We start from the raw sequence: 50404 nt of genomic DNA, 5'->3' as shown, positions 1-50404 counted from the left end.
TGTTTTTTGGTTGCGGGAGTAGGATTTGAACCTACGACCTTCAGGTTATGAGCCTGACGAGCTACCGGGCTGCTCCATCCCGCGCCATTGTGGCGCACCTAATTATGGTTAGGTGCATCGTAAGAGAGATACGCTTGCTGTGAGGCAAGCTTTGCGATGTTTATTAGGTTTGGCAGTGACTTACTCTCCCACGTCTTAAGACGCAGTACCATCAGCGCTGCGGCACTTAACGGCCGAGTTCGGGATGGGATCGGGTGTTTTGCTCGCGCTATGACCACCAAACCAAAAAAACAACGCCAGATCAAAGCGACCCGGTTTCGATCTGGGTGAGCAAGGCACGTTTGCGTAGCAAATGTGCAGCTCACTCAGTTGCTGTGAGGCACCTCTTTCCAATGGTGTTGGTTAAGGTGCCCCGAGCTACCGGGCGTTCTGTTTGTTCCAAGTCTTATACGACTGTTGGTGTTTGTGTATGTATCCTGATTTTTCGCCAGTCTTACTATTACTGGATCAAATCAAGCCTATCGGGCAATTAGTACCAGTCAACTGAACGCGTTGCCGCGCTTACATCTCTGGCCTATCGACGAGGTGGTCTACCTCGGCCCTCAGGGATACCTTGTTTTGAAGGGGGCTTCCCGCTTAGATGCCTTCAGCGGTTATCCTGTCCGATCATAGCTACCCTGCACTGCCGTTGGCACGACAACAGGTCCACCAGTGGATCGTTCACCCCGGTCCTCTCGTACTAGGGGCAACTCTTCTCAAGTATCCTACACCCACGGAAGATAGGGACCGAACTGTCTCACGACGTTCTAAACCCAGCTCACGTACCTCTTTAAACGGCGAACAGCCGTACCCTTGGGACCTGCTCCAGCCCCAGGATGAGATGAGCCGACATCGAGGTGCCAAACGGTGCCGTCGATATGGACTCTTGGGCACCATCAGCCTGTTATCCCCAGCGTACCTTTTATCCGTTGAGCGATGGCCCTTCCACTCGGGACCACCGGATCACTATGGCCGTCTTTCGACTCTGCTCGACTTGTCAGTCTCGCAGTCAGGCTGGCTTCTGCCATTGCACTCAACGAGCGATTTCCGACCGCTCTGAGCCAACCTTCGCGCGCCTCCGTTACAATTTGGGAGGCGACCGCCCCAGTCAAACTACCCACCACGCAGGGTCCCGGACCCGGATAACGGGCCGCGGTTAGACATCAAGCAAGATAAGGGTGGTATCTCAAGGGAGGCTCCACAGGAACTGGCGTCCCTGCTTCAAAGCCTACCACCTATCCTGCACATATCGTGCCTGATGCCAATGCGAAGCTATAGTAAAGGTGCATGGGGTCTTTCCGTCTAACCGCGGGTATCCTGCATCTTGACAGGAAATTCAATTTCGCTGAGTCCACATTTGAGACAGCGGGGAAGTCGTTACGCCATTCGTGCAGGTCGGAACTTACCCGACAAGGAATTTCGCTACCTTAGGACCGTTATAGTTACGGCCGCCGTTTACCTGGGCTTCAATTCGGAGCTTGCACTCCTCCTTTTAACCTTCAGGCACCGGGCAGGCGTCAGACCCTATACGTCGTCTTACGACTTCGCAGAGCCCTGTGTTTTTAGTAAACAGTCGCCACCCCCTGGTTTGTGCCCCCGCCCAAAACTTGCGTTCTGAACGGGCCTCCTTCTCGCGAACTTACGGAGGTATTTTGCCGAGTTCCTTAAATGTGGTTCTCTCAAGCGCCTTGGTATTCTCTACCAGTCCACCTGTGTCGGTTTAGGGTACGATCTAGCGGAGGGCTATTTCCAGGAACCTCTAAACGGCCTCCCCAATCCGATAAGGGGAAACAATCTTCGAGATCCGTCACATCCTCCTGGCCCAGGAATATTAACCTGGTTCCCATCGACTACGCCTTTCGGCCTCGCCTTAGGGGTCGGCTTACCCTGCTCAGATTAGCTTTAAGCAGGAACCCTTGGACTTTCGGCGAGGGAGTCTCTCACTCCCTTTGTCGCTACTCATGTCATCATTCTCACTAGTGATCTCTCCACCGGATCCCTCACAGGCCGGCTTCACAGAAAGCTCCCTGCGTCCAATATACCCCGAAGGGCATTAAAGACGCTTGGAACTATGTCACACTACGCTCTGCTACCATGCAATAAATTGCATCCCAGACTTCGGCTCATGGCTTGAGCCCCGTTACATCTTCGCCGCAGGACAACTTATTTAGACCAGTGAGCTGTTACGCTATCTTTAAAGGATGGCTGCTTCTAAGCCAACCTCCTGGTTGTTTTGGTCGTCCCACTTGCTTTCCCACTTAGCCATGAATTAGGGGCCTTAGTCGTAGGTTAGGGTTGTTTCCCTCTTCACAACGGACGTTAGCACCCGCTGTGTGTCTGCCGGATATTACTCCTCGGTATTCGGAGTTTGGTTAGGATCAGTAAGACGGTGAGTCCCCATTACCCATCCAGTGCTCTACCCCCGAGGGTATTCGTCCGACGCTCTACCTAAATAGATTTCGCAGAGAACCAGCTATCTCCGAGTTTGATTGGCCTTTCACCCCTAGGCACACCTCATCCCGACCTTTTTCAACAGGTGTGGGTTCGGACCTCCAGTTAGTGTTACCTAACCTTCATCCTGGACATGCCTAGATCACTCGGTTTCGGGTCTAATGCATCTAACTCAATCGCCCTATTCAGACTCGCTTTCGCTGCGCCTACACCTAACGGCTTAAGCTTGCTAGATACACTAAGTCGATGACCCATTATACAAAAGGTACGCTGTCAGGTCTCAAGGACCCTCCAACTGATTGTAGGCGTTCGGTTTCAGGTACTGTTTCACTCCCCTCGTCGGGGTGCTTTTCACCTTTCCCTCACGGTACTGGTTCGCTATCGGTCAGTAAGGAGTACTTAGCCTTCGAAGGTGGTCCTCCGATGTTCAGACAGAATTTCACGTGTTCCGCCCTACTTAATACGTCCAATCATGCTTCTTATACGGGACTGTCACCCACTCTGGTTGTGCTTTCCAACACATTCTAATCACATTCATGGCTCGGCTGGTCCCCGTTCGCTCGCCGCTACTAGGGGAGTATCTGTTGATTTCCTTTCCTCCGGGTACTTAGATGTTTCAGTTCCCCGGGTTTGCTTTTGTAAACCTATGTATTCAGTCTACAAATACCTGGTTTTGCTCATTATTAGCTGCTCCGAAGAGCAATAATAACAAACAATCAGGTGGGTTGCCCCATTCGGAAATCCATGGATCAAAGCTTATTCTCAGCTCCCCATGGCTTATCGCAGAGTATCACGTCCTTCATCGCCTCTTACTGCCAAGGCATCCACCAAACGCCCTTTTCGCGCTTGATTTGATCCAGAAAAAGCAAGGCTTCTTCTGTGGGCCCTCCCTTTTGTATCAAAAGGGCCCTTAATCAAAATGCATACATTGCAACGCCAGCCGCTGGTTCAGCAACTGGCATCGTTCGAGCAACATTACTGTTGCTCCGGTTAGTGTACTTGACTTGGAACAAAATAGATTTTCGAGGCGTCAAAGGTTCCATGCGGAACCTCAGCCTGTCTGGCCACCCCTCACGCGGGGCGCCTCTATTCTGATGTTGTATCTCTCTATACGATGTCAAATGACCCGAAGGCCAAGTCGTCCAGTTGGACGGCAAAACAGCCAAGGCTGCTTTACGGTCAAACTGTCATGCAAGTTGTTGGTGGGTCGAGGAGGACTTGAACCTCCGACCTCACGCTTATCAGGCGTGCGCTCTAACCACCTGAGCTACCGACCCAACGAGGTTGAAGTCAGAGACTTCAGTGGTGGAGCGTGTCGCGCCGAAGGCGCGCTGCCTAAGGTGACGATATGCTCCAGAAATGGTGGAGCGTATCGGGATCGAACCGATGACCCCCTGCTTGCAAAGCAGGTGCTCTCCCAGCTGAGCTAACGCCCCAAACGGTGCGTTTCGCCGACTGAGCGAAACTGCAAACTGAAGAGATATGAGGACGGCCTGGCTCCAGGTCACTGCAAGGAAAAGCAGTGCCTGTTATGCCGGCTTTGTTTGCCGACTGCTAAGTGTTTCACGATTTTCCATGCGCTGACGCTTCGCTACTTGAGCGCGTTGGTCTCGCATAAATCATACTAGAAACATCCTTAGAAAGGAGGTGATCCAGCCGCAGGTTCCCCTACGGCTACCTTGTTACGACTTCACCCCAGTCGCTGAGCTCACCGTGGTCCGCTGCCCCCATTGCTGGTTGGCGCACGGCCTTCGGGTAAACCCAACTCCCATGGTGTGACGGGCGGTGTGTACAAGGCCCGGGAACGTATTCACCGCGTCATGCTGTTACGCGATTACTAGCGATTCCGACTTCATGGGGTCGAGTTGCAGACCCCAATCCGAACTGAGACATCTTTTGGAGATTAACCCATTGTAGATGCCATTGTAGCACGTGTGTAGCCCAACCCGTAAGGGCCATGAGGACTTGACGTCATCCACACCTTCCTCCCGCTTATCACGGGCAGTTTCTCTAGAGTGCCCAACTGAATGATGGCAACTAAAGATGTGGGTTGCGCTCGTTGCCGGACTTAACCGAACATCTCACGACACGAGCTGACGACAGCCATGCAGCACCTGTCACTCTGTCTCTTACGAGAAAACCTGGTCTCCCAGGCGGTCAGAGGATGTCAAGGGTTGGTAAGGTTCTGCGCGTTGCTTCGAATTAAACCACATGCTCCACCGCTTGTGCGGGCCCCCGTCAATTCCTTTGAGTTTTAATCTTGCGACCGTACTCCCCAGGCGGAATGCTTAATCCGTTAGGTGTGACACCGAAGGGCAAGCCCCCCGACGTCTGGCATTCATCGTTTACGGTGTGGACTACCAGGGTATCTAATCCTGTTTGCTCCCCACACTTTCGCACCTCAGCGTCAGTATCGAGCCAGTGAGCCGCCTTCGCCACTGGTGTTCCTCCAAATATCTACGAATTTCACCTCTACACTTGGAATTCCACTCACCTCTCTCGAACTCTAGACTGGGAGTTTACAAGGCAGTTCCAGGGTTGAGCCCTGGGATTTCACCCCATACTTTCCAATCCGCCTACGTGCGCTTTACGCCCAGTAATTCCGAACAACGCTAACCCCCTCCGTATTACCGCGGCTGCTGGCACGGAGTTAGCCGGGGTTTCTTTACCAGATACTGTCATTATCATCTCTGGCGAAAGAGCTTTACGACCCTAAGGCCTTCGTCACTCACGCGGCATGGCTAGATCAGGCTTGCGCCCATTGTCTAAGATTCCCCACTGCTGCCTCCCGTAGGAGTCTGGGCCGTGTCTCAGTCCCAGTGTTGCTGATCATCCTCTCAAACCAGCTACTGATCGTAGACTTGGTAGGCCATTACCCCACCAACTATCTAATCAGACGCGGGCTAATCCTTCACCGATAAATCTTTCCCCCAAAGGGCGTATACGGTATTACTCCCAGTTTCCCGAGGCTATTCCGTAGTGAAGGGCATATTCCCACGCGTTACTAACCCGTCCGCCGCTAGACCCGAAGGTCTCGCTCGACTTGCATGTGTTAGGCCTGCCGCCAGCGTTCGTTCTGAGCCAGGATCAAACTCTCAAGTTGAAAGCACATCGCTGCGCTATCCTTGACGTTCGAACCTCTGCACATCACCATATGGCCTTACTGAAACCATATGGCGTTTCTCTGTTCTCGTGCTTCAGTAACCAAAGTTACCAGAAGCCGCCAAACAGTGAAGCTGACACCACATCATCGGACCGAAATCCTAGTGGCGTTGATATACAGACGTCTGATCCATCGAACTGAACCAAACCGCCCACATATCTCTTCAGATATATCAATTTCAAACAGCGTAGAGACAAAAAGAAACAAGTGCGCCCTAAACTTCCGGCGCGCCCGCCCTTCAACCTCAGATTTTCTTCTTAACGCCTCCGAACCTTCCAGATCGTTTCCGACCCGTCCAACCCGTCTAGCGCCCCGCCAGTGCATCGCTGCGCCGCCGGTGAGGGGGGTTCTACGGTTACTCACCACAAGCCGCAAGTGGTTTTTTCAGGAAAGATGCATTTTTTATGACAACCCCGAATTTTTCCGCTTTTTGAAGGGTTTAGGGTAACTTCCGTTCGCGGACCCTAGGGCCGTTTGCAATTTTGTTAGGCGGAATGAAAACGGAACATACCAGATTTTGGGTTATCCTCAGACTTACCCACAAGTGTCCCGCCTGAACGGTCCTGCCGCCGCCACTTTTGTCCGCGACTCGCGCGGATTCGGATACCCGATACGGGTGAATCGGCTTCAGGCGGTCTGTTTGCGCCAGACGACATGCTTGTAGCGCAGCGCCACCAGCCCGATGCTGAGCGCCAGATAGATCAGAGGTTCGATCTGGAATCCGCGCGACAGCCACAGGTAATGCAATGCACCAAGGATGACGGCGACATAGGACAGCTTGTGCAACTGCCGCCAAGCGGCTGCCCCCATCTTGCGGATCGACAGGTTGTTCGAAGTCACCGCCAAGGGGATCAGCAAAAGGAAGGCCAGCATCCCGACCGTCACATAGGGCCGCTTGACCGTTTCGGTCCAGACGCGGCCAAGGCTTTGGACATCCAGCACCGCAAAGACCAAAAAATGCGCCACCACGAAGAAGAAGGCACAGAGCCCGATCGCGCGACGGAACTTGATCAGGTTCACGCCAGTCCATTGCCGCAGCGGCGTAACCAGCAGACCCGCCACCAGCAGGATCAGCGCGATTTCACCATAGGTGCGTTCCAGCACGTTGATCGGCTCGACCAGATAGGGGCCCTGCTGATTCAGCGCGCGCCAGAACTCCCACGCGGTATAGGCAGCCGCTATTATATAAAGAGGCCATGCCGGAACCTTGCGCAAAGCGCCGTTGATCGTTGCCGAGACTGTCATGGCTTGTCCTATCAGGTCCGCAGGCGTCAGATGAACACCGACAGGTCCATACCTTCGTACAAGGGTGCGACCTCGGGGTAGCCGTTGAACATCAGCGTGTCCTGCCGCGCAGCAAAGAGGCCACCGCCGATGCGCCGTTCGCTTGCCTGGCTCCAGCGGGGGTGATCCACGTTCGGGTTCACATTGCTATAGAACCCATATTCGCGCGGGTTGGCGATGTTCCAGCTGATCGGCGGCTCCTGATCGGTCAGGGTGATCCGCACGATCGACTTGATCGACTTGAACCCGTATTTCCACGGCACCACCAGCCGGATCGGCGCGCCGTTCTGGTTGGCGATGGGTTCGCCATAGATGCCTGTGGCCATGATGGTCAGCGGATGCATCGCTTCGTCGATGCGCAGACCTTCGACATAGGGGAAGTCCAGCACGCGACGCTGCACACCGATCATGTTTTCGGGCTGCACGACGGTTTCGAACGCGACATAACGTGCGCCCGATTGAACGCCGACCTTGTTCAGGATGTCAGCCAGTTCGATCCCGTTCCACGGAATGACCATCGACCACGCCTCGACACAACGGAACCGGTAGATGCGGTCTTCGACGGTCAGCCCGGCCAGCAGGTCGCCCAGCGCGTAATTGCCGGGGCGGTCAACCATGCCGTCGACGGTGATCGACCATGGCGCTGTCACCAGCTGATGCGCGTTTGCGGCAGGATCACCCTTGCCGGTGCCGAATTCATAAAAGTTGTTATAGCTGCGGATTTCCTCGAGAGTGTTGGGTTCCAGACCAGCCTGCGCATCAGCCGCGCGCGGGGCCAGACCGATGGCGCCCAGCCCTGCGGTGCCCGCAAGGATCTGGCGGCGGTTGAGGTAAGCCGATTTTGGGGTGACATCTGCAGGTGTCAGATTGTTCTTCCAGCGATAGGCCATTGTCAGTCTCCGTTTCGGGTCGGTTACCTATATATACGACATAATCATGAAATGGTTTCTCACGATGCTGCCAGAGGCTGAAATGTTCCAGTTTTGCACGGTATTTTCACGAGTTTTCACAGCACAGTGATTTGAAATCGCAAATTGCGACGGCTTAGCCCGCAACGAAATTCCGTCAAGTCGCATGGGCGGGATTCCCCTCTGATCCAGACGCAAGGCACTGCGTAAAAAGCCCGATGCCAGCGACAAGGCATTCTCAAAATATAGAGGAATTTACCATGCTACGCAGAACTTTCATCGCACTTGCAACAACCTCCGCACTGTCGACCGCAGCTTTCGCGCAAGAGGCGGACATCGTTGATACCGCTATTGCCGCAGGCAACTTCACCACGCTGGTCGCCGCAGTCGAGGCTGCTGGTCTGGTCGAGACGCTGAAGGGCGAAGGCCCGTTCACCGTGTTTGCGCCAACTGACGAAGCCTTTGCAGCCCTGCCGGAAGGCACTGTCGAAGGTCTTTTGGCCGATCCCGAAGCACTGGCCGCAATCCTGACCTACCACGTCGTGTCGGGTGCCGTGATGTCGACCGACCTGTCGGATGGCATGACCGCGACCACTGTGAACGGCGCTGACATCACGATCGGCACCGAAGGCGGCGTGACCGTCAACGACGCAAATGTCGTGACGGCTGACATCGTCGCATCGAACGGCGTGATCCACGTCATCGACGCAGTGATCCTGCCACCAATGTAAGACCTGTCCTCTCCCTGGAACGGAAAAGCCCCGGTCAGTGACCGGGGCTTTTTTGTGCGGGGCTCAGTGCAGCGGCAGGTTGGGTGGCGCGACCCTGCTGCTTGTCGCGACCCTGTCACCGACGATCAGCCCGTCCGCCCCGGCCGTGACCTTGATCACATCGCCGTCCATCACGTCGCCGCCAAGGATCATCTCGGCCAGCTGGTCCTGCAAGGCGCGCTGGATCACCCGTTTCAGCGGACGCGCCCCGAACACCGGATCATAGCCTTCGTCGGCCAGCCAGCGCAGCGCGGCCTCATCCAGATCGAGGCTGATGTTCCGCCCGGCAAGCCGTTTGGCCAGCAATCCCAGCTGGATCGTGACGATCCCCGCCATATCGTCCCGCGCCAGACGGTCAAAGATGATGGTTTCATCCAGCCGGTTCAGGAATTCCGGCCGGAAATGGGCGCGTACGGCGTCCATCACATCGCGCTTGGCGGCGCTGGCGTCCACCCCGTCGGGCAATTGGCTGAGCGCTTGTGCGCCAAGGTTCGACGTCAGGATGATCAGCGTTTGCTTGAAATCCACATGCCGCCCCTGGCCGTCGGTCAGCACCCCGTCATCCAGCACCTGCAACAGCACGTTGAACACATCGGGATGCGCCTTTTCGACCTCGTCGAACAGGATCACCTGATAGGGGCGCCGGCGCACGGCTTCGGTCAGCACGCCACCTTCGTCGTAACCGACATAGCCCGGCGGCGCGCCGATCAGACGCGACACGGCGTGCTTTTCCATGAATTCGGACATGTCGATCCGCACCATCGCGCTGTCATCGTCGAACAGATATTCGGCGACGGCCTTGGTCAGCTCGGTTTTACCCACGCCCGTTGGCCCCAGAAACAGGAACGACCCGAGCGGGCGGTTTTCGTCATTCAACCCCGCACGCGCGCGGCGCACGGCATTGGCCACGGCGCGCACGGCGGATTTCTGGCCGATGACGCGCTTGCCCAGCTCTTCTTCCATGCGCAAGAGCTTGTCCCGTTCGCCTTCCAGCATCTTGGACATCGGGATGCCGGTCCAGCGTTCCACGACTTCGGCGATCTGTTCGGGGCGCACGGCCTCTTCGACCATCAGGTCGTCGTTGGCTTCGACCTCGGCCAGTTGCCGTTCCAGCTGCGGGATCACGCCATAAGACAGCTCGCCCGCTTTCGCGAGATTGCCTTCGCGCTTGGCGATATCAAGGTCGGCGCGCGCACGGTCCAGACGTTCCTTGACCCCGCGCGTATCTTCCAGCTTGTCGCGCTCAGACTGCCATTTGACGGTCATTTCGGACGCGCGATCCTGCACATCGGCAAGTTCCCGTTCCAGCTTTTCCAGCCGGTCCTTGGACGCCTTGTCGTCTTCTTTCTTCAGCGCCTCGGCCTCGATCTGCAATTGCAGGATCTGCCGGTCAAGCGCGTCGAGTTCTTCGGGCTTGCTGTCCACTTCCATGCGCAAACGGCTGGCGGCTTCGTCCATCAGGTCGATGGCCTTGTCCGGCAGGAAACGGTCGGTGATATAGCGGTGCGACAGCGTGGCGGCGGCGACCAAGGCGCTATCCGAAATCCGCACACCGTGGTGCAGTTCGTATTTTTCCTTGATCCCGCGCAGGATGCTGATCGTGTCCACGACGGTCGGTTCTTCCACCATCAAAGGCTGGAAACGGCGGGCAAGGGCTGCGTCTTTTTCCACATATTTACGGTATTCATCCAGCGTGGTCGCGCCGATACAATGCAATTCGCCCCGTGCCAGAGCCGGTTTGATGAGGTTAGCGGCATCCATCGCGCCGTCAGCCTTGCCCGCGCCGACCAGCGTGTGCATCTCGTCGATGAACAGGATGATCTCACCGGCGGCGGATTCGATTTCCTTCAGGACAGCTTTCAGCCGTTCCTCGAATTCGCCACGATATTTCGCGCCGGCGATCAACGCCCCCATGTCCAGCGCCATCAGGCGTTTGTTGCGCAAGGATTCCGGAACATCGCCGTTCACGATGCGCAGGGCCAGACCTTCGGCAATGGCGGTTTTCCCGACACCGGGTTCACCGATCAGCACGGGGTTGTTCTTGGTCCGGCGTGACAGCACCTGCATGGCGCGGCGGATTTCCTCGTCGCGGCCGATGATGGGGTCGATCTTGCCTTGCTCGGCGGCTTCGGTCAGGTCGCGGGCGTATTTTTTCAGCGCGTCGAAACTGTCCTCGGCGCTGGCGCTGTCGGCGGTGCGGCCCTTGCGAATATCATTGATGGCGGCATTCAAGGCCTGCGCGGTGACGCCACCGGCATCAAGCGCATCTTTGGCGTTGGATTTCACCAAGGCAAGCGCGGTCAGCAGGCGTTCAACGGGGACGAAACTGTCGCCCGCTTTCTTGGCGATCTTCTCGGCCTCGTCGACGACCTTGGCGGTCAGGTTATCAAGGTAAACCTGTGCCGCATCGCCCGACACCTTGGGCATCTTGGCAAGGCTCGCGTTGACCCCTGCCAGCACATCAGCAGGGCGGCCACCGGCACGGGTGATCAGGTTGGCGACAAGGCCTTCCTCATCGTCCAGCAAGGCTTTCAGCAAATGCTCAGGCGTAAGCCGCTGATGGCTTTCGCGCATTGCGATCGTCTGTGCGGACTGGATAAAGCCGCGCGACCGCTCGGTGAACTTGTCCAAGTTCATGGGTCTCTCCTTTATAAAGCGCCCGGTGGCAGGCATGCCCGACATTGCGGCACATGCCCAATTGGGCCTCGTGATATAGGTGGGTGGGCGGGACTGATTGCGCAAGACCTGCCCAGAGGCTAGACCGCATGAAACCGCGAAAGGACCCGCCATGCCCGATGACCGCCTGATCGTTGCCCTTGATGTACCCAACGTCGTGGCGGGGCTGGAGCTTGCCGCACGGCTGGGCGATACCGTGTCTTTCTACAAGATCGGGCTAGGGATGCTGACGGGCGGCGGTCTGGCACTGGCCAACGAGCTCAAGCAGGAACAGGGCAAGCGCATCTTTCTGGACATGAAACTTTTTGACATCGGCGCCACGGTCGAGGCGGCAGTGCGCGGCATTGCGCAATTCGATCTGGATTTCCTGACCGTGCACGGCGATCCCCATGTGGTGCGCGCAGCGCGGCAGGGGGCGGCAGGCTCGGAGATGAAGATCCTTGCCGTAACGATCCTGACCTCGCTCGACCGCGACGATCTGGATGCGTCCTGCATCAAGGCGGGCGATGTGGCGGGTCTCGTGCAGGAACGCGCAGGGCTGGCGTTTCTCGCAGGGGCCGATGGCGTCATCGCGTCACCGCAAGAGGCGGCAATGATCCGCGCCCTGCCCGAAGCCGCAGGCAAGCTGATCGTCACGCCCGGCGTGCGCCCCGAAGGGGCCGCCTTGGGCGACCAGAAACGGGTGATGACCCCGGCGCGCGCCATTGCAAACGGGGCCGATCATGTCGTCGTCGGTCGCCCGATCTGGCAGGCGGATGACCCGCGCGCGGCAGCCATTGCGATTCTTGCCGACATGCAGCCTGCGCGGCATTAGTCGTTGATGTCGGTTTCCCAGACCTTGACCTGTCCTTTGCGGATACCGAAAAACCGACGCATTCCGATGTAGGACAACAGCGAGAGAACCGCGAAGATCACGAGCGTCAGCGCAAGGCCCGTCGCCGATACGCCCAACAGGATCAGCAGCCCCATCAGCCCCGCGCCAATGGCGAAGCCCAGAAAGATATAGCCGGGGACAAGGACCTCCAGCGTGGCAAGGATCAATGCCCCCGACATCCAGACCCACCATTCCGTCCAAAGCAGCATCTCAGCGCCCTTTCAGCATCTTGAACGCATCGGCGAAGGCATCCAGCGCGTTGGCCGGCAGCACGACTGTCTGGTTGCCCTGGCCCGCGCCCATTTTCGAGATTGCCTCGACCTGTTTCAGCGCGACCTGATATTGCGCCGCCTCAAGCCCGTTTTCTGCGATCGCACCGGCCACGACCTGCGTGGCATAGGCTTCCGCATCAGCCAGCACGCGGCGCGCCTTGGCTTCCTGTTCGGCGGCGTAAAGATCGGCGTCGGCCTGCAATTCGACGGCGCGTTTCTTGCCCTCGGCCTCGGTCACCTGCGCGCGGCGAGCGCGTTCGGCGTTCAACTGCTGCAGCATGGCCGCGCGCGTCGCCTGATCGAGATTCACGTCAAGGATTTCGGCGCGCGTCACCTCGATCCCCCAGTCGTCGACCTGCTGGGACACCTGTTCGCGCACAGCCTCGATCAACCGGCTGCGGTTGGCCTGCACCTGATCCAGTTCCATGCGCCCGATTTCGGACCGCACGATCCCCGCCACGGTCGTGGCGATCGCGGCATCGACGTCGCGGATGCGATAGACGGTCTTTTCCGGTTCGATGATCCGGTAGAACACCGATGTTTCGACCTGCACCAGCACGTTGTCCGACGTGATCGCATCCTGCGTCATGGGGGGCAATTGCCGCTCGAGGATCGAGACCTGATGGCGCACGCGGTCCAGAAACGGCACGATGAAATTGATCCCGGGGCCAAGCACCGATTGCAGACGGCCAAGGCGCTCCACCACGTATTTTTCAGATTGCGGCACGATCCGGACGCCCGCCATGATGCAGACGACGATAAAGACCGCCAGTACAAGGTAAAGTACGTTCTGGCCGAAAAACTCGGCCAGAAATTGATCTATCGGCATTTACCTATCCCTCACATTTTCTTGAGCGACAGTTAGGCACATATCAGGCCGATTTCAATTCAAACTGCGCCATGCTGTTGCTTTTGAAACGGGCTGCGACAGTTGCGCCGATAGCGTCGGCGGTAGCCGGGCTCAGCGTCCAGCCCAGATGACCGTGGCCGGTGTTGTAGAACACGCGGTCGTTGCGGCCCGGCCCCACGCGCGGCATCATATTTGGCATCATCGGACGCAGGCCCGCCCAAGGCACGCAATTCTCGGTGGACACCTCGGGGAAATGCGTTTCGCACCACTGGATCAGCGGGCGCACGCGGCGTTCCAGAATATCGCGGTTCTCGCCGTTGAATTCCGCTGTGCCCGCAATGCGCAGGCGCGTCTTGCCCAACCGCGAGGTGACGATCTTGGCCTTGTCGTCCAGCAGCGACGTCGTCGGTGCCGCTGCCTGACTGGCCGCATCGTTCAGATTGACGGTGATCGAATAGCCCTTCACGGGGTATACATTGACACGATCCCCCAACATCGCCGCAAATTTGCGGCTGGCGACACCGGCGGAAATGACGATCCCGTCAAAGCGGGTCTCATCCCCGCTTTCGACATAAACGCCGTCGGGGCGCACATGCAGGTCCGTCACTGGCGCGCCCAGGCGGAAGGTGACACCCTGTTTTTGCAGCCAGTCGGCCAGACCGACGGTGAATTTGTGGATATCGCCGGTGCTGTCGCTTTCGGTCCAGAAACCGCCGATGATATTGCCGCGCAGGGTAGGCTCGCGCGCCAGTACCTCCGCCACCGTCAGCTCGCGGCGGTCGAGGCCACCTTCGCGCAGCAATCCGTTGACCATGCGGGCATGGCGCAGGTCGTGTTCGGTCTTGTAGAAATGCAGAATGCCCGCTGGGCTGAAATCGAAATCCACACCGGATTTGTCAGCCATCTCTGCCAACCCCGCCCGCGCGGCGACGGCCAGCCGCGCCGTCTTGACGGTATTGGACTTGTAGTTCGGGATATTGCCCAGAAATTCCATCATCCAGCTGACCTTGTGCCAGCCCGGACGCGGGTTCACGAACAGGGGCGCATCGCCCTGCAACATCCATTTGATCCCTTTCAGCACAGTAGACCATTGATTCCAGACCTCGGCGTTGGAGGCGCTGAGCTGACCGCCATTGGCGAAACTGGTTTCCATCCCAGCGTAACGCTGGCGGTCATAGACCGTCACGTCGAACCCGCGGATCATCAGGGAATAGGCAGTGGTGACGCCGGTAATTCCGGCACCGATAACAGCAATCGAAGGCATGGCATTTCTCCGCCATTGGCGCTTGCGCGCGTTCGCCCCCGCCGTTGCTGTGCCTGAGAGATTCACCCAGTTCGCGGGGCTTGCTCCTTCGGCGGACCATCAAAGGCCACTCTTCGGCGTGTTGCACCCCAACCGGTCCTTTTGCCTGAGAGTGACCGGGGCGGTTGCTCCTTCGGCGACGGACATCCGTTCTCTCCCGGATGGCGTGTGATGCGGCACCGATAGGTGAATCACCGCCCCCACGCAAACAAAATTCCGCATCTTCCGAGCACAAATATCCCCGCCAGAGGCCAGAAGTCTCTTTTTTATGCAATCGCGGGGTCTATGATGGGCCATGCCTGCCTTGTGCCGCGATTGCCTCACCACTTTCGACAGCGAAACCCGCTGTCCCGCCTGCCGGTCACCCCGCGTGACACGGCACCCCGAACTGTTCGACCTTGGCATCGCGCATATGGATTGCGACGCCTTCTATGCTTCGGTCGAAAAGCGCGACAATCCGGGTCTCGCCGACAAACCTGTCATCATAGGCGGTGGCAGGCGCGGGGTCGTGTCCACCGCCTGCTATCTGGCGCGGATCAAAGGTGTGCGCTCCGCCATGCCGATGTTTCAGGCGCTGAAGCTCTGCCCCGACGCGGTCGTGATCAAACCGCGCTTTGATGCCTACGTGAAAGCATCCCGCGCGATCCGCGCGATGATGGACGAACTGACCCCGCTGGTCGAACCCCTGTCACTGGACGAGGCCTTCATGGACCTGCGCGGCACGGCGAAACTGCACCACGCGCCACCTGCGGTGATGCTCGCGCGGCTGATCAAGCGGATGAAGGATGAATTGGGCCTGACCGGATCGATCGGGCTGTCGCACAACAAGTTTCTGGCCAAGGTCGCGTCCGATCTGGAAAAGCCGCGCGGTTTTTCGATCATCGGCAAGGATGAAACCACCGCCTTTCTGCGCCCCAGATCGGTGCGGCTGATCTGGGGGATCGGTCCTGCGGCGCAGGCCAGCCTCGAATCCGCGGGCATCCGCACCTTCGACGATCTGCTGCGCTGGGACCGGCGCGACCTGCACGCGCGATTCGGCAGCACGGGAGAGCGGCTTTATGCGCTCGCACGCGGCGAGGACGGGCGCCGGATCAGCCCCAATGCCCCCGTCAAGACGCTGTCGAATGAAACCACCTTTCACGAAAACACGGCCGACCCGGATATTCTGGACGGGCATTTGTGGCGGATGGCCGAAAAAGTCAGCGCGCGGGCCAAGGCGACCGACAAGGCGGGACGGGTCGTGCAACTCAAGCTCAAGACGGCGGATTTCCGGCTGATCTCGAAACGGCAAAGCCTGCATCACCCCACGCAACTGGCCGATACGATCTATCGCACCGCACGCGGTCTCTTCGATCAGGTGCCGGGGAAAGGGCCTTACCGCCTGCTGGGGGTCGGTCTGTCCGAGATCACACATGCGGCGGATGCGGACCGCACCGGCGACCTGCTCGACCCTGCCGCAGGCCAACGGGCCAAGGCCGAACAGGCCACCGACCTGATCCGGCAAAAATTCGGGTCCGACGCGATCATCAAGGGGCGCGCATTGCGGTAAGGGGGATCATGATCCACCTTACTCGGCGGCGACGCGCAGATTCTGGATGCGTCCGATATCGGCCAGATCGGAGATCACGCCTGCCAGCAGGTCGCGGAATGCTGCGAAACCGGGACTTGGCGTCAAAGACTTTTCATCCATGTACAATGCGCGGTCGATCTCGACCTGAATGGCATGCTGGTTGCGCGAAGGGCGACCGTAATGCTGCGTGATGTAGGCCCCCGCAAAAGGCATGTTCCGAGCGACCTTCAGCCCCGCCGCGACAAAGGCCGCCTCGACCTGATCGACGACCGCGCCCGAGGCCGTCGCGCCGAACCGATCCCCGAGCACGACATCCGGCCGGACCGCACCGGCCGGCCCCATGTTTTCCAACGCCTCATGCGGCATTGAATGGCAGTCGATCAGGATCGCCTCGCCGAAGTCATTGATGCTTTGATCCAGCAACATCTGCAGACGGTCATGATAGGGCCGCCAATACTGCGTGACCCGCTGATGCGCCTCGACCAGCGTCAGCTTGCCGCGATAGATCTGTCGACCATTCGCGACGACGCGCGGAATGACGCCCAGCCCGCTGGCGATGCGGGGGTTATGGGCGCTGCGGCGCGCGCCTTCGATCAAGGCAGGGTCGAATTCATCCGGCCCGCGATTGAGATCCAGAAACGCGCGCGGCGCTGTCGCTGTCAGGAACGGCGCACCGTGCAAAGGCGCCGTGTCAAAGAGCAGATCGACAAAAGCATCTTCTGACGACCGGATTTCCTTTGCATCCAGCACTGCACGGCGCACAAACGACGCCGGATAATCGCGCCCGCTATGCGGCGACGCGAAAACCACGCTGGTCGTGCGCCCCTCTGGGACGGCAAGATGATACGGCGATGTCAGCAACGAAACACTCCTTCACGGGTACAAGCTAGCGCATTTATGGAAATGAGCAAAAGCCCTTGATCCCCGTTCCGACTCCTTTTATAGACCGCACGACTGACGCGGTTCATGCCGCGTCCTATTTCGTTATAGGACGCATCAGACCGCTGACGGCATGGATGATTAGCTCAGCGGTAGAGCACTTCGTTGACATCGAAGGGGTCACTGGTTCGATCCCAGTATCGTCCACCATGATTTCACGGGCCACCTTGGCCTTAATGCAACCCAAGGCGCAATCCGCGCGCCGCGACATGAAGGACACGCACCATGAAGGTCCGTAACTCCCTCCGCTCGCTCAAGCAGCGCCATCGCGATTGCCGCGTCGTGCGCCGCAAGGGCCGCGTCTATGTGATCAACAAGACGCAACGCCGGTTCAAGGCCCGTCAGGGCTGAGACCTGCAACAGCAGCAGATCGAAAAAGGTCGCACCCCTCCGGGCGCGACCTTTTTCTTTTTGGCCGCCAGTCCGCTGCAGGCGGGAATTTCCGATCCTGCGTTCAAGAAGGCTGGTCAGGGGTGCGACAATTGGACTAACGTCGCGGCAAGTCTGATCTGATTGTCGCATAGGAAAGTGTCATGGCGCGTAAATCTCTTTTGAAAACAACGGCGATGTCGATCGCCCTTCTTGGTCTGGCATCGCCGGTATTGGCGCAGTCGCTGTGCGGCGGGGCGGGCACCGGCGGGCAGTGGATCGGCGGGGACGAAGCCTCCTCGGACATTTCGACCACAGACACCTATCGCGAGCAGATGGCGCTTGTCCTCGGCGGCAATGACTATGTCGCGCTGTTCAGCCTGTCCCAAGCCACCGATGTCCGGCTTGAAGCGGCTGGGCGCGGGTCAGGTGATCCTTTGATCGATCTTCTGGCCGCTGATGGCAGCCTGATCCTGTCGGACGACGATTCAGGTGGCAATGCCGCATCGCGCGCCGAAACCTCGCTTGAGGCGGGCACCTATTGCATGGCGATGCGCAGCTATGATGGCGGACCGATGACGGCATTCGTCCGCATCGGACGTCAGGAACACGAACCCCTGACCGACGGCATCAACACGCAAGGTGATCCCGGCATCAGCGGGAGCTGCGCCGAGGCGGTGCCGATCGGCCCCCTTGGGTCGACTGTGAACGGTTCGGCCACGGACACCCCTTACTGGAGCTTCACGCTGGACGAACCGACAGCGATCAGCATCACCGCCGTCAATGAATCCGCCGACCCGGTGATCACGCTTTACGATGCCGCCGAGAATTACATCACCGAAAACGACGACTTCGACGGGCTGAATTCCCGGATCGACCGGACCGAACCGCTGGCCGCGGGCACCTATTGCATCAATGTGACGGCCTTGTCCGACGAAACCCTGCCGATCACCCTTTCTGTCAGCGCCTATGACCCGGCGGCGGCACTGATCGCGATCTATGACCGCGGAGAGGCGGCACCGCCTCTCGACGGGACTGTTCCGGTGACCGATCTGGGCCTTCTCGGCACCCGCGTCCGGCAGGATGTCAACGCCAGTTCACGTACATCGTGGTTTACCGTCGATGTCGACAGCAGCAGCCTTTTGATGATCGAAGCGATCGGCAACAGCAATTCCGATCCTGTCCTCGTCGTCTATGATGATCTGGGCCGCGAGATTGGCCAGAACGACGATTACGGCGGATCGCTCGACAGCTTGATCGCGGCACGGGTCCAGCCTGGCACCTATATCATCGGCGTGCGCAAATACGACGACGGAGTCGGCCTGATCCGTCTGCTGGTCGAACGCTACGTGCCAGCCCAGTAAAAGGTTCGGGCGTCAGCGCCCGAACGTATCCGCCAACAGGCGTGCCAGCGTCGGCTGATCCAGATAGCCGGTCGCTGGCAGGCTGCTGCGGGCCTGATAGCGACCGATCGCGCTGCGCGTGTCACGGTCAAAGCGGCCATCGACAGCGCCGGGATCATAGCCCATCTGGTCCAGCCTGCTTTCGATCAGCCGCCCCATGACGGGGTTGATGTTCAACGCATCCTCGCGCGCGCGGGCCTGATCTACGCTGTCATCTTCTTGCACCAGCGCATCCGTGGCTTGATCCGCAAACAACCCGTCGGGATAGCGGTTCAGATAGGCGCGGTATCCGGCCTGCGTGCCGCGCGCGCCGGTTTCTTCCCAATAGGCGCGGTCAAGGCGGTCCGCCTCGGCCTGTGCAAGGGCATCGGCAGCGTCAAGTTCGGCCTGACGGCGGCTGGCCTGCGCGTCGATCCGGCTGATCTGTTCGGCCGTCAGATAGGACGTCTGCGCAAAACCGTTGATCTGTTGCCAGTTGCGGATCGCGCGGCGGGTGCCTTGGCCGAAAATGCCGTCCACCCCGCGCGTGTCATAGTCGAGCAGGGTCAGGCTGCCTTGGATCGCGCGGCGTTCGGCGCGGGTCAGGGCCAGCGCTGTCTCGATCTGCTCCGCCAGCCGCACCGGGTCGTTCTCGATCTGGTCCAGACGCAAACGGGCCTCGGCGGCATAGGGGCTGTCAGGAAAGCCCAGCAGGAACACGCGGTACGCATCGGCGGTATTTGCCGCCTGTGCATCCTGCCAGAACGGCAACGACGGGTCGTTGGGCCGCGTCGGTTGGGCGACAACAGCCACATCCGCCTGCATCACAAGGCTGCGGGGCTGATAGCCCAGCACCTGCACTGCGCGGGTGTTGCGGGCGAATTCCATCACATCGGCCCCCTGCACGGCCACCGCATCCGTCAGGATGTTATCGGCCACGTTGGGCGGCCCGTAAAGAACGGTCACCCCCTGCGGCACGTCAAGACTCCCCAAACCTTGCCGCAGATAGGGGTCGATCTGGCTGGCGTCACTGACATCCAGCCCCAGCACCAGCACGGCGCGCCCCGGTGTCTGCGCCAGCACGGCCAGCACCGACTCGATCGACACGGCATTATCAAGCGCAAAGAGGCTGGGTTGCGCCGGTGCATCCGACGCCAGTAGCCATGTCCGCTGTCCATCCGTCACGAACCGCCCTGACAGTCCGACAACCAACCTGTCCGCATCAGCCGCGTCAGCAGCCAGCCGCTCAAGCAGGCGGCGCATGTCGGCCACCGCCCCGTTTTCCAGCGAACTGACCGCATAGCCCGCGTTGCGCAGCGCACTGATCCCCACGACGATATCGGTACCGCCCGCGACACGGCGGAATTCCTCGTAGCGGTCCACACCCATCAACAGGGCGGCATCATCGGCCAAAAGCGGTGCCGCACAAAGGGCAAACGCAGTGGAAAGCATCAATCGGCGCATGGGGGGTCTTCCTTGTCGTCAGGTTTCATAGGTGCGGCGGTCCTCGATCACCAGCCCGTCGCGCGGCAGGGTGCCGGGGGCGCAACAGATCACGTCGCCTTTCAGTTTCAGAATATCGACAACAGCCGTGGCGATGGTGGCAGCATCCAGCCCCGTGCCTTCGACATGGACCTGCATCGTGTCGGCATCGCCCGTCCGGTCCGCAATCACGCGGGCGCGCGCAGCGCCCACCTTGGCCACAAGGGCGGCCACCTGTTCGGGGCGCACGAACATGCCCTTGATCTTGGTCGTCTGGTCGGCGCGGCCCATCCAGCCCTTGATCCGCATGTTGGTGCGCCCGCAGGGGCTGGTGCCGGGCATCGCGGCACTCATGTCGCCGGTGGCGAAACGGATCAGCGGGTAATCGGGGTTCAGCGATGTGACGACGACCTCGCCCACATCGCCGGGGGCGACAGGATCGCCGGTGCCGGGGGTGACGATTTCGACGATCACGCCTTCATCGACGATCATGCCTTCACCCGGGGCGGTTTCATAGGCGATATGGCCCAGATCGGCGGTGGCATAGCATTGCAGGCAGGCGATCCCGCGGTCGGCGTAATACTGGCGCAGTTGCGGAAACAGCGCGCCACCAGACACGGCGGCCTTGGTGATTTTCAGGGCGACACCCATCTCGTCCGCCTTTTCGAGGATCACCTTGAGGTAATCAGGCGTGCCGGCATAGGCGGTGGTGCCGATATCGGCAGCAGCTCGGACCTGCAATTCGGTCTGGCCAGTGCCTGCGGGCAGCACAGCAGCACCGACAGCGCGCGCGCCATTCTCGAACATCGTGCCCGCAGGCGTCAGGTGATAGCCGAAACAATTCTGCACGAGATCGCCCGCGCCGATCCCACAGGCATGCAGGAACCGCCCGAACCGCCACCAATCATGCGACGACCCGCCCGGTTCATAGATCGGGCCGGGCGACTGGAACACATGGGTCATGTTGGACACATGCAGTCCGCCGAACGGCGGCTGCGCCTTTTGCCAATTACCAAGGTCGGATTTGCGCAGGACCGGAAACTTTGCCAGATCCGCCATCGACGTGACCACGACATCGGGCAGGCAGGCCCCCGGCATCGCGCGGACAAGCGCGATCTGCGCGCGCAAGGCGTCAAGCTGGGCTGCGGCACGGGCCTCTGGCGTGCGCGTTTCCAGATCGTCGAAATAGGTCGTCATCAGTGTCTCCTGTCCACATCCATGCAGCGACGTGGATAGGGGCAGGTCTGGCCCTGCACGCACTGCTATTCAATAGCGCCCTGTCAGAATGGCGCAGGCATCACGCCAACCAGCGCTTGCGCCGCCGGTAGCTGCGCACGTCGCGGAAGGATTTGCGGCCCTCGTCCGACATGCCCAGATAGAATTCCTTTACATCGGGGTTTTCGCGCAATTCGGCGGCGGGGCCTTCCATCACGACGCGCCCGCTTTCAAGGATATAGCCCTGATGCGCGAACCGCAGGGCGACGTTGGTATTCTGTTCGGCAAGCAGAAAGGACACGCCTTCGCGCTCGTTAAGGTTCTTCACGATGGTGAAAATCTCTTCCACAAGCTGCGGCGCAAGACCCATCGACGGCTCGTCCAGCAGGATCGTCTCGGGCCGCGACATCAGCGCACGCCCGATGGCGCACATCTGCTGTTCACCGCCGGATGTATAGCCCGCCTGACTTTTGCGCCGCTCTTTCAGGCGCGGGAAATAGGTATAGACCATATCAAGATCGGCCGCGACCGCCGCACCGCCGTCGCGGCGGGTATAGGCGCCGGTCAGCAGGTTTTCCTCGACCGTCAGATGTTCGAAACAATGCCGGCCTTCCATGACCTGCACGACGCCTTTCTTGACCAAGGCTTCGGGTGACAGGTGATGCACGGGTTCGCCGCGATAGATGACCGATCCTTTCGTCACCTCGCCGCGTTCGGAATGCAAAAGGTTGGATATCGCCTTGAGCGTGGTGGTCTTGCCCGCGCCATTGCCCCCCAAAAGCGCCGTGATCCCGCCCTTGGGCACGTTCAGCGACACGCCTTTGAGCACCAGAATGACGTGATTATAGATCACTTCGATGTTGTTGACCTCGAGCAGGGTCTCTTTGGTGTCGGGCATCGCTGTCTCCGTGAAAGACGGACGGCCCGAAGGCCGCCCGTGGTGATGTGTTTACAGACAGCCGGGGGTGATGCCGCTTTCAGCCGCGAAGGCTGCCGAATCCTCGGCCACCAGCGGTGCGATCACCGATGCGTCGGGTGAAATGAACCCTGTAAGCGGTTCCCAGACACCCGATGATGCGTTCCATTGCTGCACAAGGCCCTGGCCTGCGCCACCGTGGTTCTGACAGGTCACTGCGAATTCAGGCCCGATGCCTTCCATCCCCAGTTCGGTCATGCGGGCGTTGGTGATCTCCAGCGCCTCCATCCCGTCACGGACCATCGCAGGCGTGACATTGGCGACCCCGTGGATTTCCTGCGCCTTGGCGATCGCCTCGGCAGCCAGCATTGCCGCATACATGCCGCGGACATACAGCACTGATCCCAGATGCGACCCGTCGCCTGCAGCATTGCCTGCGTCATGCACAAGGCTCTGGATTTCCGCCAGCACCGGATAGTCGATCACAGGGTTCATGTTCAGCGACTTATAACCGTTTGCGGCCATGCCCGCCGGGGTCACGTCATGTTCGGCACCCGCCCACCAGTTGCCGATGAAATTCTCCATCGGGAAACCGATATTCGCGGCTTCCTGCACGGCGACCTGGTTCATGACACCCCAGCCCCACATCAGGACATAATCAGGGCGTTCGCGCCGGATCTGGAGCCATTGCGATTTCTGTTCCTGACCGGGGTGATCGACGGCCAGTTGCGTCAGGGTGAAACCATGCATCGCGGACAGTTCTTCCAGTGTGCGGATCGGTTCCTTGCCATAGGCGGAATTGTGATACACCAGCGCGATGGTCTTGCCGTCCAGCGACCCGCCGTTTTCATCCAGCAGATAGTTCACGGCGACCGACGCGGCATCCCAATAATTCGCAGGATAGTTGAACACCCAGTTGAACACCTCGCCATTGGCGGCTGATGTGCGGCCATAGCCCATCGTGTGCAGCGGGATATTGTCGGCCGTGGCGCGCGGGATCAACTGATAGGTGATCCCCGTGGACAGCGGTTGATAGATCAGCGCACCTTCGCCCTTGGTCGCCTCGTAGCATTCGACGCCGCGCTCGGTGTTATAGGCGGTCTCGCATTCGATCACGCGGACAGCCTCGCCACCGATGCCGCCGTCGCGGGCGTTCAGCAGCGCGAAGTAATCCTGATAGCCGTCCGAGAACGGCGTGCCGCCCGCGGCATATGGCCCGGTACGATAGCTCAGGTCCGGGATGACCAGATCGGCCATCGCGGTGCCTGCGGCCATGGACCCGGCCAGGGCCATTGCGGCCAGTGTCTTCATCTTCATCGGTTTCTCCTCCCAATGGTTAAGATTGCTTGTGCCGGGGTGTGCCCCGATCCGTATTTTTTAATAAGGGAACGGCCAAAGCCGCAGCTTTTCCTTCGCCAGCCGCCAAAGCTGCGCAAGGCCATGCGGTTCCTTGATCAGAAAGAACATGATCAGCCCACCCACGATCACCAGTTGCAGATGCGCGACCAGATCGGTCGGCCAGCCCAGCACATCGACACCGATCACCTTCAGCGCGACAGGCAGTAGCACCAGAAAGGCCGCCCCCGCGAAGCTGCCGAAAAGAGACCCGAGCCCGCCGATGATGATCATGAACAGCACGAGGAACGATTTCTGGATGCCGAACGCCTCGCCCACTTCGACCGCGCCAAGATACACCGCAAAGAACAGCGCACCGGAAATCCCGATAAAGAAGGACGACACGGCAAAGGCGGTCAGCTTGGCCTTGAGCGGGTTCACCCCGATGATCTCGGCCGCGATATCCATGTCGCGGATCGCCATCCACGACCGACCGATCGTCCCGCGCGTCAGATTGCGAGCGATCAATGCGCAGACTGTCAGGAACACCAGACAGATCATATATTGCGCCCAAGGCGCGGTATTCGGCCCCGTTACCGCCACACCCGCGACAAAGCGTTCGGGTGCCGTGATCTGGCCCGATGCGGAATAATTGTAGAACCAGGCGACCTTGTTGAACATCCAGACAAGAAAGAACTGCGCCGCGAGCGTCGCAACTGCCAGATAAAACCCCTTGATCCGCAGGCTCGGCAGGCCGAAGGTCGCGCCGACTGCGGCGGTGATGCCGCCTGCCAGAATGATGTGGATGACGATGCTGACATCGGGAAAGGACGTCATCAACTTGTAGCAGGCATAGGCCCCCACCGCCATGAACCCGCCCGTGCCAAGGCTGACCTGCCCGCAATAGCCTGTCAGGATGTTCAGCCCGATCGCCGCGATGGCGTAGATCAGGAACGGCACAAGGATGGCGTTTGCCCAATAGGCGTTGACGAAAAAAGGCACCACGCAAAAAGCGATGACCAGCACCGCCCAATACCGCCAGCGGTCGAAGGCTATCGGGAAGGTCTGGCTGTCCGCCTGATAGGATGTCTTGAAATCGCCCGCCTCACGATACAGCATGACACGTCCCTTTCTCATCGTCCGAGCAGAAATATCCCCGCCGGAGGCCTGAAAGTTCTTTTGAACCGACCCTCACATCACACACGTTCGATGATCCTTTCGCCAAACAGTCCCTGCGGGCGAAACACGAGGAAAACGAGGGCGAGCATGTAGGCGAACCAGTTTTCCGTGGCGCCGCCGAGATAAGGCGCGCCGATCGTGTATTCGAACAGCTTTTCACCGACCCCGATGATCATGCCGCCGACAATCGCACCGGGGATGGATGTGAACCCGCCCAGCATCAGAACGGGCAGCGCTTTCAGCGCGATCAGCGATAGCGAAAACTGCACACCGGATTTCGCGCCCCACATGATCCCCGCGACCAGCGCGACGATCCCCGCGAGCGACCAGACCAGCACCCAGATATAGCTCAGCGAAATGCCCACGCTCAGGGCGGCCTGATGGTCGTCGGCCACCGCGCGCATCGCGCGGCCCTGCTTGGTATATTGCGCAAAAGCGACCAGCCCTGCGACCAGCACCAACGCCACAAGGGTTGCGACCATATCCAGCTTGTCGATGAAGAAGCCGTAGAAGTCGTCGCCGCCCAGCCCGCTCGTCATCTCCTCGACCCAGAGCGACCCACCCTGCGGCAGACCCAGCGCCAGCGTGCGGATGCTGGACCCCCACATCAGATCGCCCACACCTTCAAGGAAATAGGCCAGACCGATGGTCGCCATGAACAGGATGATCGGCTCCTGCCCGACCAGATGGCGGAACACGAAATGCTGCACCGCCCAGGCAAAGGCGATCATCACCAGCACGGTCATGAAAATCGCAAGGATCGCGGGCACCTGCCAGCCGAAATGATGGATATTCGTGCCGAAAACCGCGTTGATCAGATGCGCAAAAGGCACCTGCCCCTCCATGATCCCGACCAGCGTCAGCGCCGCAAACAGCGCCATCACGCCTTGGGCAAAGTTGAAGATACCCGAGGCCTTGAAGATCAGCACAAAGCCCAGCGCCACCAGCGCGTAAAGCACACCCGCCATCAGCCCGTTGATGACGACTTCGATGCCGTAAAGAAAATCAGCCGACATGGCATGCCTCCCCGCCCCGGGCCTGACCCGGGGACTCTTGCGATTGGTGGTCGAGGTCCCGGATCAGGTCCAGGACGGCAAAGGGGCGCTGCGATCCCGGATCATGTCCGGGATGATTTTGCTGTGCAAAATCATTCATGCGCCACCCCCAGATAGGCGTCGATCACCTCTTGATTGTTGCGCACCTCGTCGGGGGTGCCGTCGCCGATCTTGCGGCCGTAATCCATCACGACCACGCGGTCGGACAAATCCATCACCACGCCCATGTCATGTTCGATAAGTGCAATCGTCGTGCCGAATTCGTCGTTCACATCCAGAATAAAGCGGCTCATGTCCTCTTTCTCCTCGACGTTCATGCCGGCCATGGGTTCGTCCAGCAGCAAGAGCTTGGGTTCGGCGGCCAACGCACGCGCAAGCTCCACCCGCTTTTTCAACCCGTAAGGCAGGCGGCCCACGGGGGTCTTGCGGATCGCCTGAATCTCCAGAAAGTCGATTATCTTTTCCACGACCTCGCGGTTTGCGACCTCTTCGGCCTCTGCCTTGCCTTTCCAGATCGCCTGCGCAAGCAGTCCGGTTTTCATATGCGTCAGCCGTCCGGTCATGATGTTGTCGAGCACGCTCATCCCTTCGAACAGCGCGATGTTCTGGAACGTGCGGGCAATGCCAAGGCGGGCCACCTGATAGGGTTTCATCGGTGGCCGCTTTTCGCCGCGAAACCAGACCTCGCCGTCCTGCGGGTGGTAGAACCCAGAGATCACGTTCAGCATCGAGGATTTGCCCGCGCCATTCGGCCCGATGATCGCGCGGATCTCGCCTTCGCGGATGTCGAAAGAGATGTTCTTGATCGCCTCAACCCCGCCGAACCGCAGGGTGATGCCGCGCATGTCCATCAAGACGCCACCGATCTGGCGGCCGTCCGCGGTCACATAGGGTGCAACACCGTCCATCATTCCGCCGCCACCTTGTGTTGTTCCTCCGCGACCTCTGCATCGCAGATCACCAGTGTCGCCTTGATCTTGCCCTTGCGACCATCTTCGTAGGTGACTTCGGTTTCGGTGTAGATCTCGGGCACGCCGCCATAGAGCGCCGCGATCAGGTCATGGAATTTCTCTTTCACGATACGGCGGCGGACCTTGCGGGTGCGTGTCATTTCGCCGTCGTCCGCATCCAGTTCCTTGTGCAGCACGAGGAAACGATGCACCTGACAGCCCGCCAACATCGGGTCGGCGGCGACGGAACGATTCACCTCGGACACATGCCCGAGGATCATATCCAGCACGCGCGGATGCTGCGACAATTCCTGATAGCTGGAATAGGCGATGTTGTTGCGTTCCGCCCAGTTGCCCACAGCCGTCAGATCGATGTTGATGAATGCCGTGCAAAATGCACGGTTCGCGCCGAACATGACGGCCTCCAGGATGTTGGGATAGAATTTCAGCTTGTTCTCGACGTATTTGGGCGCGAAGAGCCGCCCGTCCGCCATCTTGCCCACGTCCTTGGCACGGTCGATGATCCGCAGGTGGCCTGTCCCTTCCTCGATGAAACCGGCGTCACCCGTCGCGACCCAGCCTTCCGCATCCTTGGTCGAGGCAGTGCTTTCCGGGTTCTTGTAGTATTCGACGAAGACGCCGGGAGAGCGATAGTAGACCTCGCCGTTTTCGGCGATCTTCAACTCCACGCCGGGGCTAGGCACGCCCACCGTATCGGACCGCACTTCGCCGTCCGGCTGCTGGGTGATGAACACTGTCGCTTCGGTCTGGCCGTAGAGTTGTTTCAGGTTGATCCCCAGCGCACGGTAGAAATCGAAAATCTCGGGTCCGATCGCCTCGCCCGCCGTATAGCCCACGCGCACGCGGCTGAGGCCGAGGGTATTCTTCAGCGGCCCGATCACCAGAAGCTTTGCAAGCAGGTAATTCAGCCGGTCCCCCGTGCTGACATCTTTCCCATCCAGCAAAAGCGGCCCGACCCTGCGCCCCACGGCCATATAGCGGTGGAACAGCCATTTCTTGAACCGCCCCGCATCTTCCATGCGGATCATCACATTGGTCAGCTGCTGTTCGAACACGCGCGGCGGTGCGAAGAAGTAGGTCGGCCCGATCTCGCGCAGGTCAAGCTGCATCGTTTCCGCGCTTTCGGGGCAGTTCACGCAGAACGCCGTCCACATCGCCTGCCCGACCGAAAAGATGAAATCCCCGACCCAAGCCATCGGCAGATAGGCCAGCACCTCGTCATCGGGGCGCAGATGGTCGAATTCGGCGGAGTTTTTCGAGGTCTCGATGACATTGCGGTTGGACAGCACCACGCCCTTTGGCCGTCCCGTGGTGCCGGAGGTGTATAGCATCACGCAGGTGTCGTCATAGGTCCGCGCAGCACTGCGCGCATTGACCTGATCCAGCAGACCCGACGCGCGCCCCGCCTTTTGCACATCGGCATAGCTGGTCATTGCGGCATGGTCGTATTTGCGCAAACCCCGCCCGTCGAGGTAGATCACATGCTCAAGCTGGGTCAGCCCGTCGCGGACATCGGCGATCTTGTCCACCTGCTCCTGATCGCCCACGACCGCAAAACGCGCGCCGCAATGGTCGAGCGCATAGGCGATCTCCTCGGCCGCGGCTTCGGCATAAAGCGGGACGGGGATGCAGCCGATCCGCTGTGCCGCGACCATCGCCCAATAGAGCGCGGGGCGGTTGCGACCGGACACCGCGATATGGTCGCCCGCATCCGCGCCCAATGTCAGCAAGCCCATCGCCAGCGCGTCGATCTGTTCGGCTGCCTGCGCCCAGGTCCAGCTTTGCCAGATGCCGAATTCCTTTTCCCGATACGCGGGCTTTGTCCCATGGCGCGCCACGTTGCGGGCCAGAAGGTCAGGAATAGTCACAGGGCCGCCGTCAGCGGGTGCATGCATCTTGATGATCCTCCCTTCGGATGGTTTTCCCACCCAAGGCCGCGAGTCGCCTCCTCGCAACGCGCTGCCTTGGCGGTGATCTTGCGGGCCATGACGCCATCCGTCAAATCATTTTTTGAACGGGCGTTCAGTTAATGGATGTGTTCATTTGCCCTTCAGCACAGAGCGTTGGTTCTGAGCATGTAAACTGGAGGAACGCTGACAGAGAGAATAATCGCGTCTGTAGAGCAAGAATGCTCATGCAGGGCATAGGTTCCGCAAATGGCAGATTGGTGCCAAAGTGATTGAGGATGTGCTGCGCCCTAAAGTCTGCAATGATAACATAAAGGCAAGTTATCCGTTTTAGAGAAACCTTTTAGGAACATAGACCTCTTTGTTTGGATTTATCAGAGTGCTGCAAACGATGGTTGGCAGGAAATGGTGTGTGGTCACAATTGAACGAGCTTCTTGTTGATCTGTCAGCCAATGGCCATGCCTCCAATGTCTTTCCAAGTAGCTTTGCGCCCAATTAAGATGGCGATCAGACCGACCTTCGATGATAGCTTTGAACTCCGCAGGTGCATCTTTCCAAGTCAGCTCGCAAACTGTCTTAAGCTCTTTGCGCACGCTGTCGTCCCATCCCCCCCGAGCAGGCATCAGAAAGTAATGATCAACAAGAAAGAGCCAAAATAATCGACGAGCTATATGTTAGCCATCTATCAGCCTCATTTCTTGAAGAACGCCTGATACCTCTGGATCGAAGTCAGCGGATTTGAAAGGGTCAGTCAGGTTGGGGACTGTCCCGTATTGGCTGAGGAAGGTCAGTAACACATCGAGAACGTCGCTCGAGGTCGGCAGGTCTCTCATTGGGGCTAGACGAACCTTGTTGAGTATCCAGTCCTTTGGCATCGTCAGACGGATCTTCCATCCGTCATTCCGAGCTGCGCCAAAATGTTCGAAACATGCCCCCAAGGCTTCGCCAGCGGACATGCAACTGTGCTCGAACTCTGATGAGTTTGCGAATGCGCGCTTCAACAAGAGCGCAATCAGCATTTCCAGATATCGTCTTTCGGACACTTCATCTAAGTCCAACGCGCAGACCATTTTCAATAGTCCGCCTTAGTCATTAGATGTACAACAGCCAACCGGACGCGGACATGCAAACATGAATGATCGCGGTCCGCGTCGTCCCGCACAGTGGACGAGTGATTTTCGACCGCCATGGCCCGTGGTAATGCGCAATCATCACTGATGGACCACATGTTGCACTACTCCGCCGCGACCTCGCTTTGCGCTTTCTCCACCCTGACGGCGGCAAACTTGAATTCGGGGATCTTGCCATAGGGGTCGATGGCGGGGTTGGTCAGGATATTCGCCGCTGCCTCGACATAGGCGAAGGGGACGAAGACCATGTCGGGGGCGACGGCGCGGTCGGACCGCGCCATGATGTCGATGCTGCCGCGCCGTGTGGTCAGCCGGACCATCCCGCCCGGCTCCACGCCCAGCCTGCGCAGGGTCGAGGGATGCAGCGAACAATTCGCCTCGGGTTCGACCGCGTCCAGCACGCGCGACCGCCGCGTCATTGACCCTGTGTGCCAATGTTCGAGCTGGCGGCCCGTGGTCATGATCATCGGGTAGTCGGCATCGGGTGTCTCGTCCGGCGCGATCACGCTGGCGGGGGTGAATTTGGCGCGGCCATTCTCGCGCGGGAAACCGTCGGCAAAGACAATCGGCTGGCCCGGATCATCGGGCGACAGCGACGGATAGGTGACCGCGCTCTGCGCCTCGAGCCGGTCCCATGTGATGTTGTTGAGCGACGCCATAACTTGCGTCATTTCGCCGAACACCTCGGACGGATGCGCATAGGTCCATGGCAGGCCCAGCCGTTTGGCCAGTTCCACGGTGATCCACCAATCCTCGCGCGCATCGCCCGGCGGCGGCACGGCGGGACGGCCCATCTGGACCTGCCGGTTGGTATTGGTCACGGTGCCGGTCTTTTCGGCAAAGGCGCTGGCAGGCAGGATCACATCGGCGAAATTGGCGGTTTCGGTGATGAAGATGTCCTGCACGACAAGGTGGTCGAGTTTGGCCAAAGCCGCGCGTGCATGGTCCACATCGGGGTCGGACATGGCGGGGTTTTCGCCAAGGATATACATCGCCCGAATATCACCATCATGCACGGCATCCAGAATTTCGGTCACAGTCAGGCCCTTGGCGGCGTCGATCTCGCCGTGCTGCCAGACCTCTTGGAACGCGCTGCGCACGCCTTGGTCGCCGACGGGCTGGTAATCGGGAAGGAACATCGGGATCATCCCCGCATCCGACGCGCCCTGCACGTTGTTCTGTCCGCGCAGCGGATGCAGCCCCGACCCCGGACGCCCGACCTGCCCCGTCATCAGCGCCAGCGAAATCAGGCAGCGCGCATTGTCGGTGCCGTGGATATGCTGGCTGACGCCCATGCCCCAGAAGATCATCGCGGCCTTGGCACCGGCAAAGGTCCGCGCCACATCGCGGAGCGTTTCGGCGTCGATCCCGCAGATGCCCGCCATCTTTTCAAGGCTGAAATCGGCCAGATGCGCCTTTTCGGCCGCCCAATTCTCGGTATAGGCGGCGATGTATTGCTGGTCGTATAGCTGTTCCTCGACGATCACATGCATGATCGCGTTCAGCATTGACACATCGGCACCGGGGCGGAATTGCAGCATATGCGACGCATGCCGTTTCAACGCCTGCCCGCGCGGGTCCATCACGATCAGCTTGCCGCCGCGTTTGGCGAATTGCTTGAAATAGGTCGCGGCGACGGGGTGGTTCTCGATCGGGTTGGCGCCGATGACGATGGCAACATCGGAGTGTTCGATCTGATTGAAGGTCGCGGTCACGGCACCGGAGCCCACGTTTTCCATCAACGCCGCAACAGATGACGCATGGCACAGCCGCGTGCAGTGATCGACGTTGTTATGCCCGAACCCTTGCCGGATGAGTTTCTGAAAAAGATAGGCCTCTTCATTGGTGCATTTGGCCGAACCGAAGCCCGCCACGCCCTTGCCACCAATTGCGCTCAGGCCGTTTGCCGCCGCGTCCAGTGCTTCGTCCCATGTCGCCTCGCGGAAATGTGTCTGCCAGTTGCCGGGATCGACGTTCAGCCCCTTGGCGGGCGCATCGGCGCGGCGGATCAGCGGTTTGGTCAGGCGGTGCGGGTGGTGGATATAATCGAACCCGAACCGCCCCTTGACGCAAAGCCGCCCTTCGTTTGCGGGGCCGTTGATGCCTTCGACGAACTTGACCTTGCCCGCCTTGATCTTGAGGCTGACCTGACAGCCGACCCCGCAGAACGGGCAGACGCTGGCGACCTCGCGGTCGTAATCGCGGGTATCGCCCTGCTGATTTTCATCCGTCACCGTCGCGGGCAAAAGCGCGCCTGTCGGACAGGCCTGCACACATTCGCCGCACGCCACGCAGGACGATCCCCCCATCGGATCATCCATATCGAACACCGGATAGGCCGTGCCACCCCGCCCCGCCATGCCGATCACATCATTGACCTGCACTTCGCGGCAGGCGCGCACGCAGAGCCCGCATTGGATACAGGCATCAAGGTTCACCGACATCGCGACATGGCTGTCATCCAGCAGCGGGATATGCGCGGCCTTGGCGGGAAAGCGGCTCACAGCCACACCTTGCGCGCCCGCCATGTCCCACAGATGGCTGGACCGGTCATGCGCCACAGCCTGCGGCGGTTGGTCAGCAACCAGCAGTTCCATCACCATGCGCCGCGCCTGCACTTCGCGCGGCTGGTTGGTGGTCACGACCATGCCGTCGCGCGGTTCGCGGATGCAGGATGCGGCCAGCGTGCGTTCGCCTTCGATGGCGACCATGCAGGCGCGGCAGTTACCGTCGGACCGATAGCCGGGGGCGGGTTTGTGGCACAGATGCGGGATCACCAGACCGCGCCCGTTCGCGACCTCCCAGATTGTCTGGCCGGGGGCAGCAGTGACGGTTGCACCATCAAGGGTAAAGGTAATCTGGTCGGACATCGCGCGCCTCCGCTTCGTATGGGCCGAATAGACCACGCGCCGCGCCGCCCGGAAAGGCCAAGCGCGACCGCAAGCGGTGGTTTTGCGCCATGACCAGTCTAACCGGACAGTTCCGCCGTCACCGTCGCCAGATTGGCGCGGATTTCGGGGATGTCAGGGGCCAGCGCCTGTGCCTGCCGCAACGCGCGGCGCGCACCCGCCAGATCGCCTTGGGCATAGCGCGCATTGCCCAACCCGAAAAGCCACAGCCAATTGTCAGGCCAGCGCGCGGCACCTGTCAGATACAGCGTTTCCGCCGCATTCGCCTGCCCGACGCGTTCCAATGCTGCCGCAGCCGACAGGACCTGCGTCTGCCCCACACTGACAGGCAGGCGGTCCGGCGGCAAAACGACCAGCCCCCAATAATCACCCCGCCGCCACGTCCGTTCGAACACGGCGAAGGGCATGACCATCCGGTCCTCTTGGCCGGAGTTGAGATAGACCTCGTCGCGATCGAAATCATAGCCGGTCACGGCGCCATAATGCCAGACAGGGGCGACCCCAAGGCCAAGGTTCTGGAACACGATCACCGGATGGCCTGCCGCGACCTCGGCCAGTAATTGATCAAACGTGCCGATCTCGACGGCGAGCTGCCCGAGCCTGCGGCTGCTGCCGATCATGTCGGCGGTATAGGTGCCGCCCGCACCGGGGCTGAAGGCCAAAGCGGCGACCTGGTCTTGGGTCACATCCGCGCCCGCCCATTGCATCACCATCGCGATCGATGCGGGACCACAGAAAAATGCCTCTTGCCGGATCAGTGGCACGCCCGCGATCTCTGCACGGGTCGGCACATCGACCGATAGCCGCGTATCAGGATCGAATGGCGCGGCGCAGGCGGCCAGCAAGGCCAGCACGCCAGCCAGAAAGACCTTTAACGGACGCAACGGGTAAAGCTGAACACCCGGGTAAAGCATAGCAGATCGGTCACAAGAAGGATGACGAAGACGGTGAACAGCGTGCCCACGATATCGGCACCCGCGCTGTCATTTTCCATCTGCGTCAGGATCGTCGCAAGCTCTGCATCGGACAGCGCGGCAAGGCGCGCCTCTGCCTCGGCGGGGTCGATACCAAGGTCGATGATCTGGTCGCGGACCTCGGCGCGCTGCAATTCGTCCAGCAACAGGCCGCGATCAGCCAGTGCCGCATATCTGTCGATGGCGACGTCCGTCCCCAGCATCTGCGCCTGTGCCACCGTCGCGGCCTGCGTGGCCAACAGCAGTTGGGCCGACAGTACGATGGCCAAACTTTTGCGGGAAAGGTCGAAAACACCCATCGTCAATGCTCCTCTGTTGCAGTCTTGAACAGAGTTTCGGCCAAAACCCGCCAAGGCGCAACCGTCTCTTGGCGGGGCGTCAGCGATCAGAAGAACATGCCCATGTTGTTGATCAGGAAGATGCGCAGGATTTCCAAACCCACCAGCACCACGATGGGCGACAGGTCGATCCCGCCCATGTTGGGCAGCATCCGCCGGATCGGGCCATAGATCGGTTCCAGCACACGTTCGAGCGTGTACCACACCTGCCCGACAAATTGCTGGCGGACGTTCAGCACCTCGAACCGGATCAGCCAGCTCATGATGAAATGCGCGATGACGAAAAACCGCACGACGCCGATGATCAGAAGCAAGGCCTGGATGATGGTAAGCATGGAAGAAACGCCCTTTTGAAACTGTCGCATTGACCTAAGCGTTTCGGCCCCGCGCGACAAGCCCAAGGTTGCCCCAAGGTCAAAGTTGACGTTAACGTCAGGCAGGATCACCCTGCGCGCATCAACAAGAGGCGTCGCATGTATCCCGTTGTCCGCACCCTGAAGGAAATCATCGTCAACCGGCGCAGGCCCGCGCTTGGGCCGATGGACGCGCATGTGTCGTGGCACCGCTGCTGGCCGCAGGACATCGACGTTTACCTCGAGATGAACAACGGGCGCATCCTGACGATCATGGATCTGGGGCGCACAGGGCTTGGTATCCGCACCGGACTGGTGGCGGCGTTGCAGCGCAATCGCTGGGGGCTGACGATGGCGGGTGCATCGGTACGGTATCGCAAGCGGATCAGGCCCTTCACGCGGTTCCGCATGGTCAGCAAATGTATCGGCTGGGATGACAAGTTCATGTATCTCGACCAGTCGATCTGGATCGGACAAGAGTGCGCGGTGCAGATCCTTTATCGCTCTGCCGCGACGGACAGGAACGGGATCGTCAAACCCGAACGGCTGCTTGCGGAAATGGGCATGAGCGATCCGCAGCCGCGCCTGCCAGATTGGGTGCAAGGCTGGATCGACGCCGACCGCACGCGCCCATGGCCCCCTGTCGATCACGGCGCGCAACCCTAAACCTTGTCTTGCCAGCGACATGATTTGCAGTGTCTAGTTCCTGAAAAGGGATGCAGGGGCAGGTCATGGTCAGCAAGAAACGGATCTGGGGATGGATGGCGTTCGATTGGGCGTCGCAGCCGTTTTACACGCTTGGCCTGACGTTCATTTTCGGCCCCTATTTCGCGGTCGTCGCCGCACAATATTATTTGGGTGCCGGGCTGGAGGAATCCGCCGCCAACGCCCGCGCGCAATGGATCTGGTCCGCAGGCCAGACGGTCGCAGGCCTGCTGATCGCCTTCAGCGCACCGTTTCTTGGGGCCTTTGCCGACCGGTCAGGGCGCAAGATCCCGTGGATCGCCTTTTTCTCGGTCGTTTATGTGGGGGCGACTTGGATGCTTTGGGGGCTAACGCCGGATGGTGCGTCGCTGATCCTGATCCTGATTACCTTCTATATCGGCTTTATCGCCGCCGAAAGCGCGCTGAACTTCGTCAACGCGATCCTGCCGTCCTTGGGCAATGACCGCGAGGTGGGGCGCATCTCGGGGTCGGGTGCGGCCTTTGGCTATTGGGGCGGGGTGGTGTCGCTGTTCCTGATGCTGCTGTTGCTGGCGGAAAACGATCAGGGTGTCACCCTGCTGGGCAATGCACCGCTGTTCGGGCTGGACCCCGACCTGCGCGAAGGCACGCGGTCGGTCGGGCCGTTCATCGCGATCTGGTATGTGATCTTTATCATTCCCTTCTTTCTTTATGTCCGCGACGATCCCAATGCCGTACGGAAGTCTACCGACATGCGCGCCGTCGCGGGCGAGTTGATGGACACGCTCCGCTCGGTCGTCAAACGCAAAAGCCTGTTCAATTTCCTGCTGGGGTCGATGTTCTATCGCGACGCGCTGAACGCGGTTTACGCTTTCGGCGGGGTCTATGCGGCACTGGTGCTGGACTGGCAGACACAGCAGATCGGCGTGTTTGGTATCATCGCGGCCATTGCGGCGGCTATCGTGACATGGCTTGGCGGCTTGGGCGATGCGCGCTACGGCCCGAAACCCGTGATCAAGGCCTGCGTCTGGGTGCTGATCGGCGTGTCTGTCATCATCGTGGGCATGTCGCGCGAGGCGATCTTTGGCATCCCGTTGCCAGAAGGGTCACAGATCCCCGATCTTATCTTTTACTTCTGCGGCGTCTGCATCGGCGGGGCCGGTGGCGCGCTTTATGCCTCGTCGCGGTCGATGATGGTGCGCCACACCCACCCCGACCATCCGGCCGAGGCATTCGGCCTCTTCGCCCTGACCGGCAAGGCCACGGCCTTCCTTGCGCCCGCGCTGATCACGATCTTCACGATCATGACGGGCAGCAACCAATTGGGCTTTTTGCCGATTATCTTCCTTTTCATGATCGGGCTTTTCTTGCTACGCTATGTCAACAAGAACGGAGATCGTGACGCATGGTCCGCATTGCAGCAGCAGTCATCCTGAGCCTCGGACTCGCGGCCTGCCAACCCGAGGAACCACCTGCACCACGGGTCGAGGTGATGCAGAATGCGGGCGACAACCGGGTGGCAAAAGTGCTGTTCGGCGCTGCCCCGCGTCCGACGGCGCAGGCGCCCGCCGCGCTGGGTGCCTATGCGCAAGGTTGTCAGGCCGGTGCTGTCGAACTGCCTGAAACCGGCCCGACATGGCAGGCGATGCGCCTGTCGCGCAACCGCAACTGGGCGCAGCCGATCACCGTGGATTATGTGCAGGACCTCAGCCGGTTTGCCGCGACCTTGCCCGGCTGGAACGGCATCTATGTTGGTGACCTTAGCCAGCCGCGCGGCGGGCCGATGCTGACTGGCCACGCCAGCCACCAGACCGGCCTTGATGCCGATATCTGGATGCTGCCTGCAACGCGGCTGGACCTTTCGCGTGCGGAACGCGAGGCGATCTCTTCGATCACCATGCGGCGGGCGAGCGGGGCCTACGTCAACAGTGACTGGACCCCGCAACATGAGGCGCTGATCCGCGCGGCCGCATCCGACCCGCGCACAGCACGGATTTTCGTGTTTCCGGGGGCCAAGGTCGAAATGTGCAACAACGCAACCGGCGACCGCAGCTGGCTGAACAAGGTCCGGCCCTGGTACGGGCATCATTACCATTTCCACGTCCGTTTGAACTGCGCCGCGGGCGATGCGACCTGCGTCAATCAGGCCCCACCACCACCCGGTGACGGCTGCGCCGAGGCACAGGAATGGGTCAACAACATCCTGAACCCGCCGCCGCCAACGCCACGCGATCCTGCCGCGCCACCCGTGACCCCACGCGGCGAGTTGACGATGGCAAGCTTGCCCGGACAATGCCTTGCCGTACTGAATTCCGACTGATTGCGGTAAAGCGATCTTAACCGCGTACGGCTAGGCTCCGGTTGATGGCCGTTGTATTGAAATGATCCCGCCTTGCGCCTGACCTATCTTCTGGCTGCCCTCTGGCTGGCCCTTCCTGCCCGGTCCGAGGCGGTGCTGATCGGCAGCCATCACTGGACGCTGGACGATCCGCGCTTTGGCGGCTTCTCCGCGATCGAAGTATCGGACGACGGGACCAGCTTTGTCGCGCTCAGCGACCGTGCCGTTTTCATCAGTGGGCGGTTTGATCGCACGGACGGACAGATCAACGGCATCACGGCGGGTCCCATCGTTATGATGACAGGTCCCGGCGGGCGCGCATTGACCCGCGCCGAAAGCGACAGCGAAGGCCTGGCGATTGCCGCTGACGGCACGATCTATGTATCCTTCGAATGGATTCACGGCATCCGCAGCTTTGCCACAATCGATGCGCCAGCCTCCGACCTTGTGACGACACCTGCCTTTGACGGGATGCAGACGAACGCATCGCTTGAAGCCTTGGCCATCGCCAGCGATGGCGCGCTTTATACCATACCCGAACGATCAGGCGTGGCGACGCTGCCCTTCCCTGTTTACCGCCTGCGAAACGGCGTCTGGGACCAGCCTTTCGACATACCACGGCGGGGCGCGTTTCTGGTGGCGGGGGCTGACATCGGGCCGGACGGGCGGCTTTACGTGCTGGAGCGTGACTTTCTCGGGATCGGGTTCCGCAGCCGGGTCCGGCGGTTCGACCTGACAGGTGGCGGCGAAGACCTGGTGCTGCAAACGCGGGTCCGTGCACATGACAACCTCGAAGGGATCAGCGTCTGGCAGGACGATCAGGGCCTGCGGATGACCCTGATCTCTGACGACAATTACCGCGCGTTCCAACGGACCGAGATCGTGGAATACCGGTTGACGGACTGACGGGCGGGCGTTACGTCGCGCTGTCCCCTTTGGGGGCCAAGTGCCGCACCCTTGTCAAAACGGAAACCTTACAAATGACACGCATCCTTCCCGGCGTTCTCGCCATGGCCGCCATCGTCGTGGCCTCCAATATCCTTGTGCAATTCCTGATCCTCGACGGCCTTCTGACATGGGGGGCGTTCACCTATCCGCTGGCCTTCCTTGTCACGGACGTGATGAACCGCGTCTACGGCGCCCAAGCCGCGCGCAAGGTCGTGTTCGCGGGGCTGGTCGTCGGGATTGTCTGTAGCCTGATCGGCAGCCAGATCATGCTGCAAGGCGACGGGTATGAATACCCCGCCGTCGCGCTGCGCGTCGCCATCGGGTCGGCCACCGCTTTTGCCGTGGCACAGATGCTGGATATCGCCGTGTTCAACCGGTTGCGCGACGGGTCGTGGTGGAAAGCCCCGCTTGGCAGCACGCTGGTCGGGTCCACCGTGGATACGGTGATCTTCTTCTCCATCGCGTTTTCGGCGACGTTCAACGGGCTGTCGGCCGCAGCGGCGGATGAAATCATCTGGGCGCAGGACGCCGTGCCGTTCCTGAACGCAGGGCCGCTGGTCCCGCTCTGGGTGTCGCTCGCCGTGGCGGATTGGGGGGTCAAGCTGACCATCGCCCTGCTGGCCCTGTTCCCGTTCCGCCTGATTGTTGGGCGTTTGCAGCGGGCGCAAATATAAACGCGACCTGTGGTATATTTTTACTTGAAATATACCAAATCTGTGCGAATCTGAGGGTATCGAAACATTTGAAAGGAGGTGATCCAGTGCATCATGAAGTTCTGGAGACGTGTGGCGGGACAACTTGGGGGGCGATCAGCTAAGGCAGCCCTTGGCTGAATTAACCCCAAGGTGGAGATCCTAACCGACCCACCTCCGACATTCAGGAAAGGGCTATCCAGACCGGATAGCCCTTTTTCCGTTGAAAGCGTAGCTTTCGACGTGTGCGGGTAAGCGTTTGGCGCAGCCAAATGCGGCCGCACCCCCCAAATCGAACGAGCCCCGTCATGACCCTGCGCATCACCGACCAGATCACCATCGCCGATTGGGAGCTGACGGAAAGCTTTGCCCGCGCGTCGGGTCCGGGCGGGCAGAATGTGAACAAGGTGTCCACCGCGGTCGAATTGCGGTTCGAGGCGGAACGGTCCCCCAACCTGCCCGATCCGGTGAAACGGCGGCTGCGGCGGCTGGCGGGACGGCGCTGGACGAATGACGGGGCCATCGTGATCTTTGTGCAGGACACCCGCAGCCAGGCCCGCAACCGCGACATCGCCCGCGAGAGGCTGGCCGAGCTGGTCCTGTCCGCCACAATGGTCCCCAAACGCCGCGTCGCCACGAAACCCACCTACGGGTCGGTGAAGCGGCGGCTGAAAGAGAAGAAGGTGCGCGGGGAAGTGAAGGCGATGCGGGGGAAGGTGGATGAGTGAGGGGGTAGGGTGCGCATCCTGCGCACCTTTGTGCCCCGCCGCTATTAAGTTGGTGCGCAAAGACGCGCACCCTACGCTCGCTATTGTTTAGCTCTTGCGCGAGTCCGCGCCCTGCGCGCCACAATTAAAGCAGATGATACCGGAAACTTGCTGACAGCGCTAAATAATATGCAGCTTGAACAAAAACATAAAAGAGGCGATAACCGTGTGTAGCGCCACTAAGCAATTGATGCGATGCAAACACCGTTGACGCGCTTATCGCACTCTGGTAATCTTTGAAGCAGAATGAGCCGTAACCGGTTATAAGGAGTCGCCATGTCGCGCATTGATGACATCATTCACGCTGAGCAAAAGCGGCTTGAAACCGTCTTAAGAGCTGCCTTTGAAGCGGGGGAAGAGCATGCAAAATCCCACATGTTGTCACTACTGTCGGGTGGCATTACAAAATATACGAAAACAGACACCGCTCAAGACGAAAATGACAACCGTAAACGCGCACCGCGCGGTTTACCGCGCAAACTTGTGCAACGGGTGTTAGCCGAAAATGCGATTTTCGGCTCGTCGCCACAAGATATTGAAAGCGCAGCGGTTACAGAGTTTGAGAAGATGATCGCTATCTCTACGATCCGTGGAGAACTTCGCAAGGGCGCTAGTGACGGCCTCTATGTTGAAAGAGATGGCCTATGGTATCTTGGTCCGAACGCGAATGACGATGGTTTGGACCATGATGAAGTCGATTTTGAATTATGAGGACGCCAATGCGTTACGTTATGATAATAACTAGCCCCTGTCGGTAACGCTGCCCTGCCTAGCAGGCCGACAGGGGTGAACGAGAAAGCCGATCCTTTCGGATCGGCTTTCGTGGTAGCTTGTCCACCGTGAAGCGCGGTAGAAAAACATTCTTGACATCTTTGTTTCTCACATGTCGCGCTTCATATCAACAATAATCCTGAATAAAGGAGCATGGGCATGGGACATAAATTCCCTCCCGCGCCTCCCGGCAAGCGTTGGATTTTCCGTCCTTGGAAGACTGACCCTAAAACCGGGGAAAAGGTGCATGCGAGCCGTTTCGGTAAGCGCGCTTGGCCGATCCTCGTCGACGACGAGTAATCAAGGGGGGCGGCAAGACTTGCGTTTTGCCGCCTCTAAACCACAACCTCCACCCGCTCCTGCTCCCCCACCCCGAACACGCGCTTATACCGTGCGATCTCGTCAGCTGGCCCCATCGCCTTGTTGGGGTTGTCGCTCAGCTTGACCGTGGGCCGGCCATTCGCGCTCACCGCCTTGCAGACAAGGCTGAACGGCGCCAGCGCGTCGTCTGCCACCAAGCCCTTGAAATCATTGGTCAGCATCGTCCCCCAGCCAAAGCTGACCCGCACCCGTCCGGCGAATTGCTGGTGCAGTTCGATGATCTTGGCCACGTCCAGCCCGTCGGAAAAGATCACCAGTTTCTGGCGCGGGTCCTCTCCCCGCGACTGCCACCAGGCGATCGCCGTTTCGGCCCCCGCCGCCGGATCGCCGCTGTCCACGCGGATGCCCGTCCAGCCCGCCAGCCAGTCGGGGGCGCGGTCCAGAAACCCCTTGGTGCCGTAGGTGTCGGGCAGGATGATCCGCAGGTTGCCGTCGTGTTCCTCCTGCCAGTCGGCCAGCACGGCATAGGGCGCGTGGCGCAAGGCGTCGTCGCTATCCGCCAAGGCGGCATAGACCATGGGCAGTTCGTGGGCATTGGTGCCGATCGCCTCGATCTCGCGCTGCATGGCGATGCGGCAGTTGGAGGTGCCGGTGAAATTGGGGCCCAGCCCTTCCATCATCGCCTGCACGCACCAGTCCTGCCACAGATAGGAATGCCGCCGCCGCGTGCCGAAATCGGCGAGCCGCAGGTCGGGGATATGGCGCAGGTCCTCGACCTTTTCCCACAGCTTGGTCATGGCGCGGGCGTAGAGCACCTGCAGTTCGAACCGGCCCAGCGTTTTCAGCACGGCGCGGCTGCGCAATTCCATGATCACGGCCAGCGCGGGGATTTCCCACAGCATGACCTCGGGCCAGGAGCCTTCGAAGGTCAGTTCATACTGCCCGTCGATCTTTTCGAGGTGATAGGGCGGCAGCGACAGGTTCTCGAACCATTCCATGAAGACGGGGGTGAACATCTGCCGTTTGCCGTAGAAGGTGTTGCCGCGCAGCCATGTGCTTTCGCCGCGCGTCAGGCGGAGGGAACGGATATGGTCAAGCTGTTCGCGTAGTTCCCCTTCGTCCACCAGATCGGCGAGCCGGATCGATTTGGTCCGGTTGATCAGGCTGAAGGTGACCTGCGTGTCAGGGTGGTTGCGGAACACCGACTGGCACATCAGCAGCTTGTAGAAATCGGTATCGATGAGAGAGCGGACGATCGGGTCGATCTTCCATTTGTGGTTCCAGACGCGGGTGGCGATATCGACCATGATGTTCCCCTGAAGGTTTGGGGTGTTAGAGCAAGCGCTCTGGGCAGTGGCAAGAGTTAGCTGCGTGCCTTTTTGCGGGCGACGCGGCGCTGGTGGATGTGTTTCCCGCGCTTTTTCATCTGCCAGAACAACCAGGCGCGGATGCGCCAGTCGAGCGGGGTGAGGTCGCGGATGAGGGTTTGTGCCGTCCGATCTACACCGTGGAATGCCGCGAATCGGAGGCAGCGTCGGATCAAGGCCCAGCGCTCTTCTGAACGTAGCCCGAAGTAATGCTGGTTGCGCTGTAACGTGCGGATGTGGCAGTCCGCCTCTAGTGAGGGACGCACACTGCGTGTCAGCTGCGGAGCATGTTCTCGAGACAAGCCGTAATCTCGCATAATGATGTTGCCGGGCTCTGCCTCAAACCACGCCTTGCAACCCTGTCCATACAAACGACAAAAGTAATCGCCATCTTCGTCCACAATTTGGTCGGTGCGAATTTGGCCTATGCGGTCAAAAACCGTCCTCTTGATCCAGAACCCGACACCAAAGCCCGGCATGCGGAGAAGTAGCGGAACACGCGTCCCGACGATGCCACTTTCAGCGGAGAGCGAATTGCTCAATTTCCAATCTTCGGATGACCTGCAAACGCCCTCGACGACAGCAAAACCGGAAAATCCAAAGTCCGCCACGCTTTCCCGCGCCGCCGCGATCACCCGCGCCGGATAATCCGCAACCATCACGTCGTCATCGTCCAGGAACATCACGATCTCGCCTGTGGACTGTGCGATGCCATGGTTTCGTGCGCCGGCCGCACCTTTGTCGCCTGTGTTCGTCGTGATCCGCAGGCGCGGGTCGGTGATGTCACGCAAGGCTGTCTCGGCGGTGTCGGACCTGTCGTCGATGACGACCACCTCGCCATCAGCGGGACAGGCCACCAAAGCGGATGCGACCGCCCGTTGCAGCAAGCCGGGCCGGTTGTAGGTCGGGATGATGATCGACACTCTCATCCGAGCGAGACACCCGCCGCCGCCATATCTGCCGTCGCCTTGACCAGCGACCCGTCGAAATCGATCGCACGACACAGATCCATCCGCACAGCGACGCCAAACCCCAGCTTTGCCGCATCGAGCGCCGAATAGGCAACGCAGAAATCCGTGGCCAACCCCACCAGCGTGATCCGGTCGATGCCACGCGTGCGCAAATAGCCTTCAAGTCCCGTCGGCGTCGTCCGGTCATTTTCAAAGAACGCGGAATAGCTGTCGATCGCGGGGTTATGCCCTTTGCGCAGGATCAAATCGGCGCGGTCCACCGTCAGATCGGGGTGGAACTGCGCGCCCAGCGACCCTTGAATGCAATGGTCCGGCCAAAGCACCTGCGGGCCATACGGCATGTCCATCATACTCATCGGTGCTGCATCATGTGTAGAGGCAAAAGACGAATGCCCCGCAGGATGCCAGTCTTGCGTCAGGATCACGACGTCGAAGTCGTTCATCACGGCGTTGATGCCCGGCACGATCCGGTCACCATCCGCGACGGCGAGCGCACCGCCGGGGCAAAAATCCTTTTGCACGTCGATCACGATCAAAGCATGTGTCATGGCGGGGTCCTGTTCAACCTGAGGCATATGCGCAATCTGCCACTGATTTGCCCCGAGCGAAACCCGAGGGCTTGCGCCCCGGCCGCAATTTTCCTATCGCCAGTGTCTTTGCGGGGGCATAATGGCGACGCTCGGAATTGATTTCGGCACGTCGAACACGGCGGCGGGCGTGATGGTCGCGGGCCGACCGCACCTGATCGGCGTAGAGCCGGGGCAGACAACCCTGCCGACATCCGTGTTTTTCGACCCTGACCGCAAGGTCACGCTTTATGGGTCCGCCGCGAATGCTGCCCTGACCCAAGGCCGCGAAGGCCGTTTCATGCGCGCGCTGAAATCGGTGCTGGGCACGCCCCTGCTGCGCGAAAGGCGCATGATTGCGCATGAACGGCTGACCCTGCTGGAGGTCGTGGCAAGGTTTCTCGCGATGATCCGCGCAAAGGCCGAGGCCGAGACGGGCCAGCCCTATGACCATGCCCTGTCGGGTCGCCCCGTCCGGTTTCATTCCGGCGACCCCGCCCGCGATGCGCAGGCCGAAGTGGATCTGCGCGAGGCGTACCTGCTGGCCGGTTTTCGCGAAGTGACTTTCATGTATGAACCAGAAGCCGCGGCGCTGGCGGCTGGCCCTCTGGACAAGGGTGCCTTGGGGCTGGTCGTGGACATCGGCGGCGGTACATCGGATTTTTCGATCTTCGCCCGCGACGGGGACGCAACGCGGATTGTCGCCAGCCACGGTGTCCGCGTCGGTGGCACCGATTTCGACCGCGCGCTGTCGCTGGCGCAGGTCATGCCGCTGCTCGGGCGCGGGGCCGAGATCGGGAATGCTCTCGGCGACGGGCGCCATCTGGCCCCCAATGCAATCTACAACGATCTGGCGACATGGCAGAAGATTCCCTTTGTCTATACGCCCGAAAACCGGCGCATGGCGGCAGGCTTTGCAAAGCTCGGCATCGATCCCGCCCTGTTCTTGCGGTTGCAGACCGTACTGGACATGGAACTGGGCCACGATATCGCCTTTGCGGTGGAGGCCGCCAAGATCCGGCTGAACGCGCCTGACACGGATCAGACCGGCATCGACCTGCGCATCATCGCCCCCGATCTTTGGGCACAGACCGCCAAGGCCGAAATGGCCGCCGCGCTGGCCGATCACACAGCCGCAATCAGGGCCTGTGCAGTCGAGACGCTGGCGCATGCAGGCATCACACCCGCCCGCATCGGCAAGATCGTCTTTGTCGGCGGGTCCAGCCTGCTGCAATCCGTCGAGGCCGAGATGGTCGCGCTTTTTCCCCATGCCACCCTTGAACGGGGCGAGGCGTTCACAGCGGTCGCCGACGGGCTGGCGCTGGCGGCTGGCCCCTCTTGAACCCAAAGGCGTGCGGGCGTAATCGGATGCCCATGCATATCGTCGCCGCCCTTTACCACTTTACCCGCTTTGCCGACCCCGACGCCCTGCGCGGGCCGCTGCTGGATCTGTGCCGCGCGCGCGGGATCAGCGGCACGCTCTTGCTGGCGGGCGAAGGGATCAACGGCACCATCGCCGGCGACCGCGCGGGCATCGACGCGGTGCTCGCGCATATCCGCGCCTTGCCCGGCTGTGCGGATCTGGAATGGAAGGAAAGCACCGCCGCTGACGCCCCTTTTCACCGCATGAAAGTCCGGCTGAAACGTGAAATCGTCACCATGGGCCAGCCCGATATCGACCCCGTATCGCGGGTGGGCCATTATGTCGACCCTGCCGACTGGAACGCGTTAATCAGCGCCCCCGATGTCGCCGTGATCGACACCCGCAACGATTACGAGGTCTCGATCGGCACATTCGACGGCGCGATCGACCCGCAAACCAAATCTTTCAGCGAATTCCCCGCATGGTGGGAAGCCAACAAGCACCGGTTCCACAACAAGCGCATCGCAATGTTCTGCACCGGCGGCATCCGCTGCGAGAAATCCACCAACTACCTGATGGGCCAAGGGGTGGAAGACGTCTATCACCTCAAGGGCGGCATCCTGAAATACCTCGAAGAGGTGCCGCAGGACGCCAGCAAGTGGGACGGCGAATGTTTCGTCTTTGACGGGCGTGTCAGCGTCGGGCACGGGCTGGCCGAGGGGCCGCATATCCTGTGCCACGGCTGCCGCCGCCCGCTGCTGCCCGAGGACCGCAATCATCCCGCGTTTGAAGAAGGCGTCAGTTGCCATCACTGCGTGGACGAGACGACCGAAGCCGACAAGGCCCGTTTCCGCGAACGGCAAAAGCAGATCGCCTTGGCAAAGGACCGCGGGGTCCGGCATATTGGCGGGCTTTGATCGCAAGACCGCGCTGGCGCTTTTGCTGGGGCTTGCAGGCGGGGGGATTGCGTATCTTGCAGGGCTGCCCTTGCCGTGGATGCTGGGGCCGATGATCGCCAATGTCGCCGCCGCCATGCTGCGCGCGCCAGTCAAGGGGCCAAGCGGATTGCGCAATGTCGTCGTGCCCGTCATCGGCGTGCTGCTGGGGTCCGGTGTCACGGCAGAGCTGTTCGGACTGATCTCGACTTGGGTGCTGACGCTGATGCTGCTGCCGCCTTTCCTGCTTGTCGCGGCGGGGGTGTCTTTCCTGATCTACCGCCGCGTCGGCGGCTATGACCGCGTAACCGCATATTACGCCGCGATGCCCGGTGGTTTGAACGAGATGATCCTGCTGGGGGGTGAGGCTGGCGGCAGCGAACGGCAGATAGCACTTGCCCATGCCGCGCGGGTGATGATCGTGATCGTCTTTGTCGCGCTGTTTTTCGGGCTGGTGCTGGGGGTGTCGGCAGGGGGGACGGATGATGCGAACTGGACAGCCCTCGACGCGCTGACCATGCGCGATTACGCCGTGCTTGGCCTTTGCGCCGTCGCGGGCGCGTGGCTGGGCAAGATCGCGCGCCTGCCTGCCGCCCCCGTCTTTGGGCCCATGATCCTGAGCGGGATCGCGCATTACACTGCCCTCGTAACCGTGCCGCCGCCCAGCCTGTTCGTGATCGCGGCCCAAGTCACCATCGGCACCGTGATCGGCACCCGCTTTGTCGGGGCAAAGCTCGCCGATCTGCGGCGCGAACTGGGGCTGGCGGCGCTGTCGTCGGGGATCATGCTGGCCATTGCCGTCGCGTTTGCCGAGGTCATCGTGCTGGCGGGCGGGATGCCACTGGCGCAGGCGTTTCTGGCCTATGCGCCGGGGGGATTGACGGAAATGTCGTTGCTGACCCTCGCGATGGGGCAGGATGCGACCTATGTATCGGTGATCCACGTCATCCGCATCACGCTGGTAATCGCGGCTGCACCGCTTGTTTTTGCGATGATGCGTAAACGTATTCTTTGATAGGACGCCTGATGTTCAAACATTTGCCCGACGCCCCCTTGGCCGACAAACGCCCGACCACGACAGAGGCGCATGGTGTCACCCTGCATGACGATTTCGGCTGGCTGCGCGCGGACAACTGGCAAGAGGCGATGCGCGATCCTGCAAAACTGCCCGCCGATATCGCGGGTTATCTGCGCGCCGAGAATGCCTATTACGACGCGGCCATGGCAGACACCGCCGACTTGCAAGCCACGCTGATCGCGGAAATGCGGGGCCGGATCAAGGAAGACGACACATCCGTCCCGCGCAAGAACGGCGCCTATGCCTATGTGATGCGCTACAGCGAAGGGGCTGAACACCCCGTCTATATCCGCACCGCACGGGATGGCGGGGATGAGGTTGTGCTGCTCGATGTGAACGTCGAGGCGGCGGTGCATGACTATTTTGATCTGGGTGCGGTCGCATCCTCGCCCGATCACGGGTTGCTGGCGTGGCAGGCCGATACCACGGGGTCAGAGTTTTTCACCCTGCGCCTGCGCGATACCGCCACCGGACAGGACAGTGCCACGCTGATCGCGGATGTGGGGTCCGTCGCCTGGGCGGATGAACGCACGCTGTTCTATGTCCGCGTCGACGCCCAGCACCGCCCGAACAAGGTGTTCCGCCACACCATCGGCAGCGTTCCGGCAGATGACGTGCTGGTCTACGAAGAAAAAGACCCCCGCTATTTCGTGGGCGTCAGCCGGTTGCGGTCGGGGGCCTATGTCCAGATCGCAACCGGCATGAACGACGAAAGCGAGGTTTGGGTGATCCCAACCGCGACGCCCGATGCAGCGCCTCAGCTGATCGAGGCGCGCACCGAAGGGCTGGAATACGAGATTGACCACCAAGGCGATCACTTCGTCATCCTGACCAACGCCGACGGCGCGGTGGATTTCAAGATCGTCACCGCCCCTGTCGCCACGCCACAGCGCGCGCATTGGGTCCATCTGGTGCCCTATCGCGCGGGGCGCATGGTGATCGGGCTGGCCGCCTATCGCGACTGGCTGATCTGGGTGGAACGCGAAAACGCGCTGCCGCGCATCTGCTATCAGGGACCTTCGGGTGCGGTGCAAAGCATCGCGTTTGACGAAGAAGCCTATGCTTTGGGGGCCGACCCGAGTGCGGAATATGAAACGGATATGTTCCGCTTTACCTATTCGTCGCCCACGACGCCGTCACAAGTGTTTGATTTTGATCTGGCCACGGGTGCGCGCGTGCTGATGAAACAGACCGAATTGCCCAGCGGCCACGACCCTGCCGATTACGTCACCCGCCGGATCATGGCGCGATCGCATGACGGCGCGCTGGTGCCGGTCACAATCCTGCACCATGCGACGACCAAACTGGCTGGCACAGCACCTTGCCTGCTGTATGGCTACGGGTCTTACGGGGCCTCCATGCCCGCAGGCTTTTCCGCCAACCGGCTGTCGCTGGTGGATCGCGGGTTCGTCTATGCCATCGCCCATGTGCGCGGCGGCGAGGAAAAGGGCCGTGCCTGGTACGAGGACGCGAAATTCGGGCGCAAGGTGAATACCTTCCACGATTTCATCGGGACGGCCGAGGCATTGATCGCCGAAGGCTACACCGGCAAAGGCCGGATCGTCGCGCAAGGCGGGTCGGCGGGCGGGTTGCTGGTGGGCGCGGTGGCCAACATGCGCCCCGACCTGTGGGTCGGCATCATCGCCGACGTGCCTTTCGTCGATGTGCTGACCACGATCCTTGACGACACGCTGCCCCTGACACCCGGCGAATGGTCCCAATGGGGTAATCCGATCGAAAGCAAGACGGCGTTCGACGATATCCGCGCCTATTCGCCCTATGACAATGTCACCGCACAGAATTACCCTGCCATGCTGGTGACGGCGGGCGTGTCCGACCCGCGCGTGACCTATTGGGAACCGGCGAAATGGGTCGCCAAGCTGCGGATCACCAAGACGGACGACAATATCCTGCTTTTGAAAACCAACATGTCCTCTGGGCATTTTGGCAAGACGGGGCGGTTCGCAGCACTTGAGGACGCAGCACGATCCTATGCTTTTGCGATCAAGGCGGTGGGTCGGGGTTAACCCCGACCTACCTCAATGTGCAGACCGTAGGGCGGGGTTCACCCCGCCAAACTAAAAGTCCAGATTTTCCACGTTCAGCGCGTTTGCCTGGATGAATTCGCGCCGCGGTTCGACCACATCACCCATCAGCTTGGTGAACAGATCGTCGGCCTCGGCCACATCCTCGACCTTGACCTGAAGCAGCGTGCGCGCATCAGGGTCGAGCGTCGTTTCCCACAGCTGATCGGGGTTCATCTCGCCCAGACCTTTGTAGCGTTGCAGGGACAGGCCCTTTTCGCCCTCTTCCAGAATGGCGCGCAGCAGGTCGAGCGGGCCATGGATCAGCTGGCTGCGGTCCTTGCGCACCAGCGTCGCAGGCAGGTTATAGACGTCCTGCAAGCTTTTCGTGAATGTCCCCGTGCGTCGCGCCTCGCCCGAGCGGAGCATCGTGCCGTCGAGCGTGCGCACCTCTTCCACGCCGCGCAGGAACCGCGCCAGACGCATCCCCTTGTCCTGCGTGATCCGGCCTTGCCAGCCGCGTTCCCATTCCAGTGCGATCAGGTCCAGCCGTGCGGCCACGCGGTCGGCGGTGCCTTGCAGGTCGTTTTCCACGACGCCGGGCACGAATGCCCCTGCAATGGCGGCCTGTTCCAGTATGTGGCGCGGGTAATGGGTCGGAAACGCCTCCAGCACGCGTTTCAACTGCCGCGCTTCTTCGACGATACGGCGCAGGTCGGCACCGGCGATTTCCTCGCCATTGCCCTGACGCAGCATCGCGCCTTCGATGCCCTGTTCGATCAGGTATTCGTCCATCGCGGCCTGATCTTTCAGATAAACCTCTGACCGGCCGCGCGTGACCTTATACAGCGGCGGCTGCGCGATATAGAGATGCCCGCCCTCGATCAGTTCCGGCATCTGCCGGAAAAAGAAGGTCAGCAACAGCGTGCGGATATGCGCGCCGTCGACGTCGGCGTCGGTCATG

At 60.5% G+C, this 50404-nt stretch carries 40 protein-coding genes, 4 tRNA genes, 3 rRNA genes and 1 riboswitch (1 of these 48 only partly in view); of the genes, 17 read left to right on the top strand and 30 right to left on the bottom strand.

Annotated features, from left to right (window positions below):
* Positions 1 to 7 precede the first annotated feature (7 nt).
* The 8 genes from H147_RS0111980 to msrP form a co-directional block, all read right to left on the bottom strand.
* Positions 8 to 84: transfer RNA gene (locus tag H147_RS0111980), tRNA-Met, on the bottom strand.
* An 83-nt stretch (positions 85 to 167) separates the two neighbouring features.
* A 5S ribosomal RNA gene (gene rrf, locus H147_RS0111975) occupies positions 168 to 282 on the bottom strand.
* Positions 283 to 508: 226 nt separating this feature from the next.
* Positions 509 to 3342 (bottom strand): 23S ribosomal RNA (locus H147_RS0111970).
* A 348-nt stretch (positions 3343 to 3690) separates the two neighbouring features.
* Positions 3691 to 3767: transfer RNA gene (locus H147_RS0111965), tRNA-Ile, on the bottom strand.
* 83 nt (positions 3768 to 3850) lie between these two features.
* Positions 3851 to 3926: transfer RNA gene (locus H147_RS0111960), tRNA-Ala, on the bottom strand.
* Between the two features lie 204 nt (positions 3927 to 4130).
* Positions 4131 to 5593: ribosomal RNA gene (locus H147_RS0111955) — 16S ribosomal RNA — on the bottom strand.
* Together the 16S, 23S and 5S rRNA genes with 3 tRNA genes alongside form the textbook arrangement of a ribosomal RNA operon.
* A gap of 687 nt (positions 5594 to 6280) precedes the next feature.
* Complete coding sequence (gene msrQ, locus H147_RS0111950) at positions 6281 to 6898, bottom strand: protein-methionine-sulfoxide reductase heme-binding subunit MsrQ (protein WP_019955609.1); 618 nt, start codon at positions 6896 to 6898, stop codon at positions 6281 to 6283.
* Between the two features lie 26 nt (positions 6899 to 6924).
* A complete protein-coding gene (gene msrP, locus H147_RS0111945) occupies positions 6925 to 7827 on the bottom strand; it encodes a protein-methionine-sulfoxide reductase catalytic subunit MsrP (protein WP_019955608.1) in 903 nt (300 codons plus the stop codon).
* Positions 7828 to 8105: 278 nt separating this feature from the next.
* On the opposite strand from msrP, the gene H147_RS0111940 reads away from it, so the two are divergent.
* Complete coding sequence (locus H147_RS0111940) at positions 8106 to 8576, top strand: fasciclin domain-containing protein (RefSeq protein WP_019955607.1); 471 nt, start codon at positions 8106 to 8108, stop codon at positions 8574 to 8576.
* Positions 8577 to 8639: 63 nt separating this feature from the next.
* On the opposite strand, the gene clpB is transcribed toward H147_RS0111940, so the two are convergent.
* Complete coding sequence (clpB, locus tag H147_RS0111935; RefSeq protein ID WP_019955606.1) at positions 8640 to 11252, bottom strand: ATP-dependent chaperone ClpB; 2613 nt, start codon at positions 11250 to 11252, stop codon at positions 8640 to 8642.
* A gap of 151 nt (positions 11253 to 11403) precedes the next feature.
* On the opposite strand from clpB, the gene pyrF reads away from it, so the two are divergent.
* The gene (gene pyrF, locus H147_RS0111930; protein ID WP_019955605.1) at positions 11404 to 12105 is read left to right on the top strand and encodes an orotidine-5'-phosphate decarboxylase; all 702 of its coding nucleotides are present in this window, start codon (positions 11404 to 11406) and stop codon (positions 12103 to 12105) included.
* Here the strand turns inward: pyrF and H147_RS0111925 are convergent.
* Genes H147_RS0111925 through H147_RS0111915 form a run of 3 tightly spaced genes read right to left on the bottom strand, consistent with a single transcriptional unit; the run spans position 12102 to position 14551 of the window.
* Positions 12102 to 12374 (bottom strand): NfeD family protein, encoded by a 273-nt coding sequence (locus H147_RS0111925; protein WP_019955604.1) that lies wholly within the window; start codon positions 12372 to 12374, stop codon positions 12102 to 12104. The genes pyrF and H147_RS0111925 overlap by 4 nt on opposite strands.
* A gap of 1 nt (position 12375) precedes the next feature.
* Positions 12376 to 13266 carry an SPFH domain-containing protein gene (locus H147_RS0111920; RefSeq protein ID WP_019955603.1) on the bottom strand — a complete coding sequence of 297 codons (891 nt, stop codon included), beginning with the start codon at positions 13264 to 13266 and terminating at the stop codon, positions 12376 to 12378.
* 43 nt (positions 13267 to 13309) lie between these two features.
* Positions 13310 to 14551 carry a D-amino acid dehydrogenase gene (locus tag H147_RS0111915; protein WP_019955602.1) on the bottom strand — a complete coding sequence of 414 codons (1242 nt, stop codon included), beginning with the start codon at positions 14549 to 14551 and terminating at the stop codon, positions 13310 to 13312.
* A gap of 123 nt (positions 14552 to 14674) precedes the next feature.
* Positions 14675 to 14760: riboswitch (glycine riboswitch) on the bottom strand.
* Between the two features lie 125 nt (positions 14761 to 14885).
* Between H147_RS0111915 and H147_RS0111910 the strand changes: the two genes are divergently transcribed.
* Positions 14886 to 16139, top strand: a complete 1254-nt coding sequence (locus H147_RS0111910) for a DNA polymerase IV (RefSeq protein ID WP_019955601.1) — start codon at positions 14886 to 14888, stop codon at positions 16137 to 16139.
* An 18-nt stretch (positions 16140 to 16157) separates the two neighbouring features.
* Here H147_RS0111910 and H147_RS0111905 read toward each other — a convergent pair whose 3' ends face one another.
* Entirely contained in the window at positions 16158 to 17021 is an 864-nt protein-coding gene (locus H147_RS0111905) for an N-formylglutamate amidohydrolase (protein WP_019955600.1), read from the bottom strand.
* A 153-nt stretch (positions 17022 to 17174) separates the two neighbouring features.
* Between H147_RS0111905 and H147_RS0111900 the strand changes: the two genes are divergently transcribed.
* From H147_RS0111900 to H147_RS0111890, 3 genes are all read left to right on the top strand, one after another.
* Positions 17175 to 17249: transfer RNA gene (locus H147_RS0111900), tRNA-Val, on the top strand.
* Positions 17250 to 17324: 75 nt separating this feature from the next.
* Complete coding sequence (ykgO, locus tag H147_RS0111895) at positions 17325 to 17450, top strand: type B 50S ribosomal protein L36 (RefSeq protein WP_010141322.1); 126 nt, start codon at positions 17325 to 17327, stop codon at positions 17448 to 17450.
* A gap of 182 nt (positions 17451 to 17632) precedes the next feature.
* On the top strand, positions 17633 to 18832 hold the full coding sequence (locus H147_RS0111890; protein WP_019955599.1) for a DVUA0089 family protein: 1200 nt from the start codon (positions 17633 to 17635) through the stop codon (positions 18830 to 18832).
* A gap of 12 nt (positions 18833 to 18844) precedes the next feature.
* Here H147_RS0111890 and H147_RS0111885 read toward each other — a convergent pair whose 3' ends face one another.
* The 13 genes from H147_RS0111885 to H147_RS0111820 form a co-directional block, all read right to left on the bottom strand.
* Positions 18845 to 20314 (bottom strand): peptidoglycan-binding domain-containing protein, encoded by a 1470-nt coding sequence (locus H147_RS0111885; protein WP_019955598.1) that lies wholly within the window; start codon positions 20312 to 20314, stop codon positions 18845 to 18847.
* 18 nt (positions 20315 to 20332) lie between these two features.
* Positions 20333 to 21529 (bottom strand): phenylacetate--CoA ligase family protein, encoded by a 1197-nt coding sequence (locus tag H147_RS0111880; protein WP_019955597.1) that lies wholly within the window; start codon positions 21527 to 21529, stop codon positions 20333 to 20335.
* 100 nt (positions 21530 to 21629) lie between these two features.
* Positions 21630 to 22445 carry an ABC transporter ATP-binding protein gene (locus H147_RS0111875; RefSeq protein ID WP_019955596.1) on the bottom strand — a complete coding sequence of 272 codons (816 nt, stop codon included), beginning with the start codon at positions 22443 to 22445 and terminating at the stop codon, positions 21630 to 21632.
* Between the two features lie 51 nt (positions 22446 to 22496).
* Complete coding sequence (locus H147_RS0111870; RefSeq protein WP_019955595.1) at positions 22497 to 23780, bottom strand: ABC transporter substrate-binding protein; 1284 nt, start codon at positions 23778 to 23780, stop codon at positions 22497 to 22499.
* Positions 23781 to 23840: 60 nt separating this feature from the next.
* Positions 23841 to 24917, bottom strand: a complete 1077-nt coding sequence (locus H147_RS0111865) for a branched-chain amino acid ABC transporter permease (protein WP_019955594.1) — start codon at positions 24915 to 24917, stop codon at positions 23841 to 23843.
* 77 nt (positions 24918 to 24994) lie between these two features.
* Complete coding sequence (locus tag H147_RS0111860; protein WP_019955593.1) at positions 24995 to 25993, bottom strand: branched-chain amino acid ABC transporter permease; 999 nt, start codon at positions 25991 to 25993, stop codon at positions 24995 to 24997.
* Positions 25994 to 26124: 131 nt separating this feature from the next.
* Entirely contained in the window at positions 26125 to 26943 is an 819-nt protein-coding gene (locus tag H147_RS0111855; protein WP_026352460.1) for an ABC transporter ATP-binding protein, read from the bottom strand.
* Positions 26940 to 28898 carry an AMP-binding protein gene (locus H147_RS0111850; protein WP_019955591.1) on the bottom strand — a complete coding sequence of 653 codons (1959 nt, stop codon included), beginning with the start codon at positions 28896 to 28898 and terminating at the stop codon, positions 26940 to 26942. The genes H147_RS0111855 and H147_RS0111850 overlap by 4 nt, the downstream gene beginning before the upstream one ends.
* Before the next feature lie 687 nt (positions 28899 to 29585).
* The gene (locus H147_RS0111840; protein WP_162561667.1) at positions 29586 to 29969 is read right to left on the bottom strand and encodes a hypothetical protein; all 384 of its coding nucleotides are present in this window, start codon (positions 29967 to 29969) and stop codon (positions 29586 to 29588) included.
* Positions 29970 to 30145: 176 nt separating this feature from the next.
* The gene (fdhF, locus tag H147_RS0111835) at positions 30146 to 32911 is read right to left on the bottom strand and encodes a formate dehydrogenase subunit alpha (RefSeq protein ID WP_019955588.1); all 2766 of its coding nucleotides are present in this window, start codon (positions 32909 to 32911) and stop codon (positions 30146 to 30148) included.
* A gap of 98 nt (positions 32912 to 33009) precedes the next feature.
* On the bottom strand, positions 33010 to 33864 hold the full coding sequence (locus H147_RS19665) for a PA2778 family cysteine peptidase (protein ID WP_245541140.1): 855 nt from the start codon (positions 33862 to 33864) through the stop codon (positions 33010 to 33012).
* Positions 33822 to 34223: a PA2779 family protein gene (locus tag H147_RS0111825; protein WP_019955586.1), complete on the bottom strand. Its 402-nt coding sequence runs from the start codon at positions 34221 to 34223 to the stop codon at positions 33822 to 33824. Before H147_RS0111825 ends, H147_RS19665 begins: the two co-directional genes overlap by 43 nt.
* Positions 34224 to 34309: 86 nt before the next feature.
* Complete coding sequence (locus tag H147_RS0111820; RefSeq protein ID WP_019955585.1) at positions 34310 to 34597, bottom strand: YggT family protein; 288 nt, start codon at positions 34595 to 34597, stop codon at positions 34310 to 34312.
* Between the two features lie 138 nt (positions 34598 to 34735).
* Between H147_RS0111820 and H147_RS0111815 the strand changes: the two genes are divergently transcribed.
* The 7 genes from H147_RS0111815 to H147_RS0111785 all read left to right on the top strand — a co-directional run bounded on the left by H147_RS0111815 (position 34736) and on the right by H147_RS0111785 (position 40755).
* Complete coding sequence (locus H147_RS0111815; protein WP_019955584.1) at positions 34736 to 35281, top strand: acyl-CoA thioesterase; 546 nt, start codon at positions 34736 to 34738, stop codon at positions 35279 to 35281.
* A 65-nt stretch (positions 35282 to 35346) separates the two neighbouring features.
* Positions 35347 to 36735, top strand: a complete 1389-nt coding sequence (locus tag H147_RS0111810; protein WP_245541139.1) for an MFS transporter — start codon at positions 35347 to 35349, stop codon at positions 36733 to 36735.
* Positions 36705 to 37619: a penicillin-insensitive murein endopeptidase gene (gene mepA, locus H147_RS0111805; protein WP_019955582.1), complete on the top strand. Its 915-nt coding sequence runs from the start codon at positions 36705 to 36707 to the stop codon at positions 37617 to 37619. The genes H147_RS0111810 and mepA overlap by 31 nt, the downstream gene beginning before the upstream one ends.
* Before the next feature lie 72 nt (positions 37620 to 37691).
* Complete coding sequence (locus tag H147_RS0111800) at positions 37692 to 38543, top strand: esterase-like activity of phytase family protein (protein WP_019955581.1); 852 nt, start codon at positions 37692 to 37694, stop codon at positions 38541 to 38543.
* Positions 38544 to 38617: 74 nt separating this feature from the next.
* Entirely contained in the window at positions 38618 to 39259 is a 642-nt protein-coding gene (locus tag H147_RS0111795) for a queuosine precursor transporter (protein ID WP_019955580.1), read from the top strand.
* 326 nt (positions 39260 to 39585) lie between these two features.
* Positions 39586 to 40005: an alternative ribosome rescue aminoacyl-tRNA hydrolase ArfB gene (gene arfB, locus H147_RS0111790; RefSeq protein WP_019955579.1), complete on the top strand. Its 420-nt coding sequence runs from the start codon at positions 39586 to 39588 to the stop codon at positions 40003 to 40005.
* A 315-nt stretch (positions 40006 to 40320) separates the two neighbouring features.
* Positions 40321 to 40755 (top strand): hypothetical protein, encoded by a 435-nt coding sequence (locus tag H147_RS0111785; protein ID WP_019955578.1) that lies wholly within the window; start codon positions 40321 to 40323, stop codon positions 40753 to 40755.
* A 395-nt stretch (positions 40756 to 41150) separates the two neighbouring features.
* Here the strand turns inward: H147_RS0111785 and pncB are convergent, their stop codons facing one another.
* Genes pncB through pncA form a run of 3 tightly spaced genes read right to left on the bottom strand, consistent with a single transcriptional unit; the run spans position 41151 to position 44022 of the window.
* On the bottom strand, positions 41151 to 42443 hold the full coding sequence (gene pncB, locus H147_RS0111780; RefSeq protein ID WP_019955577.1) for a nicotinate phosphoribosyltransferase: 1293 nt from the start codon (positions 42441 to 42443) through the stop codon (positions 41151 to 41153).
* Between the two features lie 56 nt (positions 42444 to 42499).
* A complete protein-coding gene (locus H147_RS0111775; protein WP_019955576.1) occupies positions 42500 to 43432 on the bottom strand; it encodes a glycosyltransferase family 2 protein in 933 nt (310 codons plus the stop codon).
* Positions 43429 to 44022 (bottom strand): bifunctional nicotinamidase/pyrazinamidase, encoded by a 594-nt coding sequence (gene pncA, locus H147_RS0111770; protein WP_026352458.1) that lies wholly within the window; start codon positions 44020 to 44022, stop codon positions 43429 to 43431. The genes H147_RS0111775 and pncA overlap by 4 nt, the downstream gene beginning before the upstream one ends.
* 121 nt (positions 44023 to 44143) lie before the next feature.
* On the opposite strand from pncA, the gene H147_RS0111765 reads away from it, so the two are divergent.
* Genes H147_RS0111765 through H147_RS0111750 form a run of 4 tightly spaced genes read left to right on the top strand, consistent with a single transcriptional unit; the run spans position 44144 to position 49443 of the window.
* Positions 44144 to 45382 (top strand): Hsp70 family protein, encoded by a 1239-nt coding sequence (locus H147_RS0111765; protein WP_019955574.1) that lies wholly within the window; start codon positions 44144 to 44146, stop codon positions 45380 to 45382.
* 32 nt (positions 45383 to 45414) lie between these two features.
* On the top strand, positions 45415 to 46320 hold the full coding sequence (trhO, locus tag H147_RS0111760; protein ID WP_026352456.1) for an oxygen-dependent tRNA uridine(34) hydroxylase TrhO: 906 nt from the start codon (positions 45415 to 45417) through the stop codon (positions 46318 to 46320).
* Positions 46307 to 47353, top strand: a complete 1047-nt coding sequence (locus tag H147_RS0111755) for an AbrB family protein (protein WP_019955572.1) — start codon at positions 46307 to 46309, stop codon at positions 47351 to 47353. Before trhO ends, H147_RS0111755 begins: the two co-directional genes overlap by 14 nt.
* Before the next feature lie 11 nt (positions 47354 to 47364).
* Positions 47365 to 49443, top strand: a complete 2079-nt coding sequence (locus tag H147_RS0111750; RefSeq protein ID WP_019955571.1) for a S9 family peptidase — start codon at positions 47365 to 47367, stop codon at positions 49441 to 49443.
* 51 nt (positions 49444 to 49494) lie between these two features.
* Here the strand turns inward: H147_RS0111750 and gyrB are convergent, their stop codons facing one another.
* On the bottom strand, positions 49495 to 50404 hold the final stretch of the coding sequence (gene gyrB, locus H147_RS0111745) for a DNA topoisomerase (ATP-hydrolyzing) subunit B (RefSeq protein WP_019955570.1). 1505 nt of this gene lie beyond the right edge of the window; the window shows 910 of its 2415 coding nt (coding positions 1506-2415); its start codon lies beyond the right edge, outside the window; the stop codon is at positions 49495 to 49497.

The organism is Yoonia vestfoldensis DSM 16212 (assembly GCF_000382265.1).
Taxonomy (GTDB): domain Bacteria; phylum Pseudomonadota; class Alphaproteobacteria; order Rhodobacterales; family Rhodobacteraceae; genus Yoonia; species Yoonia vestfoldensis.
This window is presented reverse-complemented; position numbering and strand designations above follow the sequence as displayed.

What these genes read in the sequence shown, in the direction of transcription:
- fdhF (WP_019955588.1), bottom strand. Translation starts at nt 32,911, where the DNA reads ATGTCCGACCAGATTACCTTTACCCTTGATGGTGCAACCGTCACTGCT.
- H147_RS0111870 (WP_019955595.1), bottom strand. Translation starts at nt 23,780, where the DNA reads ATGAAGATGAAGACACTGGCCGCAATGGCCCTGGCCGGGTCCATGGCC.
- H147_RS0111855 (WP_026352460.1), bottom strand. Translation starts at nt 26,943, where the DNA reads ATGATGGACGGTGTTGCACCCTATGTGACCGCGGACGGCCGCCAGATC.
- pyrF (WP_019955605.1), top strand. Translation starts at nt 11,404, where the DNA reads ATGCCCGATGACCGCCTGATCGTTGCCCTTGATGTACCCAACGTCGTG.
- H147_RS19665 (WP_245541140.1), bottom strand. Translation starts at nt 33,864, where the DNA reads ATGCTTTACCCGGGTGTTCAGCTTTACCCGTTGCGTCCGTTAAAGGTC.
- H147_RS0111750 (WP_019955571.1), top strand. Translation starts at nt 47,365, where the DNA reads ATGTTCAAACATTTGCCCGACGCCCCCTTGGCCGACAAACGCCCGACC.
- H147_RS0111785 (WP_019955578.1), top strand. Translation starts at nt 40,321, where the DNA reads ATGTCGCGCATTGATGACATCATTCACGCTGAGCAAAAGCGGCTTGAA.
- H147_RS0111940 (WP_019955607.1), top strand. Translation starts at nt 8,106, where the DNA reads ATGCTACGCAGAACTTTCATCGCACTTGCAACAACCTCCGCACTGTCG.
- clpB (WP_019955606.1), bottom strand. Translation starts at nt 11,252, where the DNA reads ATGAACTTGGACAAGTTCACCGAGCGGTCGCGCGGCTTTATCCAGTCC.
- H147_RS0111765 (WP_019955574.1), top strand. Translation starts at nt 44,144, where the DNA reads ATGGCGACGCTCGGAATTGATTTCGGCACGTCGAACACGGCGGCGGGC.
- H147_RS0111810 (WP_245541139.1), top strand. Translation starts at nt 35,347, where the DNA reads ATGGTCAGCAAGAAACGGATCTGGGGATGGATGGCGTTCGATTGGGCG.
- H147_RS0111875 (WP_019955596.1), bottom strand. Translation starts at nt 22,445, where the DNA reads ATGCCCGACACCAAAGAGACCCTGCTCGAGGTCAACAACATCGAAGTG.
- H147_RS0111890 (WP_019955599.1), top strand. Translation starts at nt 17,633, where the DNA reads ATGGCGCGTAAATCTCTTTTGAAAACAACGGCGATGTCGATCGCCCTT.
- mepA (WP_019955582.1), top strand. Translation starts at nt 36,705, where the DNA reads ATGGTCCGCATTGCAGCAGCAGTCATCCTGAGCCTCGGACTCGCGGCC.
- H147_RS0111860 (WP_019955593.1), bottom strand. Translation starts at nt 25,993, where the DNA reads ATGTCGGCTGATTTTCTTTACGGCATCGAAGTCGTCATCAACGGGCTG.
- ykgO (WP_010141322.1), top strand. Translation starts at nt 17,325, where the DNA reads ATGAAGGTCCGTAACTCCCTCCGCTCGCTCAAGCAGCGCCATCGCGAT.
- H147_RS0111880 (WP_019955597.1), bottom strand. Translation starts at nt 21,529, where the DNA reads ATGACGACCTATTTCGACGATCTGGAAACGCGCACGCCAGAGGCCCGT.
- H147_RS0111825 (WP_019955586.1), bottom strand. Translation starts at nt 34,223, where the DNA reads ATGGGTGTTTTCGACCTTTCCCGCAAAAGTTTGGCCATCGTACTGTCG.
- H147_RS0111850 (WP_019955591.1), bottom strand. Translation starts at nt 28,898, where the DNA reads ATGCATGCACCCGCTGACGGCGGCCCTGTGACTATTCCTGACCTTCTG.
- arfB (WP_019955579.1), top strand. Translation starts at nt 39,586, where the DNA reads ATGACCCTGCGCATCACCGACCAGATCACCATCGCCGATTGGGAGCTG.
- pncB (WP_019955577.1), bottom strand. Translation starts at nt 42,443, where the DNA reads ATGGTCGATATCGCCACCCGCGTCTGGAACCACAAATGGAAGATCGAC.
- trhO (WP_026352456.1), top strand. Translation starts at nt 45,415, where the DNA reads ATGCATATCGTCGCCGCCCTTTACCACTTTACCCGCTTTGCCGACCCC.
- H147_RS0111865 (WP_019955594.1), bottom strand. Translation starts at nt 24,917, where the DNA reads ATGCTGTATCGTGAGGCGGGCGATTTCAAGACATCCTATCAGGCGGAC.
- H147_RS0111820 (WP_019955585.1), bottom strand. Translation starts at nt 34,597, where the DNA reads ATGCTTACCATCATCCAGGCCTTGCTTCTGATCATCGGCGTCGTGCGG.
- H147_RS0111920 (WP_019955603.1), bottom strand. Translation starts at nt 13,266, where the DNA reads ATGCCGATAGATCAATTTCTGGCCGAGTTTTTCGGCCAGAACGTACTT.
- msrP (WP_019955608.1), bottom strand. Translation starts at nt 7,827, where the DNA reads ATGGCCTATCGCTGGAAGAACAATCTGACACCTGCAGATGTCACCCCA.
- H147_RS0111910 (WP_019955601.1), top strand. Translation starts at nt 14,886, where the DNA reads ATGCCTGCCTTGTGCCGCGATTGCCTCACCACTTTCGACAGCGAAACC.
- pncA (WP_026352458.1), bottom strand. Translation starts at nt 44,022, where the DNA reads ATGACACATGCTTTGATCGTGATCGACGTGCAAAAGGATTTTTGCCCC.
- H147_RS0111885 (WP_019955598.1), bottom strand. Translation starts at nt 20,314, where the DNA reads ATGCGCCGATTGATGCTTTCCACTGCGTTTGCCCTTTGTGCGGCACCG.
- msrQ (WP_019955609.1), bottom strand. Translation starts at nt 6,898, where the DNA reads ATGACAGTCTCGGCAACGATCAACGGCGCTTTGCGCAAGGTTCCGGCA.
- H147_RS0111795 (WP_019955580.1), top strand. Translation starts at nt 38,618, where the DNA reads ATGACACGCATCCTTCCCGGCGTTCTCGCCATGGCCGCCATCGTCGTG.
- H147_RS0111915 (WP_019955602.1), bottom strand. Translation starts at nt 14,551, where the DNA reads ATGCCTTCGATTGCTGTTATCGGTGCCGGAATTACCGGCGTCACCACT.
- H147_RS0111925 (WP_019955604.1), bottom strand. Translation starts at nt 12,374, where the DNA reads ATGCTGCTTTGGACGGAATGGTGGGTCTGGATGTCGGGGGCATTGATC.
- H147_RS0111815 (WP_019955584.1), top strand. Translation starts at nt 34,736, where the DNA reads ATGTATCCCGTTGTCCGCACCCTGAAGGAAATCATCGTCAACCGGCGC.
- H147_RS0111775 (WP_019955576.1), bottom strand. Translation starts at nt 43,432, where the DNA reads ATGAGAGTGTCGATCATCATCCCGACCTACAACCGGCCCGGCTTGCTG.